Genomic DNA, 45,080 nt, shown 5'->3' with positions numbered 1-45,080 from the left:
TCTTTTGAAGAAAATTTAGCCATAAAAAATGCACCTCCAATTGTTAATTATGTGTCTAACAATTGGGGTGCACTTCAAAAAGACAGTCTCTTACACTTCAATATTTCGTAACATCGTATAAATATCGTTATTCACTTTACCAAATGATTTAATGTTATTTTGAATGTTAGATAATAAAACAACATATACACTACCATTTTTACTAAAACCATTTAAACAATTCCAACCTGGCATTACACCATGATTTGAATAGCTTCCTGGATCTACATACCAGCCAAATCCGTAATCTTTTTTCACAGCAGTAAACATTTGATTATAACTCTCTTTTGAAATTAATTTTCCAGAGAAGAGTGCTTCATTAAATAAATATAAATCATGTGCGCTCGTATATATATCACCACAACCATATAGTTGTGACATGCTCGGAATATTAGGTGTTGTCATATTGTTATTCACTATTTTATAACCCGTTGATGGGAATCTTGTTTGTTCCAACGCTGTACCAAAACCAGAATGTTTCATACCCGCGGTCGCAAAAATATGCTGTTTTATATATTCTTCGAGCGACTGTCCACTTACCTTCTCAGCAATGTAAGCAAGTATAGAATAGTTTGAATCAGAATACTTCCATTTCTCTCCCGGACTCCCAATACGCTTTTGCTTTCCTATTCGTTTGATTAATTCTTCATGAGAAATATCCTCTGTCCCCTGCTCATACTCTGGAATTCCTGATGTATGTGTTAATAGATGTTTTAACTGTATGCTATTACCTTGAGGAAAGTCTGGAATATACTTTGTAACTGTATCCTCTACTTGTAACTTATTTTGATCTTTTAATTGCATAATAGCAGTCGCTACAAACGCTTTTGAAATAGAACCAATATAAAAGGTCGTCTCTGAATTATTCGGCACTTGATTCTCTTTATTAGCCATGCCGTATCCTTTATTCACAAGAACTTTCCCATTCTTCACAATAACAGCTGTTCCACTAAATCCCATGCTCTGTAAATATTGATCCAATTGAGCATTTTCATTAATTTCTTGAGGTGGTTCCTCAGCAGGCTTCTCCACAGCTTGCGCTTGCTTCACTTGTTCTTCCTGCTCTTTTTGTTTTTGTGCTTCTTGCTTCTTTTTTTCTTCTTCTTTCTTTTTTAGCTCTTCTTGTTTTTTCATTTCTGCTGCCGCTTTTAAAGTTTCCTCTTTCTTATTATGCGCAACAATTTTTGTATACATGAAATATACAAGTGATAATAGTAAGACGAGAATGATTGTTCTTTTTATGTATACAATCGGCCGACGTGCTTTCCCATTCGCATTATTTTTTTCCTGATCCATGATTGCCTTTTTCCCCTTATTTACCGATAATTTACTTTTAATTTTCACCTATATTTTGGATAATCTATTCTATAACATCACTACTTTATCACGCACTGTACATATAACCAACCTATATGTACAAAAAAGAAAAAGAAAATTTACAAAAGTAAGATTCCCGTTAAATTTTTAACATAAAAAAAGAGGATATCCTCTAAAAACTGATATTATCAGTTTTTTTGGATATCCTCTTATTTAATTATTTATACGTGTTTTTTCATATCATCGGCAACAGATTCAACATTTGTACCTACGATAACTTGTACACTTGTGTTACTTAATTTCATAACACCTTTCGCACCCGCACGTTTTAATGCAGCTTCGTTTACTTGACTAGCATCTTTCACTTGTAAGCGTAGACGTGTTGCACAGTTATCAATAACTGTTAAGTTGTCTTTTCCACCTAAAGCTGCTACGTAAGTTTCACCAATTGAACCTGCAACTGGTGCATCACCCTCTTCAACTAACTCATCGTCATCTTCACGACCAGGAGTTTTCAAGTCAAACTTCTTAATTAAGAAGTAGAATACTACAAAGTAAATTACTGCGTAAATTAAACCGATTCCCGCTAGCAATACTGGTTTTGTTGCAATACCAAAGTTTAAGAAGTAATCAATTGCACCGGCACTAAATGTGAAACCATCGTGAATGCCAAGTGATGTTGTTACGAATAAAGAAATACCTGTTAACACGGCATGAATACCATATAATACTGGTGATAGGAACATGAATGAGAATTCAATCGGTTCTGTAATACCAGTTAAGAATGAAGTCAATGCTAGGCCACCTAACATACCTGTAACCATTTTACGTTTTTCTGGTTTAGCAGCTGCAATCATTGCGAAACATGCTGCTGGTAAACCGAACATCATAACTGGGAAGAAACCAGTCATAAACATACCTGCTGTTTTATCCCCTGCAAGGAAGCGAGCAATATCACCATTTACAACGTTACCTGCTGCATTTGTAAAGTCACCAAATACGAACCAGAAGTATGTGTTCATTACATGGTGTAAGCCAATTGGAATTAATAGACGGTTTAATAAACCAAATAGACCTGAACCAACTGCACCTAAATTAACAATTCCATGAGCCAATGCATCGATGCCATTTTGAATTGCTGGCCAAATTTGTGCGAATAGAATTCCTAATATTAGCATCACAACCGATGTAACAATCGGAACGAAACGTTTTCCAGCAAAGAAACCTAACCATTCTGGAAGTTTAATCTTATGGAATTTATTATAAAGGAATCCTGCTATAACGCCGACAATAATACCACCTAAAACTTTCATATCCACTTTAGTCGATAATTCGGCGGCCTTAGATACTTGTGTCATTGTATCTGCCAGCTTAGATGGATCTATATTTGCGCTATTACCTATTAAATCTTGAACTTTACCTAATTTATCTTGTAATTCTACAGTAGAATATCCCTTACTAAGTGCATCAATACTGTTTTTCATAACCAGATAACCAATTGCACCTGCAAGACCTGCTGCACCACTACCATCAACTGAAAGACCGATTGCAATACCAATTGCAAAAATAAGTGCTAAATTATCAAAAACCGCTGCGCCGGCCTGTGCCATAACAGGAATATCAAATACATCTGGTTGCCCTAAACGAAGCAATAATCCTGCTGCTGGTAGTACGGCAATTGGAAGCATTAGCGCTTTACCAATACGTTGTAAAAACTGCAACATTTTAATTCCCCCTATCAAGTTTATGAAATCGTTATCATTATAAGTACGCCTTAGAAAACGCTTTCTATTTACATAACCATAATAACATATAGTTGTATAGATGTGTAGTTTTTATTTCCGAACTTTTTATGGATAAGTTTTCTATTTCCAAACTGTTATATAAAAGGAAAATTCTCCTTTTTCAATATAGCATAGTCGGAACGAACGACTCACTATAGAACATGTAACTTTCGTTTTATCATTCCACTTTTTCATGTTATTATTTATTTCCGAGCATATCGGGAAAAGTAAACTTAGTTAATTCGAAATAGGAGCGTTGGTACTATGCAGTGCATTGAAACAAACAACTTACAACAGTTGTTAGAACAAGTAAAACCATATACGAAAAAAGGAAAACTTGCTACTTATATCCCCGAACTAGGAAATGCAAATCCAGACGATTTAGGGATTGCCATTTTCCATAAAGAAACAGAATATATCCATGCTGGTAACTCACAGACATTATTTACTCTTCAAAGTATTTCCAAAGTAATTACACTTGCACTTGCCCTTTTAGATCGCGGTGAAGAATATGTATTTTCTAAAGTTGGAATGGAACCAACTGGTGACCCATTCAATTCTATTATTAAGTTAGAAACGACAAGTCCTTCCAAACCTCTTAATCCAATGATTAATGCGGGAGCATTAGCTATTACAAGCATGTTAGCGGGACAAGATAACGAAGAAAAAATGGAGCGCATTCTTCATTTTGTACGTGAAATAACAGATAATCCTACTATTAATTATTCTTCTAAAGTTGCCAATTCAGAATTAGAGACGGCTTACTTAAATCGTTCACTTTGTTACTATATGAAACAAAATGGAATTATCGATTGTGACATTGAGGAACTTATGGATTTATACACTCGTCAATGTGCAGTTGAAGTAAACTGTATTGATTTAGCACGTATTGGCTTAATTTTTGCAATGGACGGATATGATCCATATAAGAAAAAACAAATTATCCCTAAACATATTACGAAAATCTGTAAAACATTTATGGTTACATGCGGTATGTATAACGAATCTGGTGAATTTGCAATTCGCGTTGGTATCCCTGCAAAAAGCGGTGTAGCTGGTGGTATTTTCGGTTGCGTAAAAGGCGAGATGGGTATCGGCATTTTCGGGCCAGCTTTAGATGCAAACGGAAATAGTATCGCTGGTTTTAAAATTCTTGAACTTCTTTCTGCTCAAGAAGGTTGGAGCATTTTTTAATTGGGCGGTATCCTGCTAATATAGCAGGATTTTTTTACGGAAAATTCATTGTTACTGGTCATCAATATCCTTACGAAAACAGTACTGAAAGTTTCTCTTTATTATGCATATTTGCTCCCCCCTCCTGAATAGTATAGTACAACCTAGCGCTATATGTGGAGGTGTAAAAGATGAAACTAATATTTCAAATGGCGAAACAACCTGTTCTTGAAAAAACAATTGTTCTTTTTATATTGAGTATTGTAGAAAGCTTAAAGCTAAAAGTTGTTTCACTCGACGAAGCTCACCGATACATATTCAATTTAGAAGTACTTGAACTATTAATGGATCGAAACATCGATGATCAAGTACTAGAGCTTATACATTTCGGAATGGGACTCGAAGATATTCATCATGTACTCCCTGAAGAACTTGAGCATAGTATTGAGGAACTAAAATGGCTTTGTATCCAAGTTTTAAGTGAATATAGTATGCACGAAGAATCGGAACAATTAATTGAAGATATACGCTAAGAAGCACCTTTGTAGGTGCTTTTTATGTTTATTAAGAAATAAATATCCGATGTCGATATATGAAATTTATTCAAGTATTTCCGAGGAAATGCTCGAACATTGCCTTTCTATGTTTACAACAACTGATCTATCCCAATAAGAATTAATAATACGCCTGCAATTATCGTCGCCCATTTCCCTAAGTATTCAGCTAAAAATCGTTTTCCTATATATGAAAAGCCACTAATACAAATGAAACTAAACACCCCAGAAATACATGCCGTAAGCCACAGATTCAAATTTGTTACTCCAGCATCAAACCCACCTGCAATATTATTAATAGATAATGCCACCCCTAAAACAAGAGCCTCAGAAAAACTAATTGTTTTCGATCCATCAAAATCTGCTTTTTCTGGATCACGCAAAATCCCCAAAAGTACACTACCATCTTTAGATTCTATGGTGTCCTTTTTACTCAAGAAAGGCTGACATAAAATAAACACTCCGATTATCCCTAAAACAATTGCTCCAATCAGGTTTGCTGTAAACTCTGAAATAAATAATGCGATCCAATCCCCCAAAAAACCAGCTAATAAAGTAAATAAAAAACCAAAAAATGCGATGATAAAATTGTTAAACCACGAAATACGAATTTTACGAATGCCATATGCAATCCCAACACCTGCATTATCTAAATTAGAAGCAATTCCGATTAAAAGAATTGAAAATATACCTGCCGTACTCATAAACAGTCACCCCTTTTTCTCACTTCTCAATGCATATTATGAAAATGTTGAGCAACTGTGCCTGTCTGTTTCATATACTTGTAATAAATGCTCAACATTTTTTCAACAATAAAAAGGGGTGCCTTCACTATGCCTAAAGAAAACCCAAACGATCGGCTTGGTAAATTAATCAAAAAGCTTTTAAAAGAACGTGCCTTATCCATGCGCCAACTAGGAATACTTACAGATATTGATCCAGCAACAATCTCAAGAATTATGAATGGTAAACAACAACCAAAACAAAAACATCTACAAAAATTTGCAGAATGTCTGCAAGTTCCGCCTCAATTGTTATTTGATGAAATGTATCCTAATTCTCCTCACATAAATAAAGAAAAGACGGATATGTATACATCTCTTGATACAATTCAGCAAACTTTACAATCCTCTAACTTATTCGACTTCGATTACACAACAACTCGCGTAAAACAAGAACTTGAAACTTATGAACGCTATGCTCAAACAACAGAAGGTGAAAAACGTATTCATGAAAGTTTTTCGAGCAAGTTAGAACAGATTGATAGTGCAGGCCCTTTCATTGAACAATTAACAGATATGTATCAACAATTTTGTAATGAAACCATTTCAAAAGAAGAACGTGCAATTCTTGGGGGTGCATTACTGTATTTCATTTTATCGACCGACATTATACCCGACTATCTCTTTCCAATTGGCTATTTAGATGATGCAATTGCTGTTGAATTAGCAAAAGAGAAATTAATTGAACTAAAACGAAAGACATAGAAAAATAAAGTAAAACTTTAATCAGTAGGGGTTTTGTTCATCCCCCACTGATTATTAGCCTTCACCAATCGGGTTTTTATGGGCCGTTGATCTCCCACCTAACTTCTTTGCTTTCCCTGAATTTTGAGATGGGGGGCTTACTGCCCGGCGAATAACGGGATAAAAAACTATTTCAGTTGTTGTTTAAGTTCAACTCTGAAATAGTTCACTAAAAAATCGTACAAGTTGCAGACCCGTACGATTTCAATATACAAATCTATTTTTTCGTATGACACCATTCATATATGAACGTCGTTATTACTTTTGTAAATTCAATTAACTGTTCAACTTCAACTTTCTCATTTACAGAATGGGCCTCTTCTAGTGTACCTGGCCCATAAATAATGGCTGGGATATGAAATTCACTAAACCACCCACCATCCGTTACTGTTGCAGACATATCTAAAATTGCATTTTTAGATAAAATAGATTCATGTACCGCACTAAGAGTTTTTACAGCTACATGTTCACTATCTACTTCTAAAGAAGGAAAAATTTCACCACGATCCACAATCATCGACTCTCCGCCCCACTTAAATTGCGGTGGATTTTCACTTAACCATGGATCAGCAGCTGCTACTTTTCTTATATACGCTTCTATTTCTTCTATTATTTGTTCATGCGTTTCGTTTGGATAGAAGTGTACTGTTATCCACAATCGGCACTCATCAGCAATAAACGCTGCATGCCGACCACCTTCAATAACAGCTGGATTAATTGTTGTTGTTCCCGATGGATAGCCTTCATACGTTTTCATGACTGCCCAGTGGCGCTCCAATTCTTGTAAGCTTTGCACAATTTTCATCATTTTTTCAATTGCACTCGCTCCAAATAGACGTCCTCCGGCATGAATCATTTGTCTACGTGTTGCATCATGAAACGTTCGCGGGCTTTTCACAGTAATCCATCCAGTAATTACGCCCCCCTGTCCTTGCATATGTAAATTGCTCGTATCCACTACGACTGCAAAATCAGCATCATAACCACGTTTACAACATTGAAGTGTTCCTGCTTCTCCTACTTCTTCTCCAATTACTGATTGAAATATTAGATCACCCGGCAATTCAATTCCCGCTTCTTCTAAAAGCTGAATAGCAAATAAGGATCCAGCTAATCCACCTTTCATATCTGCCGCGCCTCTTCCAACTAACCAGTCGTCTTTTATAAACGGCTCAAACGGATTTGTTTCCCATGCCTCATCTATCGACACTTCAGCTACATCCATATGTCCATTAATAATAAGACTTTTATATGTCCCGCTTTCCGTCCCTTTTTTTACACCAACAACGTTCGGGTCATTCGGATATACCTCCCATTTATCAATACTAAAATTTCGTTTTCTTAGAAAATCTGCAACAAATTCTTGTGCTTCATTTGTATTTCTCGCTGGTGGCGCTGGTGTTTCAAAACGAATTAATGTTTTTGTAAGTTCGAGCAATTCCTCTTTCCTTGAATCTATTTGTTTTAACAACTGCGAAATTTCTGGATTCATCGCTAATTCCCCTTTGCATACGTAGTATGTTTCCAGCTTTATTTTCACAAAAAAAGAGACTGTTTACAATTTTACAGTCTCTAAATGACTCACTATTATAAAGTGAAACTATAATCAGTGGGGAGGTTCATCCCCCACTGATTATTAGCCTTCACCAATCGGGCGTTTACGGGCAGTTTATCTCCAGCCGAATTTTGAAGTGGAGTTTTACTGCCCGTTAATGCGGGGTAAACTTTCTAATTCAGTTGTGTTTGTCTTTTCAATATGTTCTACGCTACTTCTCTTATTTCTGGTAGCGCGATAAAACAGTAAACAAACAATCATAAATGGAATACCACAATATAAAGCCATTCTTTGTTCAGGAATAAAAGCCATGCCAACAATTACTGTTAAATTTAATACTAACGCAAGAAGTGGAACAAATGGATACAATGGTGTTTTAAATTTCAAATCCTTAATATCCCCGCCCTGCTTTACGTATGTCCTTCTAGCTAATAAGTTAGATAAAGCAATCGATGCCCAAACTAATATTGCTCCGAACCCTGCAATTGAAAGAAGCCATAAATAAACTGTATCTTCCGCATAAATACCTGATAATAATGAGAGGCATCCTACAATCGTGCTTACAATCAACGCATAAATAGGAACACCGTTTTTAGATAACTTACCAAAAATCGGGCTAATCATTCCTTGATTAGACATAGACCATAGCATACGGGAAGTTGCATATAATCCTGAATTCGCAACCGATAATACCGCTGTAATAATAACAAAATTTATAATATCAGCCGCATAAGGAATACCAATTTTATCAAATACGACTACAAATGGACTTTCTATCACGCCTGCTTGCTGCCAAGGAAATAGTCCTGCAAGAATAAAAATAGATAGTACAAAGAAAACGAGTATGCGCCAAACTGTATTATTAATTGCCTTTGGGATCGTTTTCTCTGGATTTTCACTCTCACCAGCTGCAATTCCAACTAGTTCTGTTCCTTGGAAAGCAAAATTAACTGCAATCATTGTAATTAAAATTGCTGATAATCCATTTGGAAACAACCCTCCATAATCAGTAAAACTAGAAAACATCGGTGCTGGTTCATTTCCTTTCATATCTAGAAAACCGAACATCGCTGCCCCGCCCAAAATAATAAATGCAATGATTGTAATTACTTTAATACTTGCAAACCAAAATTCAACTTCCGCAAAACTTCTTGAAGATAACGCATTAATAGCAAAGAGCAGTACTGCGAACACTACACACCAAATCCATGACGGTACATCGGGAAACCAGCGTTTCATCAAAATACTAACTGCAATTAATTCAATGCCTATCGTAGCAGACCAGTTTAGCCACGACATCCAGCCGACTACATAACCCGCTGCAGGCGAAATGTGCTTTGTTGCATACGTTTGATAAGATCCTGCATCAGGCATTGCAACCGCTAACTCTCCTAGACAGAGCATCGTTAAATACATAACAAACCCGCCAACAAGATACGCTATAATCGCTCCTCCAGGTCCAGCTTCATGAATTGTATAACCAGATCCTAAAAAAAGACCCGTACCAATAACCCCTCCGAGTGCAATCATAAATATGTGCCGACTTTTCAATTCCCTTTTTAATCCTTGGCTTTGATCCATCACATAAATCCCCCCTTTTCATTTTTTAAGACCCATTAATTGTAAGCGCTTTTAAAATTCTTCATCGTAAAATTAATTATTAAAAAGTGCAAAATACATATCACTTATATTAATCACTACCTGTTATTAAAAGGTCATCCCTTACTGTTATTAATAGTTTTTGATCAGCGATAGCTTGTCCTTCTACCACTTCTAAAGATTCGATATAACCACTGATGCCTACCTTAATTTCTACTTTCTGTTTATCTATCGTTTCAATTAACGCTAATTTCTCCCACTCATATACGTAAGAACTTTCAGTAACAAATAATTTCTCTACTTTCCCGTAACAAGGACTATACACGCCTTCTATAACCGTCTTCACTTAATAAATTCCTCCTCTTAATTAATTTGCACTGAAATGTCGCATACCCTATGAAAAGTTCTAATTCACCCACTCCTTCCATTTAAAGATTTCAATTATTATTTATGCAAGATACGTACCAACCTCAATATCTATATAAAAATTAAGATTTCGTACAAAAAAATCTACATAACCGCAAAATTTTTCTATCATTTAAAAAGTTTTAAAAGAAAATAGCAAAAAATTTTTGCGATTTTATGAGAATTTTAATAAAATTATAAAAAGTCAGTCTTCATAGGGTGAAACGAGGAGAAGATGATACATGCATACAGAAGAAATTAATTTCAAACAAATTATTGAAATGAATGCACTATATGAAGCTTTACTCAATGAACTCGATATCGGGATTCATATTATTAATGAGGAAGGTAAAACGATTATCTATAACCGCAAAATGATGGAAATTGAATCAATGGACCGCTTAGATGTGCTATATAAAAGTCCCTTAGAGGTATTTGCATTTGAAGAAAATAAAAATAGTACTCTTATAGAGGCATTAAAATTTGGAAAAACAAAAAAAAATATAAAACAAACGTATTTTAACAATAAAGGGCAAGAAATTACGACGATTAACGATACTTTCCCTATAATAGAAAATGGAAAAATTAAAGGCGCTATTGAAATTTCAAAAGAGATTAGTCACTTAAAGCAACCGATAAGAATGAGCCCTTCTCGAAAACAAAATACTAAATTCACCTTTGACCACATAATTGGTGATTCTGGAGCTATTCAATCAATCATTGCAGAAGGAAAGAAGGTAATTCGTACATCCTCATCTATACTTCTTGTAGGAGAAACAGGGACTGGCAAAGAACTATTTGCACAAAGTATACATAATGAAAGTCAGCGTTCAACAAAACCGTTTATTTCACAAAATTGTGCAGCTATACCTGATACCCTAATGGAAAGCTTATTATTTGGTACGAATCGAGGTGCCTTTACAGGAGCAATAGATAAATCTGGTTTATTTGAAGAAGCAAATGGCGGGACTTTGTTGTTAGATGAAATCAACTCATTAAGCCCAACGCTTCAAGCTAAGTTACTACGGGCTATACAAGAAAAAACAATACGAAGAATCGGAGGTGCACAAGAAAAAGAAATTGATGTTCGTATTATAGCAACTATTAATGAAGACCCTCTTGAAGCTATTGCACACAATCGGTTAAGAGAAGATTTATATTACCGATTAAGCGTCGTTACTTTATGTCTTCCACCTTTACGGGAACGAAAAGAAGATATTCCAGCTCTTGTTCAGCACTTTATCGAAAAGTACAATATTCAATTCGGGCTCAGCGTAACGGATGTAGATGTACATGTAAGAGAATTCTTTTATGTATACGATTGGCCCGGAAACGTACGAGAATTGGAACATATAATTGAAGGTTCAATGAACTTAATAGAAGATGAAAATATCATTACAGCGTTTCATATACCCACTCACTTTCGCGAACGAATAAAAAAAGAATTCAATATGCAACCTTCACTAACTAATTACAATGCTGATACACCTAAAACTTTAAAGCACACGATAGAAGAAATAGAAAAGAACTACATCACTCAAATTCTTAAAGAGAATAATGGTAATATCTCACAAGCAGCAAAATTTTTAGGATTGAGTAGACAAAACTTACAATATCGAATTAAAAAATTACATTTACACATATGAAATGAACCTTTCTCCAATCGCGGAAAAATTGGTAAAATATGTTACACTAAACATATAACATGCTAGAAAGGGGCGATATATATGAGTAATGATAAAAAATTAAAGTTAATACAATACTTATACTTTTTCCCTACTATTCTCTGTATGATGTTATTCATTAATGCCGATGTAAGCAGCTCTCCTTATGCAAAGCTATTAGGAACAATTTTCGGCTCCTTTGCAGCTATTATGCTTGCTGCTTTTTGGAATTTGAAAATACGTATGAAGAAAGAGAAATCTTCTTAACAGCAAAACATAAAAAAATCGAGCCTACACAGCTCGATTTTTTACTGATTAAAACTCAACACTCTCCAAATACAAACCACTTGCCTCAGCAAGACAATTAATTTGATTGCGCTGTTTTTCCTCTAAAATGTTCGGAATTGCTTCAGCATCTAATTGTCCTAATCCAACTTCAATTAATGCTCCAACAATTTTTCGCACCATATTATGAAGGAAGCCGTTACCACTTACTCTAATTTGTACAAATCCTGCCTCTTCAGAAACCTCAAGCGTATATACTTCTCGAACCATAGACTTTTTCTTAGATTTTGCATTTGAAAAAGCAGTAAAATCATGTGAACCAACTAAATGTTTCGCAGCTTTTTTCATGCTTTCCACATTTAATTTTTTATTCACGTGCATGCTGTGTTTACGCATGAATGGGTTCGTGTGCTCTTCATTCCAAATCTTATAAAGATATGTTTTCGCCTTAGAGTTGTAACGAGCATGGAAACGATCTGGCACTTCTTCTACATTTGTAATACTAATATCATTTGGTAAATATTGATTTAAATACTTTTTCACTTTATGTTCCACTAACTTCTCATCACTCTTAAAGTTAGCCACTTGATTCAAAGCGTGTACACCAGCATCCGTTCTACTACAGCCGATAATTTCAATTTCTTTCCCGACCATTTCAGATATGACACTCTCAATTTTCCCTTGAATCGTATTATCATTATTACCGAGACGTTGCCACCCTTTATAACGCGCACCGTCATACTGAATCGTTAATTTATAATTATGCATAGTATTCTCCTTCATAGAAAATATTCCCTCATATCGTGAGGGAATATGAATAAACTTTATTTTTTAACAAGTCTTACTACATTTTCTACATGAGCTGTATGCGGGAACATATCAACTGGCTGCACATATTCCACTTCATAACTCTTCATTAATGCATTCACATCACGTGCTAACGATGAAGGATTACAAGATACGTACACAACTCGTTTCGGCTGTACTTTTAAAATTGTTTCCAATAATTTATCATCGCAACCTGTACGTGGTGGATCGACAACAATTACATCTGGACGCCATCCTTCTTTTACCCACTTTGGTAACCATTGTTCAGCTTTACCTGCTTCATACTTCGTGTTTGTAAATCCGTGACGTTTCGCATTTTTTCTTGCGTCTGCAATCGCTTCTGGAATTACATCCATACCACGTACTTCCGCTGCATCATTCGCAAGCCAAAGACCAATTGTACCAACACCACAGTACGCATCTACAATTTTCTCATTCCCTGTTAAAGCAGCTGCTTTTTTCGCTTCATCATATAAAACAACCGTTTGCTCTGGATTCAGTTGGAAGAATGCACGTGCTGATAATTCAAATGATAAATCACCAAGTGTTTCTTGAATTACTTCTTTTCCAGCTAATTTAAATGTTTTGTCGCCAAAAATAACAGATGTTTTACGCCAGTTTACGTTTTGCATAATTGATTTAACAGCTGGCATCTGTTTTTGTACTTCTGCAATAAATTGTTCTTTATTTGGCAGTTCTTCTTTTGTTGTAATAAGTGTAACTTGTACTTCCCCTGTTTGAACTGCAGTACGTGTTACAATTGTGCGTACTAAACCTTTTTGTTTTTTCTCATTGTAAATAGAAACATTTAGTTTTTCTAATATACGTCTTACAACTTTTGTCGCTTCATTCGTTGCTTTATGTTGAATCATACAATGGGCAATATCAATTAACTGATGTGAGTTTTGTTTATATAACCCTGTAATAACTTTCTCGTCTTTACGCCCCACTTGTAATTGACTCTTATTACGATAATGCCATGGATTTTCCATACCAAGCGTCGGACGAATTTTCTCTTCCAAAGTGTTATTCATGTACTTCTCAAATGCTTGTACAACGATATCACGTTTTTGATTTAATTGTTCTTTATAATCTAAATGTTGTAGCTGACAGCCACCGCACTCCTCATATACTGGACATGGCGCTTTCACACGATGTGGTGAAGCTTTACGAACCTTTTTCACTTTCGCTTCAGCGAAGCCACGCTGAATTTTCGTTGTCTCAGCAACGACTTCTTCTCCTGGTAATGCCCCTGGAATGAAAACAACTTGTCTCTTAAAATAACCAACGCCTTCTCCGTTAATCCCAAGACGTTTAATTGTCACAGGAAACGTTTGACCAACTTCCAACTTACTCTCATGTTGCTTTTGTATCATGATTACACCTCTACTCTATACTTTTCCATAAATATAACGCTGCATAACTGCAGTATGGTTCACACTCTTGTTTCACGTTTTCTAAAAATGCATCATCAGGTTTATCATCTAATTGAAATACACCTTGCACTGCACGCTGAATCCCAATGTCCGCTTTCGGAAACATATTTTTCCGCCCAAGCCCAAACATTAAAAAGTTTTGCACTGTCCATGCACCAATTCCCCTAATTGGCAACAATTGTGCTGAAACTTCTTCTTCCGTCCCAGTTTCTATACTCGCTAAATCTAATGTACCACGGGCAATACGTTCTGCTAATCCTACTATATATTCAGCCTTTCGCTGACTAAACTTCTGCTCTCTCAATTCTTCTATTGAAATATTTGCTACTATTTCCGGAGTGGGGAAAAAGAATACACCGTTCTTCTCTGTTCCATACCGTTTCACAAATTGTTCTGTTAGCACAGTAGCAAATTTCAAATTTATTTGTTGGTGAATGATACAGCGAAGAAGACAAGCAAAATAATCAAATTCTAAAATAATTGGAGTATAAGCATATGTTTCAAATAGTGGACGTAATGATGTGTTTAAAAAATGATTTTGTATATCTTGAAACGGTTCATTCCAATGAAAAATGGCCCTCATTCGTTTCATGACTTTCTCCGGATCTCCTGTCTGACTAGAAATCCAAAACTGTGGATTTTGAACAGTACCAATCCCTTGCAAGCGAACAACAACCTGTTCCTCGTCTATACAAAGCGGGACATAAATGACTTTCTCATCTAATTGAATGACGTTGAGAGGATCAAAAGATAAACGTTTTAATACTTCTTCAAAATGATACGGATACTCTAACGTAACATGTTCGCTCCACATACGTTTCCCCATCCTTTTTACACATCATTATAGCATGAGAAAACCGCAAGCATACATGCTTACGGTTGATTGCTTTTCACTAAGTCATCTAGACTTTTAAAATGATACCCTTTCTCGCGCAAATCATCAATGATTTTCGCAAGTGCTTCTGCATTATCTTTTGATATTGCATGAAGTAATAAAACAGATCCTGGATGAATCATCGTCATTACATTGTTATGCGCATATTGCCACCCTCTTTGCTGATCCACTTTCCAATCAAGAAATGCAAGTGACCAAAATACATTATAGTAGCCCATTTCTTTCGTAAGAGCTAATGTTCTTTCACTAAATACGCCGCGCGGAGGACGTACATATTTCACTTCTTTTTGCCCTGTTACTTTTTTTATTTCCTCTGTTACACTCGTTAATTCTTCACGAAGTTTTGCATCGTTTACTGCTGTAAAATCTGGGTGACTCCAAGAATGATTCCCAATAATATGCCCTTCATTTTTCATTCGTAACAACAAATCTTTTTGAGTTTTAATATAATGCCCTGTTACAAAGAACGTGGCTGGTACCTTCTTCTCTTTTAATACATCTAAAATTTGTCCTGTATAACCATTTTCATATCCATTATCAAATGTTAAATAAATATCTTTTTTCTTCGTATCCCCTAAATAAAATCCGCCATTTTTTTGTAGCAATTCTGTATAAAGTTTCCCTGCATCTGGTACTGTTTCATTTTTAGGACGCGGAATTCCCCAGTTATGTGGAGTGTTTGTATAAGCCAATGTTGAAACTGGAACAAGTGCCATCATAATTGAAAGAATGAGACCTATATATAACCATTTATATTTCATAAATAGTCTCCTTTCCATATATAATCGTACCTGTAGTTTCTGTTTCCCTGCTTTCTTTCATGCTGAACATGTTTTTCTATATATACCAAAAAAATGCACCTCGAATCATTCGAGGTGCATTTTTGTTTACTTAAATACTGGCTCTTTAAAGCTCGCTAATTTTTCAAGCGATGTTTTATCAACATCGGCATGCAAACTATTGCCATGAGAGTCCATCGTTACAACGGCTTTAAAACCTTCAATTCGTAAATGCCACATTGCTTCTGGAATACCAAATTGTAAGAAATCAACATCTTTCACTTCTTTAATACATTCCGCATAATATTGCGCAGCACCGCCAATTGCGTTTAAGTACACGCCGCCGTGTTCTTCTAATGCTGCTAATGTTTTTGCACCCATGCCGCCTTTACCAATTACAGCACGAATACCAAATTTCTTCATAATATCCCCTTGGTATGGTTCTTCACGAATACTTGTCGTTGGTCCTGCTGCTTTAATTTGCCAATTGTCATTCTCGTCTTTCACTACAACTGGACCACAGTGATAAATAACTTGTCCATTTAAGTCTACTGGACAATCGTTATCCATTAAATGTTTATGGATTGCATCACGACCTGTATACATCATGCCATTAATTGTTACAACATCACCAACGCGAAGTTCACGAATTTGCTCTTCTGTAATTGGTGCTTGCAATACAATTTCACGTTGCTCTGTTTTTTCTTGCACTTCTTGCTCCAGTGTATCGTCGCCTTCTTGATATAGCCAATCCATAATTTCTCCTGTTTCAGGATGGATTTTTACACCAAGGCGGCGATATGCCCAACAATTATACGCAACAGATACGTAGAAGCTAGCTGGCAGGCGATTATATACGCCAATTTTACAACCAAGTAAAGTTGTTTCTCCGCCGAATCCCATCGTACCAATGCCAAGCTTATTCGCATTTTCTAATACGTATTCTTCAAGTTTTTGTAACTCTGGTACAGGATTGATGTCATCTAATGTACGGAATAATTGATTTTTCGCTAATTCGTAACCTGATGTTCGGTCTCCCCCGATACCAACACCAATTACACCTGCACTACATCCTTGACCTTGTGCTTGATATACAGCATGAAGAAGGCATTTACGAATTCCTTCTAAATCACGGCCTGCGCGTCCAAGTCCTTCTAATTCACACGGTAAGCTATATTGAATATTTTTATTCTCACAACCGCCGCCCTTTAAAATTAAACGTGCATCAATATAATCTTTTTCCCATTGCTCAAACTTAATAACTGGTGTACCTGGTCCTAAATTGTTTCCACTATTGTCTCCAAAAAGAGAATCAACAGAGTTGGGACGAAGTTTACCATCTTTTGTCGCCCGCTCAAGTGCACTATAGATAGCTTCCTTCAGTTTTAATTGATTCACACCAACTGGTGTATAAATTTTAAAAGTTGGCATCCCTGTATCTTGGCAAATCGGCGAGATGTTATCATCTGCCATTTTAATGTTATTCGTAATTGTGCCAAGTGCCATCGCTGAACGAGTCCCTGCGTTTTCTCGCTCTTTCGCTTGTTGAATCGCACGACGAACATCTTTCGGTAAGTTCGTTGACGTTTCAACAACTAGTTGATACATACTTTCTTGAAGCTTTTCCATTGTTACTTCCCCCTCAATTGTGAACGCTACCAAAACGTTACGAGATGAAAATTCCATCGTTATACTCTTCAGCCCTTTATTTATCCCGCATGAACGGGCAGTAAGACTCCCACCTCGAAATTTGACTAGAGCAAAGAAGTTAGGTTGGAGCCCTGCTGCCCGTAAACGCCCGATTGGTGAAGGCTAATAATCAGTGGGGAATAAACTTCCCCACTGATTAAAGTTTCACTTTATTTCATGCTATTAAAGTATAAATGAGATTTTTCACAACTTGATTATACCTTTTTTTCTATATTCCTTCTATTATCCGTACAGAAAAAGGCTACCAATTTTGTATTGGCAGCCTTTTTAATATATTATTCGTCTTTTTTAAATTGCTCACATTTTAATTCTAATTCATCTAACATCGCAAGAAGACGATCTACATCTTCTAACTCTACTTCTTCAGGTTCAATTGTATCAATTACTTCAATGAACATATTTAAACGCTCTTTTAAATATACTAATTGTGTATCTTTATCTTGAATTGCTTTTCCCATGAAGGCACTCTCCTTTTAATTCGAGTTACTTTTATTATACCGCAAAAATGATTGCTATGGGCATGAAATTTCATCAATTTTGTCACGATTATCCGCTATAATGTAAGCCCTCTCTCTTTTTCCGCTAAAAAGTTTCACTTTATAAAAAGTACATATTCTTCTATTATAGAGAATGGACAAATTGTTATTTCAATAGTCAAAGGAGTATTTCATATGACGATATCACAAAAAATGAAGCCGATTACTCCTTCTTACGATCCATGGGAAGCGTATATGGACCTTGAAGAGTACGGCAAACTACTATTAACAAACGTTGAGTTTACAACGACAACGTTATGCAATATGCGTTGCGAGCATTGTGCTGTTGGTTACACATTACAGCCGAAAGATCCAAATCCGCTTCCGATGGAGCTTTTATTAAAACGATTAGATGAGATTCCTCATTTACGTTCTTTAAGTATTACTGGCGGAGAACCTATGCTTTCAAAGAAATCCGTCGACAACTATGTAACACCACTCTTAAAATACGCTCATGAACGAGGCGTTCGCACTCAAATCAACTCAAACTTAACTATAGATTTAGCACGTTACGAACAAATTATTCCTTATTTAGATGTGCTGCATATTTCTCATAACTGGGGAACAATTGATGACTTCGTTGAAGGCGGATTTGCAATGATGGAGCGTAAACCTACTTATGAACAACGTGCAAAATTATTCGAACGAATGATTACCAATAGTAAAGCTCTATCCGATGCAGGTGTACTCGTATCAGCCGAAACGATGTTAAACAAAAGAACTCTACCACACATTGAACATATTCATCGTCAAATCGTTGAGGAAATGGGTTGTAAACGTCATGAAGTGCATCCGATGTATCCAAGTGACTTCGCTAGCACACTTGAAATTTTAACAAAAGACGAAATTCGAAAAGCTATTGAACATTTATTAGAAATTCGTGACGAAAATGTATGGATGTTATTTGGAACATTACCTTTCTATGCATGTAGTGATGATGAACGCGATTTAGCTACATTTAAGAAATTACATGAAAGTAAAAATGTAACTGTACGTAATGATCCAGATGGCCGTTCTCGTTTAAATGTAAACATTTTCGATGGAAATATTATTGTGACGGACTTTGGTGATGTTCCGCTTCTAGGAAACATACAAACAAACACATTACAAGAAGCATATGAGAAATGGAGCGCTTCAAAAACAGCAAAATCATTAAGCTGTCATTGCCCTGCGGTGAAATGTCTTGGACCGAATGTTCTTGTAAAGAACAGCTACTATCCAACAGAAAATTTCTTATCAAAAAAATCAAACCTTATGTTATAAATAAAAACGTCAGCTTATATGGGCTGACGTTTTTTTATTTCATTGCGCATGCGACGAGGAAATAAATTTAAAAAACAAATGATCATGAATTGGAATAGCTGCTCCAATTCCTTGAGAGGTAACATTTTTTACAACAAGTCTTTTTTGATTTCCTTTTAAAACAAGGTACACTTCTCCAAACGTTACTTTTCCTTTTTCATTTACTGCTGGCGTATAAGCATATAAATATCCAAGTTGACTCGGACTAATATTATACACACGCTCATGTCCTGTACCATAACCAATGGTCGTTTTAAATGAAAGTGGCAACTGTACTTTTTCAAGCGCTTTTAGCAGCATCATTTTTTTCACATCTGTAGCATCTTTCATATCTGCTGTTAAATCGCCTTCAATCGTCTTTTGAGTTTCTTGCTTATAACGAAGTGGATATAAGCGATCTCCTCCTCGATTATCGTACACATTACGATTCACTTGTTTATATTCCCAATTAATCGATGTATCTACCGATTCATAATTTAAAGCCCATTGACCTAAATAAATTTTCGCGCGGTACCCTACTGCAAGCGGTGCATTTGAAATTGTCGTTTCATTAAACATCCGAATTAAGTCCGGATTTTCAATTTTAATATTTGCTGTTTTCAATAGTTCTTGAGCAAATTTACTAGGCTGCAAGCGCGGCAAATCTTGCGCATCGTTTGGAAACGTATTGTCTTTTGAAATATTTAAAACAGATGAAGGCATTTTTGTTTCTACCGTTGTCTTTGCAAAACTACTGTTAGGAAATAATAAAATAAACGAGACCATGGCTGAAAGACATATGCTGTATACTCGTTTCACCTGTCTGGCTCCTTCCTACATAAAGGTATATATACTACTTTGTTTATTGTTTTCTCTGAGCACAATTGTTATGCCTATTTTTCATAATAAATAAAAACCAATTCCCATAATGACGTACGCAGCTAATAACGTGCCTCCTTCAAACCAGTTTGTATCCCCATCATTGGAGATTGCAATCGTTAAGAAAACAGCTGTAATCATGGACACAAGTTCTGGTATTGTAAACACTAAAGGCATCCTTTGTACAAAAAACATAGAAAGCAATACTAATACAGGAGCAACAAACATCGCAATTTGTAATGTAGAACCTACTGCAATTTCAACTGCAATATTTACTTTATTTTTATAAGCCATAATAATTGCAGATGCATGTTCCGCTGCATTTCCAACAATTGCAACGATAATAACCCCTATAAATAACTCTGACCAGCCAAATGACTTCGCAACCGTCTCAAATGTATGCACGAGAGCCTCCGACACATAAGCTACTGCAATCGTCGCTATCGCTAAAATAAGGAGTGCTTTACCTTTCGACCACTCTGGCTCTTCTTCATGCGCTACTTCGTCACTTTTATGTTGATATACACCACGGTGCGTAACTAACTTAAATAGCAATGCAGCAAGGTACATAATAATCATAATAATAGATACGCCAATACTTAATTGATACGTCTTTCCCGCATCCATCTTCATTGAAAAAATTTCTGGAATAACAAAGGCTACGACAACAGCAAAAATTAATAAAGCTGAATTATGTCTTGCGTCGTAAACATTAAAGCTTTGTCTTTTATATTTTAATCCACCTATAAAAAAGGACAGCCCTCCTACTAATAGTAAATTTCCAAGTACAGAACCCGTTAACGAAGCTAACACAACTTCAATTAATCCTGCCTGAAGTGCGAAAATTGAAATGATAAGTTCAACGGCATTACCGAAAGTTGCATTTAATAATCCACCTATTCGAGGTCCAGAAACAATTGCCAAACTTTCTGTTGCTCTCCCCATAAACCCCGCTAATGCGATAATTGTAATGCAATATACAGCAAACATAATCGTTTGAGGCCAATGCATTGTTTTTCCGAGTACAGAAAGTGGTACACCTATAAGCGCTACTATAAGAAATATTTTATTAAACATGCTTTCCATCCTTCCATCGTATGTATTTCTCCTCATCATTAATATTATTCTTCTCCTAACTTGTCCGATTTCATCACAATTACGTTTAAAAAATCAGATTGAAGAAAACAGTATGAAAGATATTTAATTTATCTTGTTTAAACGGAGAAAATTATAAATTATGAAAAGAGGTTAAAAGTATGCACTTAAAAGAAAAAATTGCAACGATTATTCAAGGACAAAGAACAGGTGTGTTATCTACTGTACGTAATGAGAAGCCACACAGCGCTTTTATGATGTTTTTCCATGAAGATTTTGTACTATACGTTGCAACAGATCGACAATCAAAAAAGATAACAGATATCGAAAACAATCCAAATGTACATGTACTGCTTGGACGAGAAGGAAAAAAATTAGATGAAGATTATATAGAAGTTGAAGGCTTAGCTTCAATCGAGGAAGACTCAACATTAAAAAACAAGTTTTGGAATAATAGCTTAAAACGCTGGTTACTTGGTCCTGAAGACCCTAATTACGTATTAATAAAAATCAATCCTGACACAATTTATTACATCGATGGTGCAGGTACGACGGAGCCCGAGTTTTTACGACTATAAAATAAAACAAGCCCCCCTTAGGTGGGCTTGTTTTGTCGAAAAGTTCTTCTGAAAAAAACAATAAAATAGGTGGAACTTTCTAAAGATTCTGTTATATAATAGCAGTAACTTAAATAAACTGTATTAAAACAGACTGAGAGGAGAAATAAAATTGATGAAAAGAGAAGAACGTAAAAACATGATTGAGTTTATTGAAAAGAAAAAAGGAATTGAGCGTGACGAATTATTGTTTATGACAGACGATGAAGTAGAACATATTTATAATGTAACTTACTTTTTATATGAGGAAATTGCAGAGTAGTATAATAATCCCCACCTTATTAAAAATATAAGGTGGGGATTATTTCGTTATTAATACATGAGAATGATTTTCATGTATAATAATGTAAGATTGGAGGAATTTTACTATGAGCTCATGGCTATTATTCGCACTATTATCAGCAATTGCTGCTGCCCTTGTATCTATTTTTGGAAAGATTGGTTTAGATGGAATCGATGCCAATGTTGCTACGACAGTTCGTTCTATTATTATGGCATTATTTATGATAGGCGTTATTATTATACAAGGTAAATTTCAAAATATCGGCGACGTACTGCTAAATAAAAAAGCACTGCTATTTATCACATTAAGTGGGGTTGCAGGTGCTTCGTCATGGCTATTTTATTTTCTTGCCTTAAAAACAGGAAAGGTCTCTCAAGTAGCCCCTATCGATAAATTAAGTGTAGTGTTTTCTATTATTCTTGCGATGATTATACTCGGTGAAAAGTTAAACTTTATGACTGGTATCGGTGTAGTCTTTATTACAGCTGGTGTACTATTTATTGCTTTCAGCTAAAAAAACCGCTATTAGCGGTTTTTCTTTTTCTTTATGTAAAACCATACAATGCATGTAACAACTGCTGAAATGATTAAAATCCATATTCCATAATGATGTAAACTATACTCGACAAATCGCCACTTCTCTCCTAATTTCCAGCCAAGTCCGATAAAAACACTTATCCAAATGAGCGCACCACCGTAAGCGTACAAGCAAAAACGCCAAAATGTTAAATTCGAAACCCCAGCAAAATATGCTGTTAAATGACGTACTCCTGGTATAAAGTAACCAATCATTAAAAGAAATGGACCGTATTTTTCAAATAAAACATGTGTTTTTTCAATGTGATGTTCTTTAATTCTAACTTTCGGCCCATATTTTTTTAAAACAGGCAGACCGAGTTTTAAACCTAATATGTAACTTAATGTAATACCTAACATCGCACCCGCCATCCCACTTGAAAAAGCAGCAGTTCCTGACATAACGCCTTTTGAAACATTATAACCAACAAAGGTCAATAAAAACTCGTCTGGTATCGGTAATCCGACAATCCCACCAGCCAATGCTATAATAATTCCAAAATACCCATAATGCGCGATTAACTCGCCAATATGTTGTTCCATTCGGAAGACACATCCTATGCACGATCGTTATTCCACATTTTGCCCGTTCTCTCTTTAAGACAAACATGGTATACATATTCACTATACATTGTTTTTATAATGAACTCTACTTCTACCCATTCTTTTAACAGCGATCAAGTGAAACTTTAATCAGTGGGTATTTTGTCTATCTCCACTGATTATTAGCCCACACCAATCAGGATTAAAAAATAAAAATTCATATGCTTGTTTTTTTGTTACAATAAAGGAAAGCTACTTTTCGCAACGGTTTAACTCTCAAGAAAAATGATACATCTAGCAAAAACATAGTTTGGTCTATATAATACAACTTCTATCTATTAAAAAACATGTACCCTTTTACATACAACATCATTTTTCTAAATTATACAGGGGGGAACGAACATGACCATTGAAAATCAATTTATCCAAAAAGTTTACTATAAAACATTTTTAACAGAAGAAATTTCTACTCCAGTATCGGAAGTACTCGGTGAAGCATACATAAATGAATCTAAAAATGAATTCTCCAACATTTCTAATATTCGCTTTGCTCAAGGTGAATTTTATTATCAAAATAAAGATTTTGAAGCAGCCATATTTAAGTGGGAGAAAGTAAATAACGACCTTGAACTTTGGGCAACCAAAAATATTGCTGATGCCTATTTTGAACTCGGATTCTTACCAAAAGCAGAAGAAATTTATCAATCTATTCAAACTGAAGGTACAACTCTTACGATGGAAGTTTCCTTGCAACTTCTTTCTCTTTATATCGAGCAAGATCGTTTAGGATTAGCTTTTAAGACGATTAGTGAAGCTGTGGCATTTCAACCAGACTATCCGAATATTACTGCAATCGCACGTTCTTTCTATGAAAAACAAGAAGATTGGAACAACGCTATCGAACTTGCAGTTCAAGAGGGAATTCGAACAAAGTCATTACATTGGTTCGATACTTTAATCCATTACGTAAACCAAGGATTTACTAAACAAATCAAACCAGAATATTTCTATGATTCTTTAAAAGCTTTATATGCAATTGACCAAGTCCAATTTAAAGAGTTTGTTATTGCCCTTTGGAACAGCTATCAAAATGAACCATTATACCTTTCTTGGATCCAAAGCATGAATCATTTATTTTTACATATTGAAACAGATAACAATGACAATTGGAATGAAATTTCTATCCGCTACCAAGAAACATACTTTGCATTAATTACTGGCGATCATTTTATGCATGAATTAAACGGTCTTGTTCCTGATTTATTAACAAATTGGTTTAGTTTAACAAAAGCAAAGGATTCCTTACTTGTTTCTGCCGCCGTATTAGCATGGAATGAAGTTGCACCTACAACTTTAGAATCATTACTCGTAAAAAGTGCTGGAGCCTTACTTTCTAATTCATCAGCTGAAACAAATGTAGATATGGAAACCGTTTCTCATCTATTCGAAACAATTGCTGAATGGGCCGAGAAAAATGATGTAGATTTAAGTCATCAATTTACGCTACTCGTCCATGAACTATGTGATTTACATGTTAATAAACTACTAATAGCTGGAACAAGTGACCATGATAAAGCGTCATTCGTTAATTCAATATTAGGAGAGAACATCTTAACTGAGACTTTAACAGCTCCTATTCTATTTAAAGACGATAGTCAAACTGCAATAACGGAATTCAATGATCTAGATGTAAAAAACATCTCGAACTTTGATGAAGTCCATCAAATAATGGATACATCTTCCCAGTCAGAACTTGAGAAAAAATGTATAGAAATTAAGTTACCAAGTAGATTTTTAAGAAAAAATAAGTTTGCATTTCTTGTTACACCATCTGTTCAAGGACAATTGGATAAAAACAGCTCATACTTTGAATACTTACAGGCAGCAGAGAGCCTTATTTACATATTAAATTCTGCCTCACCATTACATGGCGAAGAACTTGATACATTACTTTATTTACGTGAACAAGTGCCAAACTTACAAATTCATTTCGTATTACACACAAATAATACGACTACCAATGAAAATCTAATTAGTAAACTTACAGTCCATTTCCCAAATGCAAAATTCTTCCCGTACTCTCCTTCCCAAGAGAGTAGCCAGCAACTTGGGGATGTAACAGAGTCCATTCTCTCTAATCTTGCAGAACGTGACATAGAGAAAGAACGTATAGAAAAGCTAATATGGTTTACTCAAAAGACAATCGCTTACCTTGTAAATGAACGTGTAGAATTAGAACATACATTAGTGAAATCAGTACGCTGGAATAAACATATATCTGTAAAACTTAATGGATTTATTAACAATCTTACTGCTCTTGAAAAAGACAAAATCCGTTCTATTACAGAATCTTATCTTTTAACGAAAGAAGAAATTACACAAGATATACATTCTCAAATTCCTGAATTATTACAGAGCTGTTCTGACCTTGTTCAAGAAGATAGTGATTTCAAATTAGTTCATGAAGAATTAAATGCTGCGATGAACGAACGAATTGACAAACATGTACAACAAGTGCTTCTTCCTAAATTTACTGGGTCTATTCAAGACTGGATTGAAACAGCACATAATGAATTTATTCAAGCTCAAGCTTATTTAGATGAAATGAGTGAAACGTTCAATAAATTATATAAAGAAGAACGTATGAAACTTCCTTGCGATTTCAAATTACTAGATGATTGGCATCGAGATGTCGTACGAATGACAAATAGAATTACAGTAACGAACATCAACATTTTATTACGCTTCACACCGACACAATTTTTCTTAAAGAGTGCCGGAAAATTATTTGGTAATATGCAAAAAAACCAATCTATGCTCGCAAACAAATATAAACAATATATTGAAACGGAAGACTATACAGAAATTGCCCAAACAATTTCAAAACAATTCTTCCTTCAATTTGAAGTATTTGAAGGTGCACTAGAGCGTGATATCATGATGTTCTTTAAAGATCCACTTAGCGTATTGAAACAAAATGTAGAAGCCGCTCAACTTGAAATACAAGAAGACGAACAAACATTAGCAACGCTAAGAAGCAACCCAGAAACTTATCATGATCCTTTAGCATTATTTAAACTACAACTATTGCAACACAAATTTGTTATAAGTACTAACCAAAACAATGAAGACGTCTTTGTATCTAACGAGTCTCCTACTGTTTAACATAAAAAACCAAGCAAACTGAAATTTGCTTGGTTTTTTACTTTAATTTATTATTTTCACATGTTCAAATGGATAATAAATTGCCGCTAACTTTCCTAATACATCTGCTCTATCAATAAGTCCTAAACCATTTCTACTATCCCTACTTATTAAGCGATTATCTCCCATAACAAAAATCTTATTTTTAGGAATTGTAATAGGTCCAAAGTCCTCTGTTAAATTCATCAGTTTTTTTTCAGCTTGTTTTTTATTACTATGCAAATACTCCTCATTTTTCACCTCATGATTCACATATAATTGGTCATTTCTCATCTCAATTACATCACCCGGTAACCCAATCACTCTTTTCACATAAAAATTATCCGTCTTCACAACAATAATGTCTTCTCTACCATAACTTTCAAATTGCTTTGCCAACTTATTAACAATTATCTTATCCCCATCTTGTAACGTTGGCTTCATAGATGCTCCTTTTACAGTTGTAGGGAAAAACAAAAAGATTTTTGCCAAAAACGCTAATAAACATGCACTTGCAATTATTCCAAAGAACTCACGCAAACGTTTTTTCTTTTGCATCATTCCACCATCTCATTGTCTTTTTATTTATATTATAAATACTTCAGATAGTTGTTTTCCATAAAATTCTAAATTATATAATTATAATATTACAAATTTTAAAACACTATTCCTTACAAGTTTATTATTTTGATATATCATATTTTATATTTATTAAGCAGAAATTTTCCTATGAATTTTACACTTAACAAATACTAAAACTAATTAAACAAATATATTAGAATATCAAAGAAAAAGATACTCTCAAAATAGTCTATCTACTATTTTTGAGAGCATCTTTTTATAGTCCTACATATACAATACACATCTGAGCAGCGACATATGTAAACCAAATCCAAAGTGGTTCATACTTCAGCTTGCGGCCACCAATATCTGTCACACCAATAATAAAATCAGAAATCACAAACAGCAAACCACCAAGCGCTGGTATCCACCATATTCCTGTATTCTCATAGTATAAGGCGAATGCAAAGCAAGCCATTCCCCCAACCCACAAGCCGTAAATTAGGGCTCCTATCGTAAACAGTTTGTCCTGTTTTTCATTTCGGATAAAAAAGAACCACCCTATAATTAGAAAGAGTCCGTATACGAGTAAACCAATCCAAAAACCATTCCATGAAATACCTGTTTGCAAAAATGCTTTTACATAAAAACAATGGGCAAGAGCAAAAGTAACCATCCCTCCAATTAATCGATGGCCAAAGGGAATCAAACCTGCCATAAATAAATCTCCTAAAGTCGATAAAGTCATTCCTAATGCAACCCAGCTGCTATACTCTATCGATGGATCTTGTAGCCATATCCAAATCGCACTACCTGTTAAAGAAAAACTAAGAATAAGACGAACTGCTAAAGGTAACGGCATATTTTCTCTTGTTCTTTTTGTCTGTCCTATTGCATAAATTGCTCCTGTTAAAAAAATAATTATTTGTCCGATTAACACAATGTAAAGTACATTCATAATATGTTCTCCTCAATAAATGCTTTAATGTATCTTTTTTCGTTATATATAGTCTGTTCTCCTTTTTCTACATAAAAAAAGAAGAACAATACTGTTCTTCCATTTTAATCGCTTTTTTGTTCTCTACGCTACTTGTTTTTTTTGCTCCATTTTCTGCTTAGCCGGGGTACGATTTACGACAATGATTCCCACTGCTACACATGCTAGACCGAATAATACAAATGAATGAATTGCTTCTCCTAAAATCATGCTTGATAATAACACACCAAAGACAGGTATGAAGAACATATACATCGAGACTTTTCCTACTTTGTTATACTTCATAATTGTATTCCATATACAAAATCCCGCTGCCGATAAGAACGATAAATATATGAGCATAAGTATCGTATATAGGTTAAAAGTAAATGGCATCGCTCCAACTTGTAATGCACCTATACATAGTAACCCAACTGATCCAAAAATCATTTGGTATGCTGTCATATACCCAATATCTAACGTTTTACTACCCTCTTTTGCTAATATATTTCCATACGAATACATCATCGCTGCCCCAAGAAGTAATAAGCTACCTATTCCAAAATGGAATGATAAACTTCCATCACTCGGTACATTCACTAAAATGACACCACAAAATCCGATTGATACGCCCATTATTTTTCTCATATTGAGAGCATCATCTTTATATAAAAAGTGTGCGAGTAAAATTTGAAAGAATGATGATGTTCCTGAAATAATCGCTCCTTCAATTCCTGAGCTATAACTCATTCCAATATAAAAACATATATATTGAAGAAAAGTTTGGAACAAACCAATTTGAACTAACTGCTTCCCTGTTCCTTTTTTGAACTGCATATCTTTTCCTAGCGCTTTAAAAAATAATAAGAGCATTACACCAGATAAGAAAAAGCGATAACCAGCAAATAATATTTGTTCTCCGACTTCTTGTGGCCGAATCCCAAGTTCAGCATAGCTTAATTTAATAAAGGGAAATGCGCTTCCCCATAAAAAGGTTGCTACTATCGCAGCAATAAATACACCAATCGGATGAGTAAAAAATTTCTCTGTCTTCACTTGTTGTCTTCCTTTCCGATCTTTTTATGAACAATATTCATATATACCAAAGGAACTGTAAAAACACAAGTTTTCGGTTTATACTTGAAACAAAAACATATCATCTCTCAAAAACATATGCTATACTATAGAATAATTACAACATAATAACTATTAAAATCAGATTTAACAGAAATGCTGCTATCCGTTACGGATGGCAGCTTTCGTCGTTTTATAGGGGTTTCGATTTTGATTCTTTTTCTCAATAAGAATTTGAAAGGGGCGAGTAATAATGAACTCGGAAGTAAAAACATTACCATCAAAACAGAACGTACCTAGTCCATCTTGGATTCAAACACTAAAAAAGCACTATGAACTTATATTTGCAATCTTATCTGGTATTTTCATTTTAGCTGGCTGGTTATTCACAAAAAATGAGGCGATAAGTGTAGGTATTACTTTCTATATCCTCGCTTATGTAATTGGAGGATTTGCAAAAGCGAAAGAAGGCATTGCAGACACAATTGAAGAGAAAGAGCTAAATGTTGAAATGCTCATGCTCTTTGCTGCTATCGGTGCTGCCATGATTGGCTATTGGGCAGAGGGTGCTATTTTAATCTTCATCTTTGCGCTAAGTGGTGCAATGGAATCTTATACGTTAAGTAAAAGTCAAAAAGAAATTTCAGCACTTCTTGATTTACAGCCTGAAGAAGCATTACGTATTTCAAATGGAACCGAGGAACGTGTTCCTGTTGGAGAATTACAAATTAACGACATTATTTTAATTAAACCCGGTGAACGTGTTCCTGCTGATGGCACAATTCAGAATGGTGAAACAAATATTGATGAAGCTGCTATTACAGGAGAACCTATTCCGAATGAGAAAAAATTCGGCGATGAAGTGTTTGCTGGAACTGTGAATTTACGTGGTGCTATTGAAATTACAATTACAAAGCCGAGCGATCAAACATTATTCCAAAAGATTATTCGTCTCGTTCAAAGTGCACAAAGTGAAAAATCACCATCACAACTATTCATCGAAAAATTTGAAGGAACATACGTAAAAGGTGTACTACTCGTTGTTGCGCTTATGATGTTCGTTCCTCACTTCTTACTGGATTGGAGTTGGAATGAAACATTTTATCGCGCTATGATTTTACTTGTAGTCGCTTCTCCTTGTGCACTAGTTGCAGCTATTACACCCGCAACTTTATCTGCAATTTCTAACGGAGCGAGAAACGGTATTCTCTTTAAAGGCGGCATTCATTTAGAACGTCTAGCTTCAGTAAAGGCGATTGCCTTTGATAAAACAGGAACATTAACACAAGGAAGACCTACTGTAACAGATGTATATGTTCGAGAAGGTATAGCAGAAAGTGAAGTACTTTCTATTACAGCATCAATTGAAAGTCACTCTACACATCCTTTAGCTGAATCCATTGTTAAATATGCAAAACATGCTTATGATATTTCGATAAAAAAACCCGAAAACGTTGAAGATGTAACTGGTTTTGGATTAAAAGGAACATTAGAAAATAAAGCTTATAAAATTGGTAAAGCTGATTTTATCGGGGAACAAACAAAGACATTTCATAATGGTATTTCTACCTCCCTTGAAAAAGAAGGGAAAACTGTCGTTTATATAAGTGATGAAGATGGTATTCTTGGACTTATCGCTTTAAAAGATACACTCCGCCAAGAAACCATTGCTGCCATTCGCGATTTACAAAGCATTGGTGTGGAAGCAATCATGATTACTGGCGATAATGAAGAAACCGCAAAAGCCATTGCTGCTGAAAGCAATATAAAAGAATATTATGCATCCTGTTTACCAGAAACAAAAGTTGAAACGATTAAAAAGTTAAAAGAAAAATACGGTACAGTAGCAATGGTCGGAGATGGTATAAATGATGCACCCGCGCTCGCTACTGCTAGCATTGGTGTTGCAATGGGTGAAGGAACAGACGTAGCTTTAGAAACTGCAGACGTTGTACTTATGAAGAACGAATTGTCTCGACTTTCCCAAGCCATCCGTTTATCAAAACGAATGAACCGTATTGTAAAGCAAAATGTAGTATTTTCTCTAGCTGTAATTGCACTGCTAATCTGTTCAAACTTCTTGCAATTTTTAGCTCTTCCATTTGGTGTTATTGGGCATGAGGGAAGTACAATTCTTGTCATTTTAAACGGGTTACGATTATTAAAAGGAAACAAATAAAAACGGGTCCCTCATAGAGGACCCGCTTTTTTTAATGGTAGCTATTATGCCCGTTCGCACTACTACTTGTTTTATGCTTCGGATGCGAACTGCTCTTTTGTTTATTGTTGTTTTTATTATTGTGGTTCTTTTTATTATTACTCATGAAATATCCCCCCTGTTCCTTTTTATTATGGAACAAGAGCTCATTATTCATTACGGGAATTATTGTCACCCGTTCTATAGTGATGGAGTAGACCATTAATTTCACCGCCAAGTAAAATTACCCATCCAGTTAAGTAAAACCATAACATTAAAATAATAATTCCACCGAGACCACCATATGTATTGGCGTAATTCGCAAACTTATCTACATAATAAGCAAATGAGTACGATACCACAATCCACCCTACAGTAGCAAATATTGCTCCTGAAATGACTTCTCTTCTTTTTAACTTTCGATCTGGTGCAAATGTATATAAAAAACTAAACAAGGCAAATAGTACGAAGAAACTCGCTACTAATCGTGTAATACTCCATACGTAAGAAAAACTATCCGATAAACCAATTGCTTTAAATACCGCTGCCCCAATCACTTGTCCGAACACTGGGACAATTAGAGCAAACACAATCATAAAAATGATGGCTAATGTAAACACAATTGATAAAGCTCTTGTTTTAATAAAGGAACGTGTTTCGGTTACATCATACGCACGGTTAAAAGCATTCATAACCGCATTTACTCCATTTGAAGCAAACCATAGCATCGACAGTAAACCAAATGATAATAAACCACCATTTTGCTCATTTACAACTTTATCTACGTTTACTTCAATTAAGTACATTGCATCTTCAGGTACGTACGGTTCTAATAAATTGAGCACACTTTCTGTTTGAAGGTCAATAAATCCAAGAAGCGTAATTAAGAAAACAAGCCCAGGAAAAATAGCAAGTAAGAAGAAATAAGCGAGCTGTGCTGCCAAGCCCGCTACATCATCACGCATCGTCCGATCGTATAAATCTTTACCGAACGAATAAGTGCGATTTCTTCTTACCTTTTCTAAAATTTTTCTCATATATGTTTAAACGCTTTTCTTCTCTTCTTTATCTTGCTTTAACTCAATGTACGCTTCAGTTTTTTTTTCCTCTGCATGTGAGTCTTTCATAAATAATTCACGTGCTTCTTTCATACCACCATCTTCAGCAACTACTGGCTCTTCTTCTGCTTTAAGCTCATCTACCTTTGGAGATACAGCTTGAATTTCAATCGTTTCTGGCTTTTCTTCTCGCTCCATTTTTTTCTTACTAAAAATTTCTTTCGTTTCTTTTAACGTCTCTACAACTGACGGCGTCAATTTTTTAATTTCTGCTACTTTCGCTTTCACTACATTGAAATCAGCAAGTTCGCGTCCTTTATCTGTAACAGTTTGCACTTTTTCTTTAATCTTTGCATTTTCACCAATTTCAATCATCTTTGTTTTTGCTTTTTCAGCAGTGTTTTTTACTTTTTCACGGTTTTCTTTCTTTAACATGGATACAGCTACACCTGCCGCTACACCAAGCGCAATGTTTCGAGCAATATTATTTTTCTTTGCCATATTCCTTCACCCTTTCATTTCTTATGTTAGAAAGTATTTCTTTCTAAGCTTCCTCATATTCCTTGTTCATTTCGAATGAAAGCTAATAGCTTTGCACACCCTTCTGTTACAAGGTCATACACTTCTTGAAAGTTCCCTGTATAGTAAGGGTCAGGAACGTCTGTCCAGCCACCGTCTGGAACAAAGTCGGACAGCCTACCAATATAGCCTCCAGTTTTACCTAAACTTTTTAAATCTGCTATATTCTTGTTGTCCATGGCAATAATATAATCAAACTTTGTTAAGTCTTCTTTTTCTACTTGCCTTGCTTTAATTCCTTCAAAAACGACTTCATTTTCTTTTAAAATTTTTTGTGTTCCTTTATGTGGCGGATGACCAATGTGCCAATCTCCAGTTCCTGCAGAATCAATGACAATTTTCTCTTCAAGTCCCTCTTTTACGACAAGATCTCGAAAAATCGCTTCTGCCATTGGAGAACGGCAAATGTTCCCAAGACAAACAAATAATACTTGAACCATATTTTTGTTTCTTCCTTTCTTGGTGCATTTCTTAATATATACTTATAGTATAAACAACCAATTATTAAATATAAAGGAAATCCCTACTAATTTAATAGGATTGAAAAGATTCATTAACGAAAATGATAAAAAAATGTTAAGATAGCCTTATGTTATTTTAAAGGGGGACACTTCGGTGGATTTATCCGTAAAGTCAGAAGAAAACGTTGAATATATGGTCGAAGCTATTAAAGAAAAATTACGTATGGTTAATGCTGGAGCGATGAGAGCTGCTAGCTTTAACGAAGAAATGTACGAGGACTTACGTGACATCTATGAGCATGTTATGAAACGTGAAACATTCAGCATTAGTGAAATGCAAGCTATTACAGAAGAATTAGGTACATTAATTAAAAAGTAAAAAAGCCTCTCTTATATGAGGCTCTTTTTTATTTCCAACAAATTCATGACAACTCTTCTCTTTTCCTCAACCAACTGTAAAATATTGTACAATAGAAGTAGAAGCTCATCTTAGATTTTTTCTCCGTACATACTACTCACAAATAATAGCAACACTACCATTGCTAACTGTTTTTACTGGAGGTGCTTACTTATGAGCAAATGGTACAGTAAGACGAAAGATCAAATATTAACGGATCTTAAAACAAATGAACAAAGTGGTTTAACCACTGACGGTGTAAATGAACGCTTAAAACAATTTGGTTCAAATGAATTAACAGTAAAACAAAAACGTACTTTATGGCAGCGGATTTTTTCCCAAATTAATGACGTCCTCGTATATGTTCTTCTTATAGCTGCCCTTATTTCTGCCTTTGTAGGTGAATGGGCAGATGCAAGCATTATCGCGCTCGTTGTCATATTAAATGCAGTTATTGGTGTCATCCAAGAGTCAAAGGCTGAGCAAGCTTTGGAAGCACTAAAAAAAATGGCAACACCTAAAGCTATCGTAAAACGAGACGGCGAACTAAAAGAAATTCCATCTGAACAAGTCGTTCCAGGTGATATCGTCATGCTCGATGCTGGACGTTATATACCATGTGATTTACGACTTATCGAAACAGCAAATTTAAAAGTTGAAGAATCTGCTCTAACTGGTGAGTCCGTCCCTGTTGATAAGGATGCACTTTATCATCCTTCTATACAAACTGATGAACAAGTGCCACTGGGCGATCAAAAAAACATGGCCTTTATGTCGACGCTAGTAACATACGGACGTGGCGTTGGTGTTGCTGTTGAAACTGGTATGAACTCACAAATTGGTAAGATTGCTACCCTTTTACATGAATCAGATGATGATATGACACCACTTCAAAAAAGCTTAGCACAAGTAGGAAAATATTTAGGCTTTGTCGCTGTAGCCATTTGCGCTATTATGTTTCTCATCGGTTTTTTACAAGGACGCGATACGTTAGAAATGTTTATGACTGCAATTAGTTTAGCTGTAGCGGCTATTCCTGAAGGACTACCAGCTATCGTTTCCATCGTTCTTGCAATTGGCGTGCAGCGTATGATTAAACAAAACGTTATCATTCGTAAACTACCAGCTGTTGAAGCTCTCGGGTCTGTCACAATTATTTGTTCAGATAAAACAGGTACATTAACGCAAAATAAAATGACCGTTACTCACTTTTATAGTGATAACACATACGCTCAGTTAGAAAATTTGAATGTAAATAATGATGTGCACCGTCTATTGTTAGAAAATATGGTGTTATGTAATGATGCGTCTTATAGTAGTGAATCCCAAACTGGGGACCCTACTGAAATTGCCCTTCTCGTTGCTGGAAGCACTTTTAACATGCAAAAAGATCATTTAGAAAATAAACATGAACGTGTTAACGAGCTACCTTTTGATTCTGATCGTAAAATGATGTCAACAGTGCATACATACGATGAAAGCTACTACAGTATGACGAAAGGTGCTATTGATAAACTTTTACCTCACTGCACCCATATCTTTATAAATGACAAAGTTGAGGTCTTCACAAATTCTGATAAAAATCAAATATTAGAAGCTGCCGGGGCAATGTCTCAAGAAGCTTTAAGAGTACTTTCATTCGCATTTAAACAATATAATGCGAATGATGTGGATATAAATCATCTCGAAGAAAATCTCATCTTTATCGGTCTTGTCGGTATGATTGATCCACCACGCACAGAAGTAAAAGATTCCATTACAGAGTGTAAAAAAGCTGGTATTCGTACAGTTATGATTACTGGTGATCATAAGGATACCGCCTTTGCAATTGCTAAAGAACTTGGTATTGCTGAAGAAAAATCTGAAATTATGATTGGAACTGAACTAGATAACATTTCAGATACAGAACTAGCAAGCAAAATTAATCACTTACATGTATTCGCTAGGGTTTCTCCAGAACATAAAGTGAAGATTGTAAAAGCATTACGTGCGAAAGGAAATATCGTTTCTATGACTGGTGATGGCGTCAATGATGCTCCATCTTTAAAACAAGCAGATGTTGGCGTAGCAATGGGCATTACAGGGACAGATGTTGCAAAAGGCGCAGCAGATGTCGTTTTAACAGACGATAACTTCTCATCTATCGTTAAAGCCGTTGAAGAAGGCAGAAATATTTACCGTAACATAAAAAAATCGATTCTCTTCCTACTCTCTTGTAACTTCGGAGAAATTATCGCTTTATTTTTAGCTATTTTACTTGGCTGGGCGACACCATTACGCCCAATCCACATTTTGTGGGTTAATTTAATTACCGACACACTTCCTGCATTGTCACTCGGTGTTGATCCTGAAGATTCAGATGTGATGAAAGAAAAACCACGACGTGCGAAAGAAAGTCTATTTAGCGGGAGCGTCCCTTTTCTTATTTTCAATGGTGTTGTAATTGGATTTTTAACGTTAGCAGCCTTTATCGTTGGGGCGAAACTCTATGCTGGAGATACAAACTTATTTCCACTTTTCCCAGAGCAAATTGATGAAGATGCTCTATTACATGCTCAAACGATGGCATTTGTCGTTCTTAGTTTTTCTCAGCTCGTTCATTCATTTAACTTGCGTTCAAGAACGAAATCGATTTTCTCAATTGGGATATTTACAAATAAATACTTAGTCTTCTCACTTCTTATTGGTGTTCTTATGCAAGTATGTATCATCTCCATCCCTCCTCTAGCGAATATATTCGGTGTACATGCATTAACATTACGCGATTGGGGATTTGTTCTCTTGTTAAGTATCATTCCGCTCGTTGTGAATGAAATCATTAAATTAGTTAAGAGAAACTAAAAGGCAATGAGGACTGTTCCTCATTGCCTTTTCTTTATCCCACTATTTTCCCGGTAGTAAAACTCCCACCTCAAAATTCAGCTTGAGGTGGGAGATCAACTGCCCATAAACGCCCAATTGGTGAAGGTTAACAATCAGTGAGGATGAACAAAAACCCACTGATTAAAGTTTCACTTTATCCTTGTAATTCTTTTTTGATGTTTTCTGTTAGTGTAGCCATGCGCTTACGACTTTCTTCACGCTCACGTTTATTTTGCTCTTCAATTTGTTGTGTTTCTTGCATACCTCTTGAAATAATGTTCCAAGTTTCTTCAAGGGTTTCCATCTTAATACTAGAAGAACCTGATAATCTCGCTACTTCCACACTTTGAGTTGCGATATTTTGTGCATTTTTCTTCAGTAACTCATTTGTACGACGATCAAGTTCAGCCATAGAATCTGCAACAAGCTTTTGACGTTTCGCATTTACCGCTTGAATGATACCATTTTTAAAGATAGGAATCGTTGTAATAAATGCTGTATTAATCTTACCGATTAATTTATTGTTACCACGTTGAATCATACGAATTTGTGGTGCTGTAAGTAGAGCAACCATACGTGCCTTTTCTAAATCATCAATACGTTGCTCTAAAATTTCAACAGAGTTTTTAAGTGATTCTAATTCAATACCTGCTAGTTGATCATTATTACGTACGCGCTCTTCATACATCGGGACTAACTCTGTATTTAAACGCTCTAATAACATTTCTCCTGCCACTACGTACTTTTCTAAATCTAAATAATACTTTAAGTTTTGCTCATACAAGCCATCTAACGTACCAATTGATTTTTTCATTTCATCTTGATACTTCGTAATTTCTACGTATACTTTATCCATTTCGCGACCCATTGTCTGATACTTACTAAAGATTTGTTCAATCATTTTATCTGCTTTTTTGAACATACGTGAGAAGAAACCACTTTTCTCTTCCGCAAAATCTTTACTATCAAACCTGTCCATAATTTTACCAAGCTGTTTTAATAATTCACCAGAATCTTCTATTTTTGATAAAGACATTGTATGTAAAATTTGATCAGCGAAACGTGAAATTTCCATAGACGGTTCTTTTCCAAGCTCGATTAATTCTAACTGATCTTTAATATCTACCGCATTATAAATACGTTGTACTTCCGCATCTTGTCTAAGTTGTAAACGGACATCTTGTGCGGTTTGCTCATTTAATTCTGTTTTTGAATCTAGTACGACTGGGTTATTCATATGGTATTCTCCCTTTCCTTATAAAAATGGACGAAATAGTCCTTTTATTGTTTGTGATAAATTTTTATAGGCTGATGAACCATGAAACTCAAGATCAAAATTAACTTCCTCAAGCCAATGTGAATCAAATGCGCCTGCTTCAATATACGGTTCAATATCGTTTCTCCCCGTTGGATTGAAATGGAATACATCTACTCCAATTTGATTTAAAAATAGTAGTAAAACAGCATCGGAACGAGTTAATTCTCCACTCTTCTCATTATTAAATATAACAATTTTTGGTACATCTTGTGAATAATCAAATTTCTCAAGCTGTTCTAAAATATTCGGTGGTATTTGAGAGAGCTGCGCGAAAACATATAGTGCTACCTCTTGTTTCATCTCTTTCCCAACTGGTTTACACATTTCACTTTCACACGTATGGATGATTGCCTCTGCAATACCATGCTGTAAACCTTCCGGTAAACGCTTATGCGGCCACCAATGGCTATTCATAATTAAATCCGGGTGTAACTTTCCTCCGCGGTCCAATGCATCTCGGTAATGATATTGGAAATTCGCTTTTTGTTCTTTCGTAAACGGGAATGTATTAATTAATAAACTGTTATCGAATGATGTAACTGCCTTTAATCGTTGAAAATATTCTTTATCGTTCTTTGAAACGCCTGATATTTTTGCAAATAAAGAAGGGATATAAATGTGTTTATTTTCAACAAAGAATGTTGGGCGTACAAACGACTTTTCTTTCGTAATTAAAAAGAGTTCATCATATGTCGTTTTTAATGTACGTGCTACAGGTGTATACGAACGGAATTGCCACGGCTTATACAGTAGTGAATTATCATGGTGAAGTACTTGCTCAATTTCCTTTGAAGCTTGGTACGCTACTGTTGCGACGCGTTCGCGACGACGATCGGGAAATGGTTCAAGAGAAATACGGCTTGAATGAGACACAACAAAAGTTCTTCCCGCTTCATCGATATTCTCAAAGCCATCTTTTCCTTCCGGGTGATAATAAAGTACATCACAGCCGAGCATAATAAGAAAGTATAAGAAATATATACGACTTTCCTGTGCATCACCATACCAAATGATACGCGGCATTTGTTTCTTATAATTAATCGTAGAAAACCACTTCGTTACATAATTCTCACTTAACTTAATCATATCGATTAAGAAACGACGGAATCCTTCTGTCTTTAAAGATTGATTATGTTGTTTCTCATACAATTTCAATACAGAAATAAACGTCGTATGTATATAATGTTGCAAATCAGGATTGTCTACTTGCGGTAATAGTTGCTTTCCAGACAAATGGGCTACAAGCCTATTTACTGTAAGTCCATTTGGTGCTTCTTGATGTAACACAAAAACTTCTTGAATATGACGCAGTTTTTCGGAATCAATCACCTTATTTAAATTTTGTTCATGCAAAACCTCAATCCCTTTTGCTTCACTATAATCAAATAAATCATTGAAATATTCATCTACATCATTAGGAACACCAAGAATACGCGTTGCTATATAACTAAATTTCATTTCATTCTCTGTCAGTTCATATTGTGGGCGTTTTTCTAAAAGCGCTTCAAATTGTTTTAAATCTGATTCTTCTTTTAATGCACATGGTTGAAGTGTAAAACGTGAAAACACAACAGTTCACCTCCAAAAACATTTACGTTTTTATAAAGTCTCTCTTCTATTATAAACTATTTTTAGTTATAAAAAATGGGCGCTCGCATAACGAGCAAACCCATTTCAATTATTTATGATTATTTTTAGTAGCTGCAACTTCTTCTTTAGCCTGTCCAGAATTCTTCATGTAGTGAATTATAAATGTTGCTCCAAATGCTACAAGTAAAATAATAAAGAACAGTGTATGACTAATGTGAATATCAATTAGAGACAATAACATTTTCGCTGCAATAATTAGAATTAAAATATACGCTGTTGTTTCTAATTCTGGAATACGCTCTAACAATTTTAAAAATACGCCAGCAATACCACGCATCATTAAAATACCGAGCATTCCGCCTAATAGTAAAATCCAAACTTCATTTGATACACCAAATGCAGCAAGTACGCTATCTACAGAGAACGCGATATCCATTAATTCAACCATCGCAACCGTTCCCCAGAAGACACCGAACATTCTAAAGAGAATACTATTTTGATTCATACCATGAGCTTCCTCTTCTTCACTTGCACCTTTACGCTTATCAATAAAGTATTTCACTGATAACCAAGCAAGGTAAAGCGCACCAAGAAGTTTTACCCACCATAATTTAATTAAGAACATTCCAATTCCAATCGCAATAAAGCGGAACACATAAGCTCCAATAAGTCCGTAGAATAATGCTTTTTTACGTTTCTCTTCCGGAAGATGTTTTACCATTACCGCTAACACAAGTGCGTTATCAGCAGATAGTAACCCTTCAAGTACAACAAGTGTACCAATTAATCCCCAAGATACTGGATCTTGCAACACTTTAATCCACATATCTAAGTCGAAAAACTGAGCATACGTATTAATGATTTCTTGCAAAATGCTCATCTTACCTTTATCCCCTATTCTTTGCTAGATTTATAGAAAGGTCAAAAAAAGGAAACGAATGTCGTTTCCCTTCTTATGCATCCAAGCCATACGCTCTTACAAGCGCACCTAATCCACCTTGGAAACCGCTTCCTACTGCATTAAACTTCCACTGTCCATTATGACGGTATAATTCACAAAAGACAACTGCTGTTTCAATGGAGAAATCTTCCCCTAAATCAAAACGAAGAACTTCTTCGTTTGTTTCCTCATTCGCTAAACGAACGAATGCGTTTCCGACTTGTCCAAAGTTTTGATTACGGCCTTCACCATCATAAATTGTAACTGTGATTGCAATTTTATGTACATCTGCTGGAACTTTCTTCAAATCGACAACAAGTTGCTCATCATCGCCTTCACCTTCACCTGTACGGTTATCTCCTGTATGCAGAACAGATTCACAAGGAGACTGTAAATTGTTATAGAAAATAAAATCAGTTTCCTTCGTACATTTTCCGTTCGCATCTAATAGAAATGCCGATGCATCTAAATCGAAATCAGATCCACCATCATAAGATTTAATATCCCACCCAAGACCAATTACCGCTTTTGTTAAACCAGGGCTTGTCTTACCTAAATCGATCTTCTGTCCTTTTTGTAACTGAATAACCATTTATATTCACCTCTATATTTTAATCTTTAAAAATATATCCATCAGTAAACATGCGTTTCACCGATGGATATATAAATCTATTACTCTACATCTAAACCAAAGTTATTACATAGAGAACCTAATCCACCTTGGAATCCACTTCCAATTGCATTGAACTTCCATTCACCTGCATGACGGTATAATTCACCCACTACTACCGCTGTTTCAATAGAGAAGTCTTCTCCTAAATCGTAACGAATTAATTCTGCATTTTTCTCTTCATCTAGAATACGTACGAAAGCGTTAGAAACTTGTCCAAAGTTTTGGCTACGGCCTTCTCCATCATAAATTGTAATTGTGAAACAAATACGTTCGATGTGAGCAGGAACATTTTTCAAATCTACTTTAATTGATTCGTCATCGCCTTCACCTTCGCCTGTGCGGTTATCTCCTAAATGCTCTACAGCACCATTCGCACCTTTTGGATTATTGTAGAAGACGAAATCCTCTGCGCCTGAAACTTTACCATTCGCACCTACTAAGAAAATACTAACATCTAAATCGAAATCGTTTTGTCCGTCATAACGATTCGTATCCCAACCAAGTCCTACAAGAACTTTTGAAAGACCTGGATTCGTTTTTGTTAAATCTACCTTTTGTCCCTTTTTCAACGAAATTGATGCCATATACAATTCCTCCTCAGTTTATTTTATTGATAACGTGATACAATCTCACTTAAATTTTTATCTTGTGTTCCTTCTCCAACCGCTGAAAACTTCCACTCACTTCCGTGTCGGTACATTTCTCCTGCAATTAGAGTCGTTTTGCCAGCATAGTTATCTGACAAGTTATAACGTGCTAATTCTTCACCTGTTTGCGGGTTTTGAATACGAATATATGCATTACGAATCATCCCAAAATCTTGACGACGATTTACACAGTCATAAATATTTACAACGAATACTAAACGATTAATACGGCTCGGAACTTTATGTAATTCTACGAAAATTGTTTCGTCGTCACCAGCGCCTTCACCTGTTAAATTATCTCCTGAATGAATAATACTACCACAAGTAGAAAGTTTGTTTCCAAAGTAAACTAAATCATTTTTATTTAAAAAACGCTCTCCTTCTAACATAACAACTGATGCATCACAATCTACATTTGGTTTACTTCCAAATAATGAAGACAGAAACCCACCTGATTGCCCAATTGGATCCCAGCCTAAGCCAACCTGTAGTTTTGCTACTCTCGGTTGTCCTTTCGTTAAATCGATCTTTTGTCCTTTTTCTAAAATAATAGGCATGAAGTTTCTTCCTTTCTACAAAGCATTTTCCTAATCGGAAAATATTGTATTCTTCTCTTATATTGTAGCATTATTTATCTATTGAGAAAAAGAATAAATTCTCAATTATATGAAAACACCTATATCATTTATTTATATTGATGTAAGAAGTGGTAAATCGAGCCAATCATTCCTGCGTGATTACGATTTTGTGCGATTTTAATCTCGCAATTACTATAAATCTCAGGATTTAAATATTTTCGTACCTCTTCCTTTACTTCTTCTAAAAATCGATTACCTCTATTAGTAATCCCTCCACCAATAATAATTACTTTTGGATTGAAGATATAAGCAAGATTACTAATTCCAATGGCTAAATGTTTAAAGAATATTTGAACGGCATGTATAACTTCTTTATCCTTCTGATCATATAATTCAAAAATTTTTTCACCGTTCCAATTCTCGCTACCTTTATACTTCCGCACAAGAGAAATTAACCCTGAAATCGAGGCAACCTCTTCAAATTGTTTCCCTTCGATCAACATATTGCCCCATTCACCAGCACTAAATGAATGACCCCTGTACAGTTTTTTATTAATAACAATAGCTCCCCCTATTCCCGTTCCAAGGGTAAGCATAATGCAATTATTTTCATCTCTTCCAACACCTTGCCACATCTCTCCAAACAAAGCACAATTGACATCATTTTCAATGGATATAGGAACTTTTAATACAGCTTGTAATCTATCAATAATAGGAATACCAGCATAGCGTGGAATATGATCCACGCCGCCAGTTATGATTCCTCTATGAATATCTACAATTCCGGCTGTACTAATACCGATTCCAGAAACAACATGTTCATTCATTAATTGCTCCGCCAAGCTAATAATCTTTTGAACGATTTGTTCCCCACCTAAATGGGCCTCTGTTAATGTAGTTTCGTGATTTAGTAATATCCCAGATTTTGAAATAATCCCAGATTTAATCTGTGTACCACCAATATCAAATGCGATATATTTTTTCACACTGTCACTTCCTCTAACATTATGAACTTCACTTTTCTGCATTGAAATGATGATGTTTTCCTTTAATAAGAGTTCACAAGATTTACAGATCCAGCTTTTACGTAGACACTGTTGTATTCCTTATTATCCGAAACAATTTCATAATACGATCCTTGTGGTGTATTAACTGTTTTCTTAATGGCTACCATAATGTTGCGAGATGTCATTCCAGTCTGACCTTCAGCCATACTTTTGAATATCGGAGAACCTGCCGTTAACGTTCCAAGTCGATATTTATTTAAATCTTTACTTCCATTCATTGCATCAATTCTATACATAAGCGAGGCAATTTGCTGTCCCCAATTTTCATCACTTGCATACATGACGTTCATTCCTTGTGCCTTATCCCCTAAGTTCCCACCATTATATGTATTTCCACTTGGATTTAAGTAATGCTTATCTATATATGCCGCACAAAAATCAATACCTTCTTCCCATGTTTTGAATCCAGTTGCACCATTATATGGATCTGAATCTACCGCTCTAAAGCCAAATAAATTTTTCTTATCTTGCGCGATACGACTTGTTCCCCATCCTGATTCTAAAATTGCATGTGACACTAAGTAACCGGCATTCATCTTATATTTCTCTGCTGCACTTACAAAATATTTTCCTAATCCAATAAGTGGACTCTTTGCATTCGATTTACGTAAGAAATTATCAATTTCATCTCCTGTATAAGTAGATGTTGCACGAAGTGGCATATACTCAAAGTATTGATAACTATCTTGTCCTCCAATTTGCTTCTTATCAAAAGCCTCGTAACGCTCTCCTTCTTTTAAATGTTTCGGAGCATTACCAATTTGATACGTTGCATGTTTACCATTTTCCGGATTGTATACATAATGATATAACTTGCCATTTTTAGTTGCATAATACGACGTTTTCTCACCAGTCATTGTCGGATGTAATGTAACATCATTTATATTCACATAACCTGTCATACCATCAATTTGGACATGAATACGATCATCAACAGCTTTTACAAATTTCAGGTCAGCTCCACCCTTTACATATGTGAGCTTTTTACCCGTCGTAATATCATAAATATTAATAACACCATTTGCACGAACGAAACCTTGCTTCATATTTACAACTTTACCGTCACTTTTAATGTAAGCATCTTCTTTCATATTCTGCATAATTTGTGTTGCTTCCGCTTCATTTGGTTTTTGAACCTTTTGTGATGAGGTAACAATTTCATAAGAAGACGAACCTTGTTTAATTTTTAAGAACTGTAACGAAACATAACCCTCTCCGCCATTAAAACGGATTTTTGCCCAGCCATTTTCTTTTCCTATGATCGTAACAGTCTCTCCATTTTTCAAATGACCGACAGCTGCCGCACCTGTTGATGGACCTTTACGTACATTTAATAAAGACGCATTTACAACTGCTCGTTCTTCCGTTACCTGTCCAGGGTTTGTTGGGTTTGTTGGATCTATGGAATCTTTACCAATCGTTATAAACTCTAACGACACATAACCTTCTTTTCCTTGGTAATTGATTTTCGCCCAGCCATTTACTTTTCCTAGTACTGTTACTTTTTCACCATTTTTTAAGTTTCCTAGAACCGAGCTACTTGTATTCGCCGCACTTCTT

Annotated in this window: 42 protein-coding genes; 13 read left to right on the top strand and 29 right to left on the bottom strand. The window is 35.3% G+C overall.

Going from position 1 to position 45,080, the window contains the following annotated elements; all coding sequences use genetic code 11:
• Positions 1-90 precede the first annotated feature (90 nt).
• Both JDS92_RS19020 and nagE read right to left on the bottom strand, forming a co-directional pair.
• Positions 91-1,335 carry a serine hydrolase domain-containing protein gene (locus JDS92_RS19020; RefSeq protein WP_199632327.1) on the bottom strand — a complete coding sequence of 415 codons (1,245 nt, stop codon included), beginning with the start codon at positions 1,333-1,335 and terminating at the stop codon, positions 91-93.
• Positions 1,336-1,577: 242 nt separating this feature from the next.
• Positions 1,578-3,080 (bottom strand): N-acetylglucosamine-specific PTS transporter subunit IIBC, encoded by a 1,503-nt coding sequence (nagE, locus tag JDS92_RS19015; protein WP_000938904.1) that lies wholly within the window; start codon positions 3,078-3,080, stop codon positions 1,578-1,580.
• A 324-nt stretch (positions 3,081-3,404) separates the two neighbouring features.
• Here nagE and glsA point away from each other — a divergent pair, with 324 nt between their 5' ends.
• Both glsA and JDS92_RS19005 read left to right on the top strand, forming a co-directional pair.
• Positions 3,405-4,334 (top strand): glutaminase A, encoded by a 930-nt coding sequence (glsA, locus tag JDS92_RS19010; RefSeq protein ID WP_001149858.1) that lies wholly within the window; start codon positions 3,405-3,407, stop codon positions 4,332-4,334.
• Positions 4,335-4,504: 170 nt separating this feature from the next.
• A complete protein-coding gene (locus JDS92_RS19005) occupies positions 4,505-4,846 on the top strand; it encodes a DUF3969 family protein (protein WP_000766598.1) in 342 nt (113 codons plus the stop codon).
• Between the two features lie 113 nt (positions 4,847-4,959).
• On the opposite strand, the gene ytaF is transcribed toward JDS92_RS19005, so the two are convergent.
• Positions 4,960-5,571: a sporulation membrane protein YtaF gene (ytaF, locus tag JDS92_RS19000; RefSeq protein ID WP_199632326.1), complete on the bottom strand. Its 612-nt coding sequence runs from the start codon at positions 5,569-5,571 to the stop codon at positions 4,960-4,962.
• A gap of 129 nt (positions 5,572-5,700) precedes the next feature.
• Between ytaF and JDS92_RS18995 the strand changes: the two genes are divergently transcribed.
• Positions 5,701-6,354 carry a DUF1232 domain-containing protein gene (locus tag JDS92_RS18995; protein ID WP_001123710.1) on the top strand — a complete coding sequence of 218 codons (654 nt, stop codon included), beginning with the start codon at positions 5,701-5,703 and terminating at the stop codon, positions 6,352-6,354.
• 256 nt (positions 6,355-6,610) lie between these two features.
• Here JDS92_RS18995 and JDS92_RS18990 read toward each other — a convergent pair whose 3' ends face one another.
• From JDS92_RS18990 to JDS92_RS18980, 3 genes are all read right to left on the bottom strand, one after another.
• The gene (locus tag JDS92_RS18990) at positions 6,611-7,933 is read right to left on the bottom strand and encodes an acetylornithine deacetylase (RefSeq protein ID WP_106081024.1); all 1,323 of its coding nucleotides are present in this window, start codon (positions 7,931-7,933) and stop codon (positions 6,611-6,613) included.
• 159 nt (positions 7,934-8,092) lie between these two features.
• Positions 8,093-9,532: an amino acid permease gene (locus JDS92_RS18985; protein ID WP_000969264.1), complete on the bottom strand. Its 1,440-nt coding sequence runs from the start codon at positions 9,530-9,532 to the stop codon at positions 8,093-8,095.
• A 106-nt stretch (positions 9,533-9,638) separates the two neighbouring features.
• Entirely contained in the window at positions 9,639-9,893 is a 255-nt protein-coding gene (locus tag JDS92_RS18980) for a biotin/lipoyl attachment domain-containing protein (RefSeq protein WP_000859494.1), read from the bottom strand.
• Between the two features lie 301 nt (positions 9,894-10,194).
• Between JDS92_RS18980 and JDS92_RS18975 the strand changes: the two genes are divergently transcribed.
• Positions 10,195-11,598 (top strand): sigma-54 interaction domain-containing protein, encoded by a 1,404-nt coding sequence (locus JDS92_RS18975; protein WP_199632325.1) that lies wholly within the window; start codon positions 10,195-10,197, stop codon positions 11,596-11,598.
• An 81-nt stretch (positions 11,599-11,679) separates the two neighbouring features.
• Positions 11,680-11,883, top strand: coding sequence for a hypothetical protein (locus JDS92_RS18970; protein ID WP_000063850.1), 204 nt, complete (start codon positions 11,680-11,682; stop codon positions 11,881-11,883).
• A gap of 48 nt (positions 11,884-11,931) precedes the next feature.
• Here the strand turns inward: JDS92_RS18970 and truA are convergent, their stop codons facing one another.
• From truA to JDS92_RS18940, 6 genes are all read right to left on the bottom strand, one after another.
• On the bottom strand, positions 11,932-12,669 hold the full coding sequence (truA, locus tag JDS92_RS18965; RefSeq protein ID WP_000553127.1) for a tRNA pseudouridine(38-40) synthase TruA: 738 nt from the start codon (positions 12,667-12,669) through the stop codon (positions 11,932-11,934).
• Positions 12,670-12,725: 56 nt separating this feature from the next.
• Positions 12,726-14,105 carry a 23S rRNA (uracil(1939)-C(5))-methyltransferase RlmD gene (gene rlmD / locus JDS92_RS18960; protein ID WP_000615220.1) on the bottom strand — a complete coding sequence of 460 codons (1,380 nt, stop codon included), beginning with the start codon at positions 14,103-14,105 and terminating at the stop codon, positions 12,726-12,728.
• Between the two features lie 10 nt (positions 14,106-14,115).
• Positions 14,116-14,979: a DNA-3-methyladenine glycosylase family protein gene (locus JDS92_RS18955; RefSeq protein WP_000269448.1), complete on the bottom strand. Its 864-nt coding sequence runs from the start codon at positions 14,977-14,979 to the stop codon at positions 14,116-14,118.
• A gap of 59 nt (positions 14,980-15,038) precedes the next feature.
• Positions 15,039-15,821: a delta-lactam-biosynthetic de-N-acetylase gene (gene pdaA / locus JDS92_RS18950; RefSeq protein WP_097957055.1), complete on the bottom strand. Its 783-nt coding sequence runs from the start codon at positions 15,819-15,821 to the stop codon at positions 15,039-15,041.
• Positions 15,822-15,947: 126 nt separating this feature from the next.
• Complete coding sequence (gene fumA, locus JDS92_RS18945) at positions 15,948-17,468, bottom strand: class I fumarate hydratase (RefSeq protein WP_000413539.1); 1,521 nt, start codon at positions 17,466-17,468, stop codon at positions 15,948-15,950.
• A gap of 356 nt (positions 17,469-17,824) precedes the next feature.
• Positions 17,825-18,007: an SE1561 family protein gene (locus JDS92_RS18940; protein ID WP_000513558.1), complete on the bottom strand. Its 183-nt coding sequence runs from the start codon at positions 18,005-18,007 to the stop codon at positions 17,825-17,827.
• Between the two features lie 213 nt (positions 18,008-18,220).
• On the opposite strand from JDS92_RS18940, the gene yfkAB reads away from it, so the two are divergent.
• Positions 18,221-19,348, top strand: a complete 1,128-nt coding sequence (gene yfkAB, locus JDS92_RS18935) for a radical SAM/CxCxxxxC motif protein YfkAB (RefSeq protein ID WP_000156032.1) — start codon at positions 18,221-18,223, stop codon at positions 19,346-19,348.
• 39 nt (positions 19,349-19,387) lie between these two features.
• Here yfkAB and JDS92_RS18930 read toward each other — a convergent pair whose 3' ends face one another.
• Together JDS92_RS18930 and cax are read right to left on the bottom strand one after the other, a co-directional pair.
• Entirely contained in the window at positions 19,388-20,185 is a 798-nt protein-coding gene (locus JDS92_RS18930; RefSeq protein WP_002093842.1) for a YfkD famly protein, read from the bottom strand.
• Between the two features lie 81 nt (positions 20,186-20,266).
• A complete protein-coding gene (gene cax / locus JDS92_RS18925; RefSeq protein ID WP_002093843.1) occupies positions 20,267-21,322 on the bottom strand; it encodes a calcium/proton exchanger in 1,056 nt (351 codons plus the stop codon).
• 179 nt (positions 21,323-21,501) lie between these two features.
• On the opposite strand from cax, the gene JDS92_RS18920 reads away from it, so the two are divergent.
• From JDS92_RS18920 to JDS92_RS18910, 3 genes are all read left to right on the top strand, one after another.
• Entirely contained in the window at positions 21,502-21,918 is a 417-nt protein-coding gene (locus JDS92_RS18920; RefSeq protein ID WP_000550219.1) for a pyridoxamine 5'-phosphate oxidase family protein, read from the top strand.
• A 154-nt stretch (positions 21,919-22,072) separates the two neighbouring features.
• A complete protein-coding gene (locus JDS92_RS18915; protein ID WP_000817786.1) occupies positions 22,073-22,219 on the top strand; it encodes a BH0509 family protein in 147 nt (48 codons plus the stop codon).
• 106 nt (positions 22,220-22,325) lie between these two features.
• Positions 22,326-22,754, top strand: coding sequence for an EamA family transporter (locus JDS92_RS18910; RefSeq protein WP_000100302.1), 429 nt, complete (start codon positions 22,326-22,328; stop codon positions 22,752-22,754).
• An 11-nt stretch (positions 22,755-22,765) separates the two neighbouring features.
• Here JDS92_RS18910 and JDS92_RS18905 read toward each other — a convergent pair whose 3' ends face one another.
• The gene (locus JDS92_RS18905) at positions 22,766-23,359 is read right to left on the bottom strand and encodes a DedA family protein (protein WP_000434868.1); all 594 of its coding nucleotides are present in this window, start codon (positions 23,357-23,359) and stop codon (positions 22,766-22,768) included.
• A gap of 402 nt (positions 23,360-23,761) precedes the next feature.
• Here JDS92_RS18905 and JDS92_RS18900 point away from each other — a divergent pair, with 402 nt between their 5' ends.
• The gene (locus JDS92_RS18900; protein ID WP_000151398.1) at positions 23,762-26,524 is read left to right on the top strand and encodes a tetratricopeptide repeat protein; all 2,763 of its coding nucleotides are present in this window, start codon (positions 23,762-23,764) and stop codon (positions 26,522-26,524) included.
• Between the two features lie 42 nt (positions 26,525-26,566).
• Here JDS92_RS18900 and lepB read toward each other — a convergent pair whose 3' ends face one another.
• The 3 genes from lepB to JDS92_RS18885 form a co-directional block, all read right to left on the bottom strand.
• Positions 26,567-27,103 carry a signal peptidase I gene (gene lepB / locus JDS92_RS18895; protein ID WP_087971187.1) on the bottom strand — a complete coding sequence of 179 codons (537 nt, stop codon included), beginning with the start codon at positions 27,101-27,103 and terminating at the stop codon, positions 26,567-26,569.
• Positions 27,104-27,380: 277 nt separating this feature from the next.
• Positions 27,381-28,061 carry a lysoplasmalogenase gene (locus tag JDS92_RS18890; RefSeq protein WP_001102002.1) on the bottom strand — a complete coding sequence of 227 codons (681 nt, stop codon included), beginning with the start codon at positions 28,059-28,061 and terminating at the stop codon, positions 27,381-27,383.
• A gap of 123 nt (positions 28,062-28,184) precedes the next feature.
• Complete coding sequence (locus tag JDS92_RS18885) at positions 28,185-29,135, bottom strand: DMT family transporter (protein WP_199632324.1); 951 nt, start codon at positions 29,133-29,135, stop codon at positions 28,185-28,187.
• Positions 29,136-29,406: 271 nt separating this feature from the next.
• Between JDS92_RS18885 and JDS92_RS18880 the strand changes: the two genes are divergently transcribed.
• Entirely contained in the window at positions 29,407-31,332 is a 1,926-nt protein-coding gene (locus tag JDS92_RS18880; protein ID WP_199632323.1) for a heavy metal translocating P-type ATPase, read from the top strand.
• A gap of 188 nt (positions 31,333-31,520) precedes the next feature.
• Here the strand turns inward: JDS92_RS18880 and JDS92_RS18875 are convergent, their stop codons facing one another.
• The 3 genes from JDS92_RS18875 to JDS92_RS18865 are packed head-to-tail and all read right to left on the bottom strand — an operon-like array spanning position 31,521 to position 33,427.
• A complete protein-coding gene (locus JDS92_RS18875) occupies positions 31,521-32,387 on the bottom strand; it encodes a YihY/virulence factor BrkB family protein (RefSeq protein ID WP_001226534.1) in 867 nt (288 codons plus the stop codon).
• A gap of 6 nt (positions 32,388-32,393) precedes the next feature.
• Positions 32,394-32,909, bottom strand: coding sequence for a DUF4075 domain-containing protein (locus tag JDS92_RS18870; RefSeq protein ID WP_199632322.1), 516 nt, complete (start codon positions 32,907-32,909; stop codon positions 32,394-32,396).
• Between the two features lie 53 nt (positions 32,910-32,962).
• A complete protein-coding gene (locus JDS92_RS18865; RefSeq protein WP_000250904.1) occupies positions 32,963-33,427 on the bottom strand; it encodes a low molecular weight protein-tyrosine-phosphatase in 465 nt (154 codons plus the stop codon).
• Between the two features lie 175 nt (positions 33,428-33,602).
• Between JDS92_RS18865 and JDS92_RS18860 the strand changes: the two genes are divergently transcribed.
• Together JDS92_RS18860 and JDS92_RS18855 are read left to right on the top strand one after the other, a co-directional pair.
• A complete protein-coding gene (locus JDS92_RS18860; RefSeq protein ID WP_000366197.1) occupies positions 33,603-33,827 on the top strand; it encodes a DUF1128 domain-containing protein in 225 nt (74 codons plus the stop codon).
• Between the two features lie 192 nt (positions 33,828-34,019).
• A complete protein-coding gene (locus JDS92_RS18855; RefSeq protein ID WP_199632321.1) occupies positions 34,020-36,686 on the top strand; it encodes a cation-translocating P-type ATPase in 2,667 nt (888 codons plus the stop codon).
• Positions 36,687-36,861: 175 nt separating this feature from the next.
• Here JDS92_RS18855 and JDS92_RS18850 read toward each other — a convergent pair whose 3' ends face one another.
• From JDS92_RS18850 to JDS92_RS18815, 8 genes are all read right to left on the bottom strand, one after another.
• Positions 36,862-37,944, bottom strand: coding sequence for a toxic anion resistance protein (locus JDS92_RS18850; RefSeq protein WP_001064417.1), 1,083 nt, complete (start codon positions 37,942-37,944; stop codon positions 36,862-36,864).
• A gap of 18 nt (positions 37,945-37,962) precedes the next feature.
• A complete protein-coding gene (locus tag JDS92_RS18845; RefSeq protein ID WP_199632320.1) occupies positions 37,963-39,594 on the bottom strand; it encodes a YceG family protein in 1,632 nt (543 codons plus the stop codon).
• A gap of 109 nt (positions 39,595-39,703) precedes the next feature.
• A complete protein-coding gene (locus JDS92_RS18840; RefSeq protein WP_000025680.1) occupies positions 39,704-40,495 on the bottom strand; it encodes a TerC family protein in 792 nt (263 codons plus the stop codon).
• A 73-nt stretch (positions 40,496-40,568) separates the two neighbouring features.
• Positions 40,569-41,147 (bottom strand): TerD family protein, encoded by a 579-nt coding sequence (locus tag JDS92_RS18835; protein ID WP_000236645.1) that lies wholly within the window; start codon positions 41,145-41,147, stop codon positions 40,569-40,571.
• A gap of 80 nt (positions 41,148-41,227) precedes the next feature.
• Positions 41,228-41,812, bottom strand: a complete 585-nt coding sequence (locus JDS92_RS18830; protein WP_000146728.1) for a TerD family protein — start codon at positions 41,810-41,812, stop codon at positions 41,228-41,230.
• Between the two features lie 23 nt (positions 41,813-41,835).
• On the bottom strand, positions 41,836-42,432 hold the full coding sequence (locus JDS92_RS18825) for a TerD family protein (RefSeq protein WP_001121599.1): 597 nt from the start codon (positions 42,430-42,432) through the stop codon (positions 41,836-41,838).
• A 128-nt stretch (positions 42,433-42,560) separates the two neighbouring features.
• Positions 42,561-43,439, bottom strand: coding sequence for an ROK family protein (locus tag JDS92_RS18820; protein WP_199632319.1), 879 nt, complete (start codon positions 43,437-43,439; stop codon positions 42,561-42,563).
• A 62-nt stretch (positions 43,440-43,501) separates the two neighbouring features.
• A partial coding sequence (locus JDS92_RS18815; protein ID WP_199632318.1) for an SH3 domain-containing protein occupies positions 43,502-45,080 on the bottom strand: 1,579 nt, incomplete at its 5' end.

The organism is Bacillus cereus group sp. N12, from assembly GCF_016483575.1.
GTDB lineage: Bacteria > Bacillota > Bacilli > Bacillales > Bacillaceae_G > Bacillus_A > Bacillus_A toyonensis.
Note: the sequence above shows the minus strand (reverse complement) of the source record. Positions and strands in the feature narration are given on the sequence as shown.

Excerpts from the sequence above, each read along its gene's own strand:
- JDS92_RS18955 (WP_000269448.1), bottom strand. The coding sequence starts at position 14,979 with ATGTGGAGCGAACATGTTACGTTAGAGTATCCGTATCATTTTGAAGAA.
- JDS92_RS18890 (WP_001102002.1), bottom strand. The coding sequence starts at position 28,061 with ATGAATGTACTTTACATTGTGTTAATCGGACAAATAATTATTTTTTTA.
- JDS92_RS18910 (WP_000100302.1), top strand. The coding sequence starts at position 22,326 with ATGAGCTCATGGCTATTATTCGCACTATTATCAGCAATTGCTGCTGCC.
- JDS92_RS18970 (WP_000063850.1), top strand. The coding sequence starts at position 11,680 with ATGAGTAATGATAAAAAATTAAAGTTAATACAATACTTATACTTTTTC.
- JDS92_RS18995 (WP_001123710.1), top strand. The coding sequence starts at position 5,701 with ATGCCTAAAGAAAACCCAAACGATCGGCTTGGTAAATTAATCAAAAAG.
- JDS92_RS18865 (WP_000250904.1), bottom strand. The coding sequence starts at position 33,427 with ATGGTTCAAGTATTATTTGTTTGTCTTGGGAACATTTGCCGTTCTCCA.
- nagE (WP_000938904.1), bottom strand. The coding sequence starts at position 3,080 with ATGTTGCAGTTTTTACAACGTATTGGTAAAGCGCTAATGCTTCCAATT.
- JDS92_RS18900 (WP_000151398.1), top strand. The coding sequence starts at position 23,762 with ATGACCATTGAAAATCAATTTATCCAAAAAGTTTACTATAAAACATTT.
- JDS92_RS19005 (WP_000766598.1), top strand. The coding sequence starts at position 4,505 with ATGAAACTAATATTTCAAATGGCGAAACAACCTGTTCTTGAAAAAACA.
- JDS92_RS18875 (WP_001226534.1), bottom strand. The coding sequence starts at position 32,387 with ATGAGAAAAATTTTAGAAAAGGTAAGAAGAAATCGCACTTATTCGTTC.
- pdaA (WP_097957055.1), bottom strand. The coding sequence starts at position 15,821 with ATGAAATATAAATGGTTATATATAGGTCTCATTCTTTCAATTATGATG.
- ytaF (WP_199632326.1), bottom strand. The coding sequence starts at position 5,571 with ATGAGTACGGCAGGTATATTTTCAATTCTTTTAATCGGAATTGCTTCT.
- lepB (WP_087971187.1), bottom strand. The coding sequence starts at position 27,103 with ATGATGCAAAAGAAAAAACGTTTGCGTGAGTTCTTTGGAATAATTGCA.
- JDS92_RS18975 (WP_199632325.1), top strand. The coding sequence starts at position 10,195 with ATGCATACAGAAGAAATTAATTTCAAACAAATTATTGAAATGAATGCA.
- fumA (WP_000413539.1), bottom strand. The coding sequence starts at position 17,468 with ATGGAAAAGCTTCAAGAAAGTATGTATCAACTAGTTGTTGAAACGTCA.
- truA (WP_000553127.1), bottom strand. The coding sequence starts at position 12,669 with ATGCATAATTATAAATTAACGATTCAGTATGACGGTGCGCGTTATAAA.
- JDS92_RS18855 (WP_199632321.1), top strand. The coding sequence starts at position 34,020 with ATGAGCAAATGGTACAGTAAGACGAAAGATCAAATATTAACGGATCTT.
- JDS92_RS18870 (WP_199632322.1), bottom strand. The coding sequence starts at position 32,909 with ATGGCAAAGAAAAATAATATTGCTCGAAACATTGCGCTTGGTGTAGCG.
- JDS92_RS18940 (WP_000513558.1), bottom strand. The coding sequence starts at position 18,007 with ATGGGAAAAGCAATTCAAGATAAAGATACACAATTAGTATATTTAAAA.
- JDS92_RS18915 (WP_000817786.1), top strand. The coding sequence starts at position 22,073 with ATGAAAAGAGAAGAACGTAAAAACATGATTGAGTTTATTGAAAAGAAA.
- JDS92_RS18850 (WP_001064417.1), bottom strand. The coding sequence starts at position 37,944 with ATGAATAACCCAGTCGTACTAGATTCAAAAACAGAATTAAATGAGCAA.
- JDS92_RS18880 (WP_199632323.1), top strand. The coding sequence starts at position 29,407 with ATGAACTCGGAAGTAAAAACATTACCATCAAAACAGAACGTACCTAGT.
- cax (WP_002093843.1), bottom strand. The coding sequence starts at position 21,322 with ATGTTTAATAAAATATTTCTTATAGTAGCGCTTATAGGTGTACCACTT.
- JDS92_RS18920 (WP_000550219.1), top strand. The coding sequence starts at position 21,502 with ATGCACTTAAAAGAAAAAATTGCAACGATTATTCAAGGACAAAGAACA.
- rlmD (WP_000615220.1), bottom strand. The coding sequence starts at position 14,105 with ATGATACAAAAGCAACATGAGAGTAAGTTGGAAGTTGGTCAAACGTTT.
- JDS92_RS19020 (WP_199632327.1), bottom strand. The coding sequence starts at position 1,335 with ATGGATCAGGAAAAAAATAATGCGAATGGGAAAGCACGTCGGCCGATT.
- glsA (WP_001149858.1), top strand. The coding sequence starts at position 3,405 with ATGCAGTGCATTGAAACAAACAACTTACAACAGTTGTTAGAACAAGTA.
- JDS92_RS18905 (WP_000434868.1), bottom strand. The coding sequence starts at position 23,359 with ATGGAACAACATATTGGCGAGTTAATCGCGCATTATGGGTATTTTGGA.
- yfkAB (WP_000156032.1), top strand. The coding sequence starts at position 18,221 with ATGACGATATCACAAAAAATGAAGCCGATTACTCCTTCTTACGATCCA.
- JDS92_RS18840 (WP_000025680.1), bottom strand. The coding sequence starts at position 40,495 with ATGAGCATTTTGCAAGAAATCATTAATACGTATGCTCAGTTTTTCGAC.
- JDS92_RS18830 (WP_000146728.1), bottom strand. The coding sequence starts at position 41,812 with ATGGCATCAATTTCGTTGAAAAAGGGACAAAAGGTAGATTTAACAAAA.
- JDS92_RS18835 (WP_000236645.1), bottom strand. The coding sequence starts at position 41,147 with ATGGTTATTCAGTTACAAAAAGGACAGAAGATCGATTTAGGTAAGACA.
- JDS92_RS18825 (WP_001121599.1), bottom strand. The coding sequence starts at position 42,432 with ATGCCTATTATTTTAGAAAAAGGACAAAAGATCGATTTAACGAAAGGA.